This window comes from Streptomyces sp. NPDC057939, assembly GCF_042887545.1.
Lineage (GTDB): Bacteria > Actinomycetota > Actinomycetes > Streptomycetales > Streptomycetaceae > Streptomyces.
Map to the genome: position 1 here is coordinate 56,511 of NZ_JBHVPG010000025.1, position 54,536 is coordinate 111,046.

52 protein-coding genes and 7 tRNA genes (2 of these 59 cut by a window edge) are annotated in these 54,536 nt (G+C 73.7%); 20 read left to right on the plus strand and 39 right to left on the minus strand.

Annotated elements, in window-relative coordinates; translation table 11 throughout:
* On the plus strand, positions 1-288 hold the 3' end of the coding sequence (locus ACFVS6_RS25160; RefSeq protein ID WP_281205825.1) for a 3'-5' exonuclease. 438 nt of this gene lie to the left of the window's left edge; the window shows 288 of its 726 coding nt (coding positions 439-726); its start codon lies off the left edge, out of view; it ends in the stop codon at positions 286-288.
* A gap of 77 nt (positions 289-365) precedes the next feature.
* Here ACFVS6_RS25160 and ACFVS6_RS25165 read toward each other — a convergent pair.
* Both ACFVS6_RS25165 and ACFVS6_RS25170 read right to left on the minus strand, forming a co-directional pair.
* Positions 366-437, minus strand: a tRNA-Val gene (locus ACFVS6_RS25165).
* 38 nt (positions 438-475) lie between these two features.
* Entirely contained in the window at positions 476-949 is a 474-nt protein-coding gene (locus ACFVS6_RS25170) for an SRPBCC family protein (protein WP_389707085.1), read from the minus strand.
* Positions 950-1,079: 130 nt separating this feature from the next.
* Between ACFVS6_RS25170 and ACFVS6_RS25175 the strand changes: the two genes are divergently transcribed.
* A complete protein-coding gene (locus ACFVS6_RS25175; protein WP_389707086.1) occupies positions 1,080-3,458 on the plus strand; it encodes an SCO7613 C-terminal domain-containing membrane protein in 2,379 nt (792 codons plus the stop codon).
* A 68-nt stretch (positions 3,459-3,526) separates the two neighbouring features.
* Here the strand turns inward: ACFVS6_RS25175 and ACFVS6_RS25180 are convergent.
* Together ACFVS6_RS25180 and ACFVS6_RS25185 are read right to left on the minus strand one after the other, a co-directional pair.
* A tRNA-Val gene (locus tag ACFVS6_RS25180) sits at positions 3,527-3,598 on the minus strand.
* Positions 3,599-3,655: 57 nt separating this feature from the next.
* Positions 3,656-4,102 (minus strand): TIGR02611 family protein, encoded by a 447-nt coding sequence (locus ACFVS6_RS25185; protein WP_389707088.1) that lies wholly within the window; start codon positions 4,100-4,102, stop codon positions 3,656-3,658.
* 177 nt (positions 4,103-4,279) lie between these two features.
* Between ACFVS6_RS25185 and ACFVS6_RS25190 the strand changes: the two genes are divergently transcribed.
* Together ACFVS6_RS25190 and ACFVS6_RS25195 are read left to right on the plus strand one after the other, a co-directional pair.
* On the plus strand, positions 4,280-4,693 hold the full coding sequence (locus tag ACFVS6_RS25190; RefSeq protein WP_030011909.1) for an SsgA family sporulation/cell division regulator: 414 nt from the start codon (positions 4,280-4,282) through the stop codon (positions 4,691-4,693).
* A 239-nt stretch (positions 4,694-4,932) separates the two neighbouring features.
* Positions 4,933-5,535: a CGNR zinc finger domain-containing protein gene (locus tag ACFVS6_RS25195; protein ID WP_319192775.1), complete on the plus strand. Its 603-nt coding sequence runs from the start codon at positions 4,933-4,935 to the stop codon at positions 5,533-5,535.
* On the opposite strand, the gene ACFVS6_RS25200 is transcribed toward ACFVS6_RS25195, so the two are convergent.
* Both ACFVS6_RS25200 and ACFVS6_RS25205 read right to left on the minus strand, forming a co-directional pair.
* Entirely contained in the window at positions 5,500-5,676 is a 177-nt protein-coding gene (locus ACFVS6_RS25200; protein WP_281210944.1) for a hypothetical protein, read from the minus strand. The two genes, ACFVS6_RS25195 and ACFVS6_RS25200, sit on opposite strands and share 36 nt — an antisense overlap.
* Positions 5,677-5,840: 164 nt before the next feature.
* Positions 5,841-6,290 (minus strand): hypothetical protein, encoded by a 450-nt coding sequence (locus tag ACFVS6_RS25205; protein ID WP_389707091.1) that lies wholly within the window; start codon positions 6,288-6,290, stop codon positions 5,841-5,843.
* A gap of 178 nt (positions 6,291-6,468) precedes the next feature.
* On the opposite strand from ACFVS6_RS25205, the gene ACFVS6_RS25210 reads away from it, so the two are divergent.
* Entirely contained in the window at positions 6,469-6,963 is a 495-nt protein-coding gene (locus ACFVS6_RS25210) for a DsbA family protein (RefSeq protein WP_389707093.1), read from the plus strand.
* A gap of 40 nt (positions 6,964-7,003) precedes the next feature.
* On the opposite strand, the gene ACFVS6_RS25215 is transcribed toward ACFVS6_RS25210, so the two are convergent.
* Genes ACFVS6_RS25215 through ACFVS6_RS25225 form a run of 3 tightly spaced genes read right to left on the minus strand, consistent with a single transcriptional unit; the run spans position 7,004 to position 9,755 of the window.
* A complete protein-coding gene (locus tag ACFVS6_RS25215; RefSeq protein ID WP_389707095.1) occupies positions 7,004-7,828 on the minus strand; it encodes a GNAT family N-acetyltransferase in 825 nt (274 codons plus the stop codon).
* A gap of 32 nt (positions 7,829-7,860) precedes the next feature.
* Complete coding sequence (locus ACFVS6_RS25220) at positions 7,861-8,679, minus strand: aminotransferase class IV (protein WP_389707096.1); 819 nt, start codon at positions 8,677-8,679, stop codon at positions 7,861-7,863.
* Positions 8,676-9,755, minus strand: coding sequence for a chorismate-binding protein (locus ACFVS6_RS25225; protein WP_389707098.1), 1,080 nt, complete (start codon positions 9,753-9,755; stop codon positions 8,676-8,678). Before ACFVS6_RS25225 ends, ACFVS6_RS25220 begins: the two co-directional genes overlap by 4 nt.
* 179 nt (positions 9,756-9,934) lie before the next feature.
* Between ACFVS6_RS25225 and ACFVS6_RS25230 the strand changes: the two genes are divergently transcribed.
* The 5 genes from ACFVS6_RS25230 to ACFVS6_RS25250 all read left to right on the plus strand — a co-directional run bounded on the left by ACFVS6_RS25230 (position 9,935) and on the right by ACFVS6_RS25250 (position 10,421).
* Positions 9,935-10,007, plus strand: a tRNA-Gly gene (locus ACFVS6_RS25230).
* A 41-nt stretch (positions 10,008-10,048) separates the two neighbouring features.
* Positions 10,049-10,122: transfer RNA gene (locus ACFVS6_RS25235), tRNA-Cys, on the plus strand.
* Between the two features lies 1 nt (position 10,123).
* Positions 10,124-10,195 (plus strand) — tRNA-Val (locus tag ACFVS6_RS25240).
* Between the two features lie 19 nt (positions 10,196-10,214).
* Positions 10,215-10,286, plus strand: a tRNA-Val gene (locus tag ACFVS6_RS25245).
* Between the two features lie 60 nt (positions 10,287-10,346).
* Positions 10,347-10,421, plus strand: a tRNA-Val gene (locus tag ACFVS6_RS25250).
* Positions 10,422-10,519: 98 nt separating this feature from the next.
* Here ACFVS6_RS25250 and ACFVS6_RS25255 read toward each other — a convergent pair.
* The 3 genes from ACFVS6_RS25255 to ACFVS6_RS25265 all read right to left on the minus strand — a co-directional run bounded on the left by ACFVS6_RS25255 (position 10,520) and on the right by ACFVS6_RS25265 (position 13,035).
* Positions 10,520-10,831 (minus strand): zf-TFIIB domain-containing protein, encoded by a 312-nt coding sequence (locus tag ACFVS6_RS25255; RefSeq protein WP_389707100.1) that lies wholly within the window; start codon positions 10,829-10,831, stop codon positions 10,520-10,522.
* A 65-nt stretch (positions 10,832-10,896) separates the two neighbouring features.
* Complete coding sequence (locus tag ACFVS6_RS25260) at positions 10,897-11,937, minus strand: phosphotransferase (protein ID WP_389707102.1); 1,041 nt, start codon at positions 11,935-11,937, stop codon at positions 10,897-10,899.
* 912 nt (positions 11,938-12,849) lie between these two features.
* The gene (locus ACFVS6_RS25265; RefSeq protein ID WP_389707103.1) at positions 12,850-13,035 is read right to left on the minus strand and encodes a hypothetical protein; all 186 of its coding nucleotides are present in this window, start codon (positions 13,033-13,035) and stop codon (positions 12,850-12,852) included.
* Between the two features lie 543 nt (positions 13,036-13,578).
* Here ACFVS6_RS25265 and ACFVS6_RS25270 point away from each other — a divergent pair.
* Positions 13,579-14,766, plus strand: a complete 1,188-nt coding sequence (locus tag ACFVS6_RS25270) for a protein kinase (RefSeq protein ID WP_389707105.1) — start codon at positions 13,579-13,581, stop codon at positions 14,764-14,766.
* A 54-nt stretch (positions 14,767-14,820) separates the two neighbouring features.
* On the opposite strand, the gene ACFVS6_RS25275 is transcribed toward ACFVS6_RS25270, so the two are convergent.
* The 9 genes from ACFVS6_RS25275 to ACFVS6_RS25315 form a co-directional block, all read right to left on the minus strand.
* Positions 14,821-15,636, minus strand: coding sequence for a TrmH family RNA methyltransferase (locus ACFVS6_RS25275; RefSeq protein ID WP_389707107.1), 816 nt, complete (start codon positions 15,634-15,636; stop codon positions 14,821-14,823).
* Between the two features lie 42 nt (positions 15,637-15,678).
* Positions 15,679-16,983, minus strand: a complete 1,305-nt coding sequence (gene cobA, locus ACFVS6_RS25280; protein WP_389707109.1) for a uroporphyrinogen-III C-methyltransferase — start codon at positions 16,981-16,983, stop codon at positions 15,679-15,681.
* A gap of 1,162 nt (positions 16,984-18,145) precedes the next feature.
* Complete coding sequence (gene cobT / locus ACFVS6_RS25285) at positions 18,146-21,745, minus strand: nicotinate-nucleotide--dimethylbenzimidazole phosphoribosyltransferase (RefSeq protein ID WP_389707111.1); 3,600 nt, start codon at positions 21,743-21,745, stop codon at positions 18,146-18,148.
* Between the two features lie 251 nt (positions 21,746-21,996).
* Positions 21,997-23,220, minus strand: a complete 1,224-nt coding sequence (gene cbiE, locus ACFVS6_RS25290; RefSeq protein WP_389707113.1) for a precorrin-6y C5,15-methyltransferase (decarboxylating) subunit CbiE — start codon at positions 23,218-23,220, stop codon at positions 21,997-21,999.
* 100 nt (positions 23,221-23,320) lie between these two features.
* Positions 23,321-24,037, minus strand: coding sequence for a GNAT family N-acetyltransferase (locus tag ACFVS6_RS25295; RefSeq protein ID WP_389707115.1), 717 nt, complete (start codon positions 24,035-24,037; stop codon positions 23,321-23,323).
* 227 nt (positions 24,038-24,264) lie between these two features.
* Complete coding sequence (locus ACFVS6_RS25300) at positions 24,265-25,134, minus strand: MetQ/NlpA family ABC transporter substrate-binding protein (protein ID WP_389707117.1); 870 nt, start codon at positions 25,132-25,134, stop codon at positions 24,265-24,267.
* 110 nt (positions 25,135-25,244) lie between these two features.
* On the minus strand, positions 25,245-25,913 hold the full coding sequence (locus tag ACFVS6_RS25305; RefSeq protein WP_389707119.1) for a methionine ABC transporter permease: 669 nt from the start codon (positions 25,911-25,913) through the stop codon (positions 25,245-25,247).
* On the minus strand, positions 25,910-26,974 hold the full coding sequence (locus tag ACFVS6_RS25310) for a methionine ABC transporter ATP-binding protein (protein WP_389707171.1): 1,065 nt from the start codon (positions 26,972-26,974) through the stop codon (positions 25,910-25,912). Before ACFVS6_RS25310 ends, ACFVS6_RS25305 begins: the two co-directional genes overlap by 4 nt.
* A gap of 388 nt (positions 26,975-27,362) precedes the next feature.
* Complete coding sequence (locus tag ACFVS6_RS25315; protein WP_389707121.1) at positions 27,363-28,016, minus strand: HAD-IA family hydrolase; 654 nt, start codon at positions 28,014-28,016, stop codon at positions 27,363-27,365.
* Between the two features lie 68 nt (positions 28,017-28,084).
* Here ACFVS6_RS25315 and ACFVS6_RS25320 point away from each other — a divergent pair, with 68 nt between their 5' ends.
* Positions 28,085-28,453 carry a hypothetical protein gene (locus ACFVS6_RS25320; protein WP_319192802.1) on the plus strand — a complete coding sequence of 123 codons (369 nt, stop codon included), beginning with the start codon at positions 28,085-28,087 and terminating at the stop codon, positions 28,451-28,453.
* Complete coding sequence (locus ACFVS6_RS25325) at positions 28,446-28,877, plus strand: hypothetical protein (protein ID WP_389707123.1); 432 nt, start codon at positions 28,446-28,448, stop codon at positions 28,875-28,877. Before ACFVS6_RS25320 ends, ACFVS6_RS25325 begins: the two co-directional genes overlap by 8 nt.
* 94 nt (positions 28,878-28,971) lie before the next feature.
* Here the strand turns inward: ACFVS6_RS25325 and ACFVS6_RS25330 are convergent, their stop codons facing one another.
* The 3 genes from ACFVS6_RS25330 to ACFVS6_RS25340 all read right to left on the minus strand — a co-directional run bounded on the left by ACFVS6_RS25330 (position 28,972) and on the right by ACFVS6_RS25340 (position 31,339).
* Positions 28,972-29,478, minus strand: a complete 507-nt coding sequence (locus ACFVS6_RS25330) for a GNAT family N-acetyltransferase (RefSeq protein ID WP_389707173.1) — start codon at positions 29,476-29,478, stop codon at positions 28,972-28,974.
* Between the two features lie 37 nt (positions 29,479-29,515).
* Positions 29,516-30,049 carry an RNA polymerase sigma factor gene (locus tag ACFVS6_RS25335; protein ID WP_389707125.1) on the minus strand — a complete coding sequence of 178 codons (534 nt, stop codon included), beginning with the start codon at positions 30,047-30,049 and terminating at the stop codon, positions 29,516-29,518.
* A gap of 111 nt (positions 30,050-30,160) precedes the next feature.
* Entirely contained in the window at positions 30,161-31,339 is a 1,179-nt protein-coding gene (locus ACFVS6_RS25340) for a glycerophosphodiester phosphodiesterase (RefSeq protein WP_389707126.1), read from the minus strand.
* Positions 31,340-31,638: 299 nt separating this feature from the next.
* Between ACFVS6_RS25340 and ACFVS6_RS25345 the strand changes: the two genes are divergently transcribed.
* Positions 31,639-32,268: a lysophospholipid acyltransferase family protein gene (locus tag ACFVS6_RS25345; RefSeq protein ID WP_319192810.1), complete on the plus strand. Its 630-nt coding sequence runs from the start codon at positions 31,639-31,641 to the stop codon at positions 32,266-32,268.
* 7 nt (positions 32,269-32,275) lie between these two features.
* Here the strand turns inward: ACFVS6_RS25345 and ACFVS6_RS25350 are convergent, their stop codons facing one another.
* The 3 genes from ACFVS6_RS25350 to ACFVS6_RS25360 form a co-directional block, all read right to left on the minus strand.
* Positions 32,276-33,760: a membrane-associated oxidoreductase gene (locus tag ACFVS6_RS25350; RefSeq protein ID WP_389707128.1), complete on the minus strand. Its 1,485-nt coding sequence runs from the start codon at positions 33,758-33,760 to the stop codon at positions 32,276-32,278.
* A 77-nt stretch (positions 33,761-33,837) separates the two neighbouring features.
* Positions 33,838-35,382, minus strand: coding sequence for an MFS transporter (locus ACFVS6_RS25355; RefSeq protein WP_389707130.1), 1,545 nt, complete (start codon positions 35,380-35,382; stop codon positions 33,838-33,840).
* Positions 35,382-35,930, minus strand: a complete 549-nt coding sequence (locus tag ACFVS6_RS25360; protein ID WP_389707132.1) for a TetR/AcrR family transcriptional regulator — start codon at positions 35,928-35,930, stop codon at positions 35,382-35,384. Before ACFVS6_RS25360 ends, ACFVS6_RS25355 begins: the two co-directional genes overlap by 1 nt.
* Positions 35,931-36,041: 111 nt before the next feature.
* Here ACFVS6_RS25360 and ACFVS6_RS25365 point away from each other — a divergent pair, with 111 nt between their 5' ends.
* Positions 36,042-36,560 (plus strand): HAD domain-containing protein, encoded by a 519-nt coding sequence (locus ACFVS6_RS25365; protein WP_389707175.1) that lies wholly within the window; start codon positions 36,042-36,044, stop codon positions 36,558-36,560.
* A gap of 83 nt (positions 36,561-36,643) precedes the next feature.
* Here ACFVS6_RS25365 and argH read toward each other — a convergent pair whose 3' ends face one another.
* Both argH and ACFVS6_RS25375 read right to left on the minus strand, forming a co-directional pair.
* Entirely contained in the window at positions 36,644-38,071 is a 1,428-nt protein-coding gene (argH, locus tag ACFVS6_RS25370; protein ID WP_389707134.1) for an argininosuccinate lyase, read from the minus strand.
* A gap of 95 nt (positions 38,072-38,166) precedes the next feature.
* On the minus strand, positions 38,167-39,360 hold the full coding sequence (locus ACFVS6_RS25375) for an argininosuccinate synthase (RefSeq protein WP_389707136.1): 1,194 nt from the start codon (positions 39,358-39,360) through the stop codon (positions 38,167-38,169).
* 151 nt (positions 39,361-39,511) lie between these two features.
* Here ACFVS6_RS25375 and ACFVS6_RS25380 point away from each other — a divergent pair, with 151 nt between their 5' ends.
* Together ACFVS6_RS25380 and ACFVS6_RS25385 are read left to right on the plus strand one after the other, a co-directional pair.
* Positions 39,512-42,448, plus strand: a complete 2,937-nt coding sequence (locus ACFVS6_RS25380; RefSeq protein WP_389707138.1) for a hypothetical protein — start codon at positions 39,512-39,514, stop codon at positions 42,446-42,448.
* Between the two features lie 216 nt (positions 42,449-42,664).
* Complete coding sequence (locus tag ACFVS6_RS25385) at positions 42,665-43,378, plus strand: L,D-transpeptidase (RefSeq protein ID WP_389707177.1); 714 nt, start codon at positions 42,665-42,667, stop codon at positions 43,376-43,378.
* 46 nt (positions 43,379-43,424) lie between these two features.
* Here ACFVS6_RS25385 and ACFVS6_RS25390 read toward each other — a convergent pair whose 3' ends face one another.
* The 7 genes from ACFVS6_RS25390 to ACFVS6_RS25420 form a co-directional block, all read right to left on the minus strand.
* A complete protein-coding gene (locus ACFVS6_RS25390; RefSeq protein WP_389707140.1) occupies positions 43,425-43,961 on the minus strand; it encodes an arginine repressor in 537 nt (178 codons plus the stop codon).
* 7 nt (positions 43,962-43,968) lie between these two features.
* On the minus strand, positions 43,969-45,180 hold the full coding sequence (locus ACFVS6_RS25395; RefSeq protein WP_389707142.1) for an acetylornithine transaminase: 1,212 nt from the start codon (positions 45,178-45,180) through the stop codon (positions 43,969-43,971).
* Positions 45,177-46,130, minus strand: coding sequence for an acetylglutamate kinase (gene argB / locus ACFVS6_RS25400; protein WP_389707144.1), 954 nt, complete (start codon positions 46,128-46,130; stop codon positions 45,177-45,179). Before argB ends, ACFVS6_RS25395 begins: the two co-directional genes overlap by 4 nt.
* Entirely contained in the window at positions 46,127-47,299 is a 1,173-nt protein-coding gene (argJ, locus tag ACFVS6_RS25405) for a bifunctional glutamate N-acetyltransferase/amino-acid acetyltransferase ArgJ (protein ID WP_389707145.1), read from the minus strand. The genes argB and argJ overlap by 4 nt, the downstream gene beginning before the upstream one ends.
* Before the next feature lie 73 nt (positions 47,300-47,372).
* Positions 47,373-48,401, minus strand: coding sequence for an N-acetyl-gamma-glutamyl-phosphate reductase (gene argC / locus ACFVS6_RS25410; RefSeq protein ID WP_389707147.1), 1,029 nt, complete (start codon positions 48,399-48,401; stop codon positions 47,373-47,375).
* Positions 48,402-48,703: 302 nt separating this feature from the next.
* Entirely contained in the window at positions 48,704-49,552 is an 849-nt protein-coding gene (locus ACFVS6_RS25415; RefSeq protein WP_389707149.1) for an SGNH/GDSL hydrolase family protein, read from the minus strand.
* Positions 49,539-50,114 (minus strand): PadR family transcriptional regulator, encoded by a 576-nt coding sequence (locus ACFVS6_RS25420; protein WP_389707151.1) that lies wholly within the window; start codon positions 50,112-50,114, stop codon positions 49,539-49,541. The genes ACFVS6_RS25415 and ACFVS6_RS25420 overlap by 14 nt, the downstream gene beginning before the upstream one ends.
* Before the next feature lie 89 nt (positions 50,115-50,203).
* On the opposite strand from ACFVS6_RS25420, the gene ACFVS6_RS25425 reads away from it, so the two are divergent.
* Positions 50,204-50,638 carry a nuclear transport factor 2 family protein gene (locus ACFVS6_RS25425; protein WP_389707152.1) on the plus strand — a complete coding sequence of 145 codons (435 nt, stop codon included), beginning with the start codon at positions 50,204-50,206 and terminating at the stop codon, positions 50,636-50,638.
* A 46-nt stretch (positions 50,639-50,684) separates the two neighbouring features.
* On the opposite strand, the gene ACFVS6_RS25430 is transcribed toward ACFVS6_RS25425, so the two are convergent.
* Positions 50,685-51,137 (minus strand): hypothetical protein, encoded by a 453-nt coding sequence (locus tag ACFVS6_RS25430; RefSeq protein ID WP_389707154.1) that lies wholly within the window; start codon positions 51,135-51,137, stop codon positions 50,685-50,687.
* A 174-nt stretch (positions 51,138-51,311) separates the two neighbouring features.
* Between ACFVS6_RS25430 and ACFVS6_RS25435 the strand changes: the two genes are divergently transcribed.
* Positions 51,312-51,881, plus strand: a complete 570-nt coding sequence (locus ACFVS6_RS25435) for a chitin binding peritrophin-A domain-containing protein (RefSeq protein ID WP_389707156.1) — start codon at positions 51,312-51,314, stop codon at positions 51,879-51,881.
* On the opposite strand, the gene ACFVS6_RS25440 is transcribed toward ACFVS6_RS25435, so the two are convergent.
* The gene (locus ACFVS6_RS25440) at positions 51,839-52,651 is read right to left on the minus strand and encodes an N-acetyltransferase (protein ID WP_389707158.1); all 813 of its coding nucleotides are present in this window, start codon (positions 52,649-52,651) and stop codon (positions 51,839-51,841) included. The genes ACFVS6_RS25435 and ACFVS6_RS25440 overlap by 43 nt on opposite strands.
* Before the next feature lie 31 nt (positions 52,652-52,682).
* Entirely contained in the window at positions 52,683-54,146 is a 1,464-nt protein-coding gene (locus tag ACFVS6_RS25445) for a PLP-dependent aminotransferase family protein (protein WP_389707160.1), read from the minus strand.
* Between ACFVS6_RS25445 and ACFVS6_RS25450 the strand changes: the two genes are divergently transcribed.
* Positions 54,145-54,536: the 5' portion of a DMT family transporter gene (locus ACFVS6_RS25450; protein WP_389707162.1), read on the plus strand. 694 nt of this gene lie beyond the right edge of the window; 392 of the gene's 1,086 nt are visible here — the first part of the coding sequence; its start codon is at positions 54,145-54,147; its stop codon lies off the right edge, out of view. The genes ACFVS6_RS25445 and ACFVS6_RS25450 overlap by 2 nt on opposite strands.

Sequence of the window (54,536 nt, forward strand, 5' to 3'; positions counted from 1 at the left end):
AAGGGCCGTCGCACGCTGACGGACCTGTGCGCGCACTACGGGATAGAGCTGGAGGGCGCGCACGACGCGTCGGCGGACGCGCTGGCGTCCCTGGAGCTCGTACGGGCCGTGGGCCGCAGGTTCGCGGGAAGGTTGGAGCGACTGACCCCGGCCGAGCTGCACACCCTGCAGGCGGTGTGGCACGCGGCGCAGGCGCGCGGCCTGCAGGCGTGGTTCGCGCGGCAGGGGACGCCGGAGTCGGTGGATCCGCACTGGCCGCTGCGGCCGGAGCTGAACCAGGCCGCCTAGCGGGGCCGTACGCGCCGCTCGACGGGGCCGTACATGCGGAAGGCCGGTCCGTCATCAGACGGACCGGCCTGTCCCGGTGGGCGATACTGGGATCGAACCAGTGACCCCTTCGGTGTGAACGAAGTGCTCTCCCGCTGAGCTAATCGCCCGGGAACGGACTGAACAATACAAGAGGCGTGGGGTCTGTTCAAACCGCTTCCGGTCCGGCCGTCAGTCGGGCCGCGAGACCGCGCCGGCCGGCCCGCATCATCAGGGCGTGGTTGAGCCTGAACAGCGGCCGGGCGGGCACCGAGAGCCGGCGCAGCAGGGGCGCCCTGACGTCGACCTCCTGCTCGTACAGGGCTCGGGTGCGGGCGGCTCCGGGGCCACCGCGCCGGCGTACGGTCCAGCGCGCCCAGCCCTCGATGTCGCCGCGCAGGGCGACCTCCAGCACGCCCCGGGCGGGGTCGCGGAGCAGGCCGGTGACGTCGACGTGGATGCCGTACGGGAGGGCCGAGCGGATCAGGGCGTTCCCGGTGTCCTCCCCCGCCGGTTCGACCCGGCGGACCTGGGGCCACCACGAGGGGTACTGCCCGGGGTCCTCCAGCAGGGAGAAGACGAGGGCGGGCGGGGCCTGAAGGTCCCACACGCTGCGGAAGCGGTAGTGCGTCCAGCGGTGCATGGCTCCAGTCTGACCCGCCGGGCGGTTTCGCGTGGGCGGTTCCGACGGACCCGACCCCAGGGTGTACTCAGGGTCGATCTGAGTACGCACGCCCATGTCCTGATGCCGTGACGGGCGACACACTCCGCGTATGAACACCCCCTTCCCGCCAGGATCGTCACCGGCCTTGCCGCCGGCCGAGGAGCTGGCGCTCATCGACCGCGAGCTGATCCAACTCGACGCCCGGCGGCACTATTTGCTGTCCCGACGGAACTGGCTGATCGGCGTCCTGACGCTCGGTGCGCCGACCCCGGCCGGTCCCGCGGCGGCGACGGGTCCCGCGGTGGTGGCGGGGCCCGGGTCGGCTCCGGCGCGCGGCGCGCAGAACGTGCTGTTGACGTTGGGCGCGGTGCTGTTGGCGGTGGCCGCGCTGGCCTTCACGCTCGTGAGCTGGGGTTCGCTCGGGATCGCCGGGCGTTCGGTGGTGCTGGCCCTGGTGACGGGGGCCGCGCTGGCCGCGCCCGTGGCACTGCTGCGGCGGGGACTGCGCTCCACCGCGGAGTCGGTGGCGGCCGTGGGGCTGCTGCTGACGGTGCTGGACGCGTACGCGCTGCACGCGACCGGGCTGTCGGGGGTCGACGGGACCGCGTACGCGGCGGGTGCCTCGGCGGTGCTCGCGGCGCTCTGGGCCGGCTACGGGTCGGCGTTCCCCCGGCTGCGGCTGCCGCTGCTCGCGGCGGTGCTGGTGGCGCAGCTGACGTTGCCGCTGGCCGCGGCCGCGTCGGGGGCGCGGCCGTTGGGCGGTGGCTGGGCGGTGCTGGTGACGGCGGCGCTGGACGCCGCGCTCGCGGTGGCGGTGACGCGGCGGTCGGTGCGGGTGACCGCGTGGGTGGTGGCTTCGGCGACGGGCGCGGTGGCGCTGCTGACGGGTGCGGTGCTGTCCCTGACCGATCCGGGGTCGGTCGGTCCGGCGCTGCTGCTGGCGGCGGGGGCCGTCCTGGGCGTGGCGGTCGCCTGGCGTGAGGCGCGGGCGTGGGCGGCGGCTCTGGTGGGCGCGTTGGCGGCGGTCGCGGCGGTGGGGGCGCTCGTCCCGGCCGGCCACCCGGCCCGGGGGGACATGTGGCCGGTGGTGGTGCACCTGGTGGCGGCGCTGCCGTTGGCCGCGGCCGTACGGGCCTCGGCCCTGCCTGGGCAGGTCCGGCGCGGCCTGTCGTGGGCGGGCGCGGGGGTGGCCGCGGTGGCGGCGTTGAGCACGGTTCCGGCGGTCGGCCTCGTGCTCGCGGCCCGGGTCGGCGTGCTGGGCGAGGTCTGGGCGTCGACCACCCCGTCGGGGGGCGGGTACGGGGCGGGCGCCGCGGTACCGGTGGCGCTGCTGCTGGTGGCGGGAGCCGGTTGGTGGGCGGCCCGGGAGCTGCCGCGCGGTGAGCCGGTGGCGGTGGTGGCCGTGGTGGTCGGCTGGGCGGGGCTGTTCACGGCTCCGGTGCTGCTGGGGGTGCCCGTGGCGGCGGTCCTGGGGGCGCAGACGCTGGTGGTGGCGGGGGCCGGCGCGCTCGCGCTGCGGGCGTCCGGGCGGTCCGTCGGCCCGACCGCCGCGGTGTGCGCGGTGGTGGGGGCGCTGAACGTGTCCCTGGGGGCGCTGGACGGCCGTGCGGCGACGTTCGCGGTGTTCGGGCTGCTGGGGGCCGGTGCCGCGCTCGCGGCGGCGTACGGGCCCGCCCGGCCGCCCGTGCGGGCCGGTGGGGCGGTGGCCGCCGTCGGGTACGCCGTGGCGCTCTCCGTGGCGGTCGCGGCGGTCGCCGGGCTCGCGCAGGCCTGGCTCGGGGTGGCGGCCCTCGCGGCTCCCGCGGCGGTGGCGGCCCTGGCGCCGCGGCTGGGCCCGGTGCGGGGCCCGGCGGAGTGCGCGGCGGCCGTGGCGGTGGTGGTGGCGGTGGCGCTCGCGGCCGGTGATCCGCCGGTGCTGGCCCTGGTGCTCGCCCTGGGCGGGGTGCTGTGCGCCGGCGCGGCGCTGCGGGCGGACCGGCGGCGGCTGGGCTGGGCGGCCACGGCGCTGTTCGTGCTCGCCACCTGGGTCCGCCTCGGCGCGTCGGGGGTGACGGTGCCGGAGGCGTACGCGCTGCCGGTGTCCGCGGCGGCCCTGGTGGTGGGCTTCCTGTCCCGCCGCAAGGACCCGGCGGTCTCCTCCTGGACGGCGTACGGGCCGGGGCTGGGGGCGAGCCTGCTGCCGAGCCTGATCGCCGCCTGGGGGGACGCGCACTGGCTGCGTCCGCTGCTGCTGGGGCTGGCGGCGCTGGGCCTGACCCTGGCCGGCGCGCACCGGCGGCTCGGCGCCCCGCTGCTGCTGGGCGGCGTCACGCTGGCGGCGGTGGCCCTGCACGAGCTGGCCCCGTACGTGGTGCAGGTGGCGGGGGCGCTGCCGCGGTGGCTGCCGCCGGCGCTGGCGGGCCTGCTGCTGCTGATGGTGGGCGCGACGTACGAGAAGCGGCTGCGCGAGGCCCGGCGACTGCGGGAGGCCCTGGGGCGGCTCCGCTGAGGCGGGCGGGAGGCGGGAACGACGAAGGCCCGGAGACTCTCTCGGAGTCTCCGGGCCCTCGGTCCGGGTGGGCGATACTGGGTTCGAACCAGTGACCCCTTCGGTGTGAACGAAGTGCTCTCCCACTGAGCTAATCGCCCGGACGCACCGCAAACATTACCGCATGTCAGCGGTGCTCCGTGACCACCTCCGGCGGCCTACTGGTCCTTGATGTCCCAGGGCAGGACCAGCCCGTACTTCCACAGGTAGAAGCCGATCAGCGCGCCCGCGATGACGAGGCCGACGCTGGTCAGGATGATGTTGCGGCGCCGCACCTTCGGGTCGAGCGCCTTCTGCGCGGCCTCGCTGACCTTGCGCTTGGTCCAGCGCAGGACGAGGTGGGCCCAGGCGAACTCGGTGGCCCAGATCGCCAGGCCGGCGAAGATCGCCACCCAGCCGGGTCCGGGCAGGACGAGCATGGCGATGCCGGCCCCGATGACGGCCAGGCCGACGATGAAGACACCGACCTGCCAGCTCAGGTGGAGGCTGCGGTTCGCCTTGATGAAGGCGGGCGCCTTCGACACGTGCGGCGTTTCCTCGGCGGGCTCGGCAGGCGCCCCGCCGGCGGCGGACTCGTTGGTCTCGCGGTCACTCCCCGTATTCATGCCGCCGAATCTACCGGAGGGCGAAGCACACGTGAACGCCGGTTTGGATCCGCCGTCCGAGGGACCCAGAGGTCCGCAAAACGGTCAGAGGGGTTTACAACGCCACCGTAGGTGGCATGTCGATTTCGCCGACGTGCGAATCCCCGAGCGCACACTGAGCGAAAGGCCCTGGCGCTTATGAACACCACGGTCAGCTGCGAGCTGCACCTGCGCCTCGTTGTGTCGAGCGAGTCCTCACTGCCTGTTCCCGCGGGCCTGCGGTATGACACGGCCGACCCCTACGCCGTGCACGCCACCTTCCACACCGGCGCCGAGGAGACGGTCGAATGGGTATTCGCCCGTGACCTCCTCGCGGAGGGCCTGCACCGGCCCACCGGTACCGGCGACGTCCGCGTCTGGCCGTCCCGCAGCCACGGTCAGGGCGTCGTCTGCATCGCCCTGAGCTCACCGGAGGGAGAAGCACTGCTCGAAGCACCCGCCCGAGCACTCGAATCGTTCCTCAAGCGGACGGACGCCGCGGTTCCACCCGGGACCGAGCACCGGCACTTCGACCTCGACAAGGAGCTCTCCCACATCCTGGCCGAAAGCTGAGCCAGGCCTACCGCCGCTCGACACCGTCCGACTCGGGGCGACGGTGCGGGTCGGACAACCACATACGCACGTGCCGGCGCTGTTCTCGCGGAAGCCAACCGCGAGGGCGGCGCCGGTGCGCTCGGGGCTCCGGCGCCACCCGCTCCTCCGGGTAACCCCTTGCGGGAAGGCGCTAGAGTCGGCCACCAGCGGCGGCAGCCGACCGTCGCCGCAGGCCCGGCCTTCCAGGGAGCGACCCCGTGCAGATCCCCCACGACACCCGTCGCGCGCTCGACGTCGTCGTCGCGCTGGTGAACACCGCGGCCGAACCGGACCAGCCCGACGGGCTCTCCGACATCGGCGCGCTGCGCGGCTTCGTCCAGGAGTACGCGATCAGCGACGTCGGCGAGCTCAGCGCCCGCGACCTCGCCGGGGTGCGCACGGTGCGCGGCAAGTTCGCCCAGGTCTTCGCGGCACCGAACTCCCGTGCGGCGTCCGTACTGATCAACGAGCTGGTCGCCACGGCCGGCACCACGCCCCAGCTCACGGACCACGACGGCTACGACTGGCACGTGCACTACTTCGCGCCGGGCGCCTCGGTGGGCGACCACCTCGCGGCCGACGGCGGCATGGCACTGGCCTTCATCGTGGTCTCCGGCGAGCAGGAACGGCTGCGGCGCTGCGAGGCGCCGGACTGCCGGCGGGCCTTCGTCGACCTGTCGCGGAACCGCTCCCGGCGCTACTGCGACAGCCGGACCTGCGGGAACCGCCTGCACGTGGCCGCGTACCGGGCGCGGCGCAAGGAGGCGGACGCCCACCCCGAGGCGTCAGAGCATGAAGAGGTCGTGCACGGCGGCGAGTAGCAGCAGGGTCCCGATCACCCCCAGGAAGATCATCAACGGGGGTTGGGAGAGGGCGAAGAGGCACCCTCTTCCTTCCTCGGCGAGTGGGGCCTCGGCGACGGGGGCGGGGGCCGGCGGATCGCCCGGCGATGTTTCGAGCATGTCGGGCCGATGATCGCGCAGCTCCCGGCACATCCGCCCCCAACACGCCAGTACCGGCGCGGCAGTTCGCCCGCAGTCGTCACTTCAGGTGGTTCTCCGGGGCTTGCCCACCGCCGGCGGGCCCGCGTGCGGTAGGGCGTCGGAGGGACCCCGCCGCGCCGGGGTCAGATGCCGTGCTTCTTGAGGATGGCCTCGATGTCGGAGAAGTCGTCCGCCGGGGCCGCCGGGGCCTGTCGGGCCGTGGGCGCCGGGCGGGAGCCCGCGCCGAGCGAGGGCGCGGACGCGGTGGGGGCGACGGCATCGCGGGCCGGGCCTCCCCCGGCCGCCTTCGTGGCCTTGGCCGCGGGGTCCTTCACCGCGCGACGGCGTTCGACCGTCCGCGTGATCACGAAGAGCAGCCAGGCCAGCCCCAGGAGTCCGAAGCCGACCCAGACCGACGGCTTGAAGACCATGCCCGACACCCACGCCACGACACCCGTCAGCACCAGACCGACCGGCACCAGCGAGTACGCCGCGATGCGCGTGGCGGCCAGGAACCGCCTGCGGTACCCCGTCACCGCGGCGAGGCCCAGGCCGGCCGCGGACACCGCGGAACATATGGTCTCGGCAATCATGCGGTCCTCCGGCGGTGGTGGGGCGGGCGGGCGATCCGTCCCTTACATCCTGCACCGGTCGGTGCCGTCCCGGCCATGCCCCGGGCCCTGCCCCGCCCGATCTCCGGGACATCTCCGGGTCCCGCCTCCTCCCCAGGTCCCGGTCGGTGCGCGGGTACGGGGCTGGGAGACTGTTCCCATGACCGATTCCGTGATCCTCGACGTCTGGTGCGAACTCCAGTGCCAGGACTGCCACAGCGCCCTGGACGACGTACGCGCCCTGCGGGCCCGCTACGGCGACCGGCTGGACATCCGGCTGCGCCACTTCCCCCTGGAGAAGCACAAGCACGCCTTCGCCGCGGCGCAGGCCGCCGAGGAGGCCGTGGAGCAGGGGCAGGGCTGGCCGTACGCGGAGGCCGTTCTGGCACGGACCGCCGAGCTCGGCTCCCGGGGCGAACCGGTGCTCCTCGATGTGGCGCGTGAACTCGGCCTGGACGTGGAGGAGTTCGACACCGCGCTGATCGACGGCCGGCACATCCTGATCGTCGACGCCGACCAGGCCGAGGGCAAGGCCATCGGCGTGACCGGCACCCCGACCTACGTGATCGACGGCGTGCGCCTCGACGGCGGCAAGAGCCAGGACGGCCTGCGCGCCCGCATCGAGGAGATCGCCGACCGGCTCCTCGCGGGCTGACGCCGGCCTGCGGGGGGCGCTGGAGCAGCTCCTGGGCGAGCTAGATCAGCTCCTTGGCGAGGTTGAGCGACGTCGTCCGGTAGCCGAGCGACTCGTACAGCCGCACGGCCGGGGTGTTGGCGCTGAAGACGTGCAGCGCGAGGACCCGGTGGCCCGCGTCGAGGGCGGTCCGCTCGGCCAGGAGCATCAGGTCGCGCCCGTGCCCGCGGCCCCGGTGTTCCTCGGCGACCTCGACGTCGAAGACGTACCCGTTCCCGTCGAGCGGTGCGACCCACACCTGCCCGACGGGCGTGCCGGCCGCCTCCAGGACGCGCAGGGCGACCCCGGGGGTGTCCAGCCCCCGGGACAGTTGCCGGTCGTGGTCGGCGGCCGATTTGGCGGCCGCCGCCTCGGGCGACAGGCCCCGCTCCACCCAGTTCGCGGCGTACGACTCGCGGGCCCGGGCGTTCCAGACCTCGTACTCGGCCTCCGTCATGGGGCGACCGAGGACCCCGGGCGAAAGCGCGGGCGGTTCGGCGGGGAGCTCCTTGGCCATGTTGCGGCTGTACTCGACGTACCCGAGGGCCCCGGCGAGCCGGATCCCTCCGGCGGAACCGGCCGGAACGGCGATCCGCACCCGTCGACAGCCCCAAGCGCGCAGGACCTCCTCGGCGGCGAGCGCGGCGACGGTGGCCCGGCCCCGCCTGCGGTCCGGCTCGTCGACGGCCAGCTCGCGAATCTCACCGACCGTCGGCCCGAAGGGCGTGTCGGCGGCGATCAGGAGCGTCCCGACGCGCCTGCTGTTGACCCGGACCTCGTAGGGGCGCGAACGCGCGCCGCCCTCGTTCTGCTGAAGCGGCCCGCTCGGCCGCAGGGTGGTGGTCATCGTCGATTTCTACCCGCCCCGCGGCCCCGTGACTACGGGTCCAGGTCCGAGCCCGCGCGTTCGTCGAAGACCCGCATGGCCTTCGCCGTGACCGGGCCGGGGGCGCCCAGGGTCCGGCCGTCGACGCGGTGGACGCCCTGGACGTCGCGCAGGGTGGAGGTGAGGAAGACCTCGTCGGCGCGCTCCAGCACCTCGAAGGGGAGGTCGGTCTCCTTGGCGCCGGTCCATTCGACGGCGAGGGCCCGGGTGATGCCCGCGAGGCAGCCCGAGGCCACGGGCGGGGTGTGCAGTTCGCCGTCCAGGACGACGAAGACGTTGGAGCCGGTGCCCTCGCAGAGTTGCCCGACGGTGTTGGCGAAGAGGGCCTCGGAGGCGTCCTCCCGGTGCGCGCGGGCCAGGGCGACCACGTTCTCCGCGTACGAGGTGGTCTTCAGGCCGGTCAGCGGGGACCGTTCGTTGCGGACCCAGGGAACGGTGATCACCGCAGTGGTGTCGGGGCGCCGGGTGGTGCCGCCCAGGGCGACGACCAGGGTGGGTCCGCCGTCGCCGCGGTCGGAGCCGAGCGGGGAGGGGCCGCCCGTGTAGGTGATCCGCAGCCGGCCGAGCTCGACCGGGTTGGCCTCCAGTACGCCGGCGCAGGCCCGGCGCACCTCGTCGAGGTCGGGGTCGGGCAGGCCGAGGCCGCGGGCCGAGCGGGTCAACCGGTCGAGGTGGCGGGTGAGGGCGAAGACGCGGCCGCGCTGTGCCTTGAGCGTTTCGAAGACCCCGTCGCCCACGGTCATGCCGTGGTCCAGTACGGACACCTTCGCGTCCTCGGCGTCCCGCAGTGCTCCGTCGAGCCAGATCCTCACCGTACGGTCCCTCCACTCAGGTCGTGCGTCTCGTGTGTGCCCGACGCTACAGCGAGCAGCCGGGCGGCCTTCAGTTCCGTCTCGGCCCACTCGCGGTCGGGGTCGGACCCCCAGGTGATCCCGGCGCCGGTGCCGAAGCACAGGCGGGGGCCGCCGGGGGCCTCGCGGTCGATCCAGAACGTACGGATGCCCACGGCCAGCCCCGCCGTGCGCCGGTCGGCGTCGACCCAGCCGATGCCGCCGCAGTAGGGGCCGCGCGGGACCGTCTCCAGCGCTTCGATGATCCGCAGCGCGGAGGACTTGGGGGCACCCGTGACCGAGCCGGGCGGGAAGGTCGCCGCCAGCAGCTCGGGCCAGCCGGCGCCGTCGGCCAGTTCGCCGCCGACCGTGGAGACGAGGTGGACCAGGCCCGGGTGCTCCTCCACCGCGCACAGGGCGGGGACGGTGACGGACCCGGTGGCACAGACCCGGCCCAGGTCGTTGCGGACGAGGTCCACGATCATCACGTTCTCGGCGTGGTCCTTGGGGAGCAGGTCGCCGACGGTGCGGCCGGTGCCCTTGATCGGGCCGGACTCGACGTACCGTCCGGAGCGGCTCAGGAAGAGCTCCGGGGAGGCGGTGGCGATCTCCACGCCGTGCGCGGGTAGCCGAATCGTTCCTGCATAGGGGGCGGGGTTGCCGCGCGCGAGGAGGCTCGTCAGGGCGTCCACATCGGCGGAGTCCGGGTCGGGCAGCGGGGCGGACATCACGCGGCAGAGGTTGGCCTGGTAGACCTCCCCGGCGGCGATGTGCTCCCGGATCCTGCGGACACCGGCGACGTACGCGGCCCGGTCCAGGGAGGAGGACCACTGGTCCGGCCCGGGCCCGGACCAGGCGCCCGGCAGGGGCGGCGGCACGGGATCGGGACGCACGTCCCCGAAGCGCGCGCAGACCAGCCGGCCCTCGAAGTCGGCGGCCACCGCCCAGAACCCGGTGGAGTCCAGGGCGGAGGCGTCACTGGTGACGTCTCGGAGGTCGGTCGCGAGGAGGCCGCCGAAGCGGGCCAGGGGAGGCAGGTCGTGAGGCAGGTCGTGCACGGCTGCGAGTCTATGACCGGTGACGTGATGGCGCCGGAGAGGTGACGGTCGGGTGACCGGCGGTGATCGTGCGGCAGCACGCTGCGGAAACGCGTTTTTGAGCTGGCCCGGGAATCCGCTAGAGTTCAACACGTCGCCAGGGAGCGAAGGGGAAAACCCCGGAGCGAACACGGTGACCTGCGGACGTAGCTCAGTTGGTAGAGCACCACCTTGCCAAGGTGGATGTCGCGAGTTCGAGTCTCGTCGTCCGCTCGAAGTGGGGGATTTCTTCCCGATGACCCCCACGGCTCCATGGTGGAGTGGCCGAGAGGCGAGGCAACGGCCTGCAAAGCCGTCTACACGGGTTCAAATCCCGTCTCCACCTCCAAGGACGATTAGCTCAGCGGGAGAGCGCTTCCCTGACACGGAAGAGGTCACTGGTTCAATCCCAGTATCGTCCACTGATCCGCAAGGATCCCCGCGCGATTAGCTCAGCGGGAGAGCGCTTCCCTGACACGGAAGAGGTCACTGGTTCAATCCCAGTATCGCGCACGCAGTACGCAGCACCCCATGTAGTACCGTTCCACCTGCGGCCTTCGAGCCGTGAAACCCGCGCGATTAGCTCAGCGGGAGAGCGCTTCCCTGACACGGAAGAGGTCACTGGTTCAATCCCAGTATCGCGCACCACCCGGAAGCCCCGGCCGTCGAAAGACGGCCGGGGCTTCCGCGTTGCCCGTTGGGGTTCGGGTTGTCCGGCCCGTACCGGTCCGGGTCGTTCGGGTCGGTCAGGAGGAGAACAGCATCCGGCCGAAGCCGCCCTTGTGGTGGCCGTGGTGCCCGTGGTGTCCGTGTCCCCCGTGCTGCGGGGCGCCCCAGGCGGGAGCCGGGGCGGCGTGCTGGGCCGGGTACGGGGCCGGCGGTGCGGCGGGCGGCGGGACCTGGGGGTACTGCTGGGCCGTGTACTGCGACTCCAGCCGGGTCAGCGCCTCCAGTTCGCCGTAGTCGAGGAAGATGCCGCGGCAGCCGCTGCACTGCTCTATCCGGACACCGTTGCGGTTGTACGTGTGCATCATCGCGTGACACTTCGGACACTGCATGACCCGATCAACTCCTCGCCGTCGACTTCGACACCGGATGCATGCCCGGTGACGCGGCCCTCACCCTACGACGGGGCCTGCGGCTCCAACTCCGGCGGGAACGTGGCGATTCGGGCACAGGAATCCACCATCAGGCGCTCCGCCCCGTCGAGCGGGCGGCGTTCCGCCGCCGCCTTGGCCAGGGCCAGCGCCGCGCCCTGCACGGTCAGCGCCCTGGCCGCCAGGTCGAGTTCCGGCCAGGGATCGCTGCCGGGCGGGCCCGCCGCCGGGCCGCCCGCGTCCCGATAGGTGTCCAGGAAGCGCAGCCACACCTCCGGGGCGAGCAGCCCGGCCGCGAACCAGGCCGCCGGGCGGGCCAGGTCCCAGGCGGGGGTGCCGAGTCCGAGGTCGTCCACGTCGATGAGCCGCCAGGGGCCGCCGGGGGCGGGGTGCCGCACGAGCTGCCCGAGGTGGAGGTCCCCGTGGCACAGCACCCCGCCGGGCGGAGCCTGCCGCTCACCCCGGACCCAGTCGGGCAGGGTCGCCGCCGCCGCCCGCACGGCACGGGCCGCGGGGGTCGGGCCCGGGAGGTGCGGGGGAAGGCGCCGGGGTGCGGGGGCGACCTGCTCGGTCGGGGACGGCTCCGCGGACCGGGGCACCGGCGGTGGCTCCGCGGGCCGGGCGCCCTTGGCGGGCGGTACGGCCAGGGCGAGACGGTTCAGGGCGCGGGCCAGTTTGGCGGGGCCGCGCATCGGGGGGACCGGGCCGGGGAGGGCCTCCGGCGGGGTGCGGTGCAGGGCCGCCAGCAGTCGGGCGGCGGCCTCCCAGGGGGCGTCCTCGGGACGCTCCGGGTCCACGGGGGTCCCGTACGGCCAGAGGGAGACGGGGCGGCCCTGGAGGACCCCGGTGCGCAGCGGGGGCAGCAGCACCCCCGCCAGGGGGCCGGCTCCGGCGATCCGCAGCCGCAGTGCGAGGGCCTCCGGGTCGGTGTCGGGGGCGTGCGCCTTGGCGACGGCGTCCCCGCAGCGCACCACGGTCCCGTCGTGCCGGTCCGCGAGGAGGGCGTACGGGCGGTCGCTGCCGCCCGACCCCCAGGCGGCGAGCGCGGCGGGCAGGGCGGCGCTCACCGGGCGACCCGCGCGTGGGCGGGGTCACCCGCGGGGAGGGTCGGCGACGCGGCGGGCGTGATGGGCGGTGGGGCGGGCGTGGGCGTGGAGTCGGCGCGCCGGTGTGCGGCGGACTCGGTGCGTGTGGTCGTGCCCGGTGCGGTGTCCCGGATCATCCGGCCCCCTTCTCCCATCAGGAGGGTACGACCGATCGCGCCCCGGGGACGGAGGTGGGCCGGGGTGCCCTCGGGATGTCGCCGCGATGCCTGCCGGGCGGGCGGCTCGGACGCACGCGGCTTCGCGGCTTCGCGCGGTGGCGTGGTCGCGGACGCGGCGATCGGCCGGTCGGTGCCGCCGGAGCCCCGGAGCCCGTCGGCCCTCGGCCGCCGCTCGGTGTGGTGGACGAGGTCGTACCGCGGTGCCGAGGCCCAGGCCCGGGCGAGGACGGTGGTTCAGGGCCTGTCGTCGAACTCCCGCCGTCGTCCGGAGGGCGGCTTCGCGGCGGCCGGTGCGTGCTCTCGGCGTGCCGGGGCGGAGGCCTCGTACCGGCACGTACTCAAGGGCTCGGCCGGTGCCGCGGGATCCCGTGCCGGCGTCGCGAGGTGGGTGGAAGTCCGACGCCGGATTCCGGGGGTCCGTCGGGGCGATCATGTGAGCCCCACCCCCTCGGGGCCGGGCCGCAGTTGAGCGGATCGGGTGGGGGCCGCCTCCTCGTGGCCGCGGCCCGAGGTGTCGGCTGCGAGCCGGGCGGTCGCGGCGACCGGGTCGGTGTTCCGCCCCGCCCGGTGGGGGCGTTGAAAAGGGTGCTGCCCGTCCGGCTCCCCAGCCGTACGGGCAGCACCCTTCACCTGCCGTCCGTCGCGCCCCCGTCCCCACGGGGTTCGACAGGCCGATGTCCCGGTCCGGGCCGCTCTCCCGGACCTGGTGCGCCGCTCAGCGCCCCAGCATCACGCCCACGGACGACGCCTGTGCCACCACCTGGTCGAAGCCCCCGAAGAGGAAGAGCAGGATGGCGGCCAGGGGGAGCACCATGGCCGCGGCCACCAGCGGGTGACGCGTACCGGACTCATGGCCGTTGAACGCGAATGCCTTGCGTCCCTGCCGTGCGATGTCCGCCATGGTCCTCTCCCTGTCGTTTGGCAGCGGCGGGCTTGACCTCGGGGGACGAGTGCGTCACCCGCCGCTTGTCCTCAACACTAGGCGGGCGCAAGGCCGCCGGCCTCATGCCCTCGTACCCATTGGCGGGCCTCCAGGAGGATGACGTACCCGCCCCCGACTACTCCCCTGGGTGGAGACCGCTCCCCCGTTGTGAGGGTCTTCCCGGAGGGGATGACCGGAGGGTAGTGACTTCGCTCACTTCCGTCACTCCCCGCGCACGCGTGTCCTCGTGCGGGACGTTGACGCGCCCCTGCGGCCGTTCGGCCCGCCGCGGGTCGCGTCCGCCCGTCCGGGCGGGCCGGTGGACTTCCAATCACCTTGGGGCGAAGGGCTCTTGGGGAATGTCACGGGTTCGGGGCAAAGAGTGCCCGATCGGGCGGCGCAACCCCCAAGTGGCCTGCTCCGTACTGACAATCGAATCCTGCGGCGAGGGCGCGGCCTCTGAGCGCGCATGGCGGATGGTCCGTAAGCTGTGCCAGGTCAACAGGACGACCGGTCAGCGGGGTGGACATGGCGATGATGCGGCTCCGGCGCGAGGACCCGCGTGTCGTCGGCTCGTTCAGACTGCACCGACGGCTCGGTGCGGGCGGCATGGGCGTGGTCTACCTGGGGTCGGACCGGCGCGGGCAGCGCGTCGCCCTCAAGGTGATCCGGCCCGACCTCGCCGAGGACCAGGAGTTCCGGTCGCGCTTCGCGCGCGAGGTGTCCGCCGCCCGCCGGATCCGCGGCGGGTGCACGGCGCGGCTGGTGGCCGCCGACCTGGACGCCGAGCGCCCCTGGTTCGCCACCCAGTACGTGCCCGGCCCCTCGTTGCACGACAAGGTCGCCGAGGAGGGGCCGCTGACGGCGGCGCAGATCGCCGCGATCGGCGCGGCGCTGTCCGAGGGCCTGGTCGCCGTGCACGAGGCGGGGGTGGTCCACCGGGACCTCAAGCCCTCGAACATCCTGCTCTCCCCCAAGGGTCCCCGGATCATCGACTTCGGCATCGCCTGGGCGACGGGTGCGAGCACCCTCACCCATGTGGGTACGGCCGTCGGCTCCCCCGGCTTCCTCGCTCCCGAACAGGTGCGCGGCGCGGCGGTCACCCCGGCCACCGACGTGTTCGCGCTCGGTGCCACCCTGGCCTACGCGGCGACCGCCGACTCACCCTTCGGGCACGGCAGTTCCGAGGTCATGCTGTACCGGGTCGTGCACGAGGAGGCGCACCTCCAGGGAGTGCCGGACGCCCTCGCGCCGCTGGTCTCGGCCTGTCTGGCCAAGGACCCGGAGGACCGGCCGACCACGCTCCAGCTGTCGATGCGGCTGAAGGAGATCGCCGCCCGCGAGGCGCAGGGGCTCGGCGACGGCAGGCCGCCCGCGCAGCGCGCCCGGCCGGAGCGGCCGACGGGACGGATCGCCGACGAGTACGCCGAGCAGCGCACGGAGCGTCGTACGGGTGGCGGTACGCCCACGCCCCGGGCGCAGGCCCCGAACAGTGGGCCGCACTCGCGGCCCTCGTCGCCGCGCAACCAGCCCGGCTCCACCGCGGGGCGTACGGCCGGGCGCACCGGCGGGCGGCCGGCGCCGCGGACGACCGGGGCGGGACGGCGGCCCTCCCGGCCCGATCCCAAGCTGATGCGGCAGCGGCTGATCGTGTTCGTCGTGGTGACGCTGGTCGTCGCCCTGGGCATCGCCCTCGCGCAGCGGCTCTGACGGACGCGCGGGCGGACCGGCCGGAGAGCCGGTCCGCGGGCGTGTGCGGCGGGGTCAGGCCCCGGCGGCGCCGGCCACCGCGTAGAAGGCGACGGCCGCGGCCGCGCCCACGTTGAGCGAGTCGACGCCGTGCGCCATCGGGATGCGCACCCATTCGTCGGCCGCCACCAGGGCCTGGGTGGACAGGCCGTCGCCCTCCGCTCCGAGCATGAGCGCGACCCGGTCCAGGGTCCGGGGGGCCGCCTGGTCGATCGGTGAGGCCTTCTCGTGCGGGGTGAGGGCGAGCAGCTTGAAGCCCGCCTCCCGTACCGAGTCCAGGCTCTTGGGCCAGGCTTCGAGGCGGGCGTACGGGACGGAGAACACGGCGCCCATGGAGACCTTCACCGAGCGGCGGTAGAGCGGGTCCGCGCAGTCGGGGGACAGCAGGACGGCGTCCATGCCGAGGGCGGCGGCGCTGCGGAAGATGGCGCCGATGTTGGTGTGGTCGTTGACGGCTTCCATGACGGCGACGCGGCGTGCCGTGGACAGCAGTTCCTCGGCCGTGGGCAGCGGCTTGCGCTGCATGGAGGCGAGGGCGCCGCGGTGCACGTGGTAGCCGGTGACGCGTTCGGCGAGCTCCGGGCTGACCGCGTAGACGGGGGCGGGGAGCTCGTCGATGACGTCGCGCATGACGTCGACCCACTTGGCGGAGAGCAGCATCGAGCGCATCTCGTAACCGGCGTCCTTGGCCCGTCTGATGACCTTCTCGCCCTCGGCGATGAACAGGCCTTCCGCGGGCTCGCGCCGGCGCCGGAGTTCGACGTCGGTCAGGCCCGTGTAGTCGCGCAGGCGCGGGTCGTCGGGGTCTTCGACGGTGATGAGATCAGCCACAGGGTGATACTGCCTTGTCCTGGGTGTGGTGCCAACGGCCTGTCAGGCGCCGGCGGTGGGGAGTTCGGGGGTCGATCCGGACGCGGGGGTCGCCGCGGTACCGGGGGGCGTGGGGGTCGCGGGGGTCGCGGGGGTTCCGACGCGGACGACCTCGCCGATGACGATGACGGCGGGCGGCCGGACCTCCTGGGCGCGGACCGTCTCGCCGACTGTGGCCAGGGTGGCGTCCACCCGGCGCTGGGTGGCGGTGGTCCCCTCCTGGATCACGGCGACGGGGGTGTCGGCGGAGCGGCCGTGACGGACCAGGGCCGCCGCGATCAGGCCGATCTTGTCGACGCCCATCAGGATGACCAGGGTGCCGGTGAGCTTGGCGAGGGAGGCCCAGTCCACGAGGGAACGCTCGTCGTCGGGGCCGACGTGACCGCTGACCACGGTGAACTCGTGCGCGACGCCGCGGTGGGTGACCGGGATGCCGGCCGCGCCGGGCACCGAGATGGAGCTGGAGATGCCGGGCACGACGGTGCAGGCGATGCCCGCCTCCGCGAGGGCCTGGAGTTCCTCCATGCCGCGGCCGAAGACGTACGGGTCGCCGCCCTTGAGGCGGACCACGGCCTTGCCGGCCTTGGCGTGCTCGATCAGGGCGTTGTTGATGGCCTCCTGGGCCATGAACCGGCCGTACGGGATCTTCGCGGCGTCGATGACCTCGACGTGCGGCGGGAGTTCGTCGAGGAGGTCGCGGGGGCCGAGCCGGTCCGCGATGACCACGTCGGCCTCGGCCAGCAGGCGGCGGCCGCGGACGGTGATCAGGTCCGGGTCGCCCGGGCCGCCGCCGACGAGGGCGACGCCGGGGGTGTTCTTGTGGCGGTGGCCGGGGGCGACGAGGGAACCGTCGCGCAGGCCCTCGACGACGGCGTCACGGACGGCGGCGGAGCGGCGCGGGTCGTTGCCGGTCAGCACGGCGACGGTGACGCCCTCGACGCGGCCGGTGGCCGGGGTCCAGGCGGTCGCTGCGGAGGCGTCGTCGGCGCGGACGCACCAGACGCGCTCGCGTTCGGCCTCCGCGGAGGCGCGCTCGTTGTCGTCCCGGTTCTGCGTCGCGATCAGGGCGTACCAGGCTCCGGCGAGGTCGCCGTCCTGGTACCGGCGGCGCTCCCAGCGGATCTCGCCGGTCTCGGCCATCGCGTCCACGGAGGGGGTCGCGGAGGGCGAGATGAGCAGGACGTCGGCACCGGCCGCGATCAGCGCGGGCAGACGGCGCTGGGCGACCTGGCCGCCGCCGATGACGACGACGCGGCGCCCGGCGAGGCGGAGGCCGACGGGGTAGGCGGGGTATGCCGGGTTTGCCATGGCGGTTGCGGCTCCTGATGCGGCGGGGGTTGCGTGCCGCTGCGGCGCTGGAGCGGCGGGGGGACTGACGTGCGGTTTGTGGTCCGGGTCCACCTTACGGCGCGGGTGCCCGGACCGGGCGTGGCGGGGTGTCCGCCGGACCTCCGGACGGATACCGGGCGGACCTGCCGGCGGATGGCCGGGCGGGTGCGGGCGGCGTGCCGCGGCGGGGGGTCGGGGGCGGGTTCCGGGGATGCCCCCTGGGCGCCGCCCGGGCTGCCCCGTGGGAGACGGGCTGGCCTGCGGAGCGGATCCCGGCGCCCCTGACGGCGCGACCCCGGAGGTGGCCCACGAAGGGCCGGGAAGGAGCCCGCCCCGGAGTGCCTCGCAGGGGGCCGGGCCCGCCAGGGGCAGGTCGGGACTGCGACGGATCCGGAGCACCTGACGGACGCGACCCCGGAGGTGGCCCACGAAGGGCCGGGGAAGCGCCCGCCCCGGGGTGCCCAAGGAGGGGATCGGGCTGCGCCTGCGGGGTGATCCGACGCCTCCCGGCGGGCGCGATGCCGGAAGTGACTTGCCGGAGCGCCGCGCAAGGTCGTCCGGGCTGCACCCACAGGGGCGATCCGACGGTGTCGGATCCCGGGGGCGACCTGCCTGGGGTGCCTCGCAGAGGTTGGGGGGCGGTTCGCGGACGCGCCTGTGCTCCGACCGTCGGAGGCGGCGGCCCGCCTGGGGCACTTCGCCGAGGCTGCCCGCCGTTCCCGGAGGTCCTGCGTCCGAACCCCGGACATGGCCTGCGGGGCCGCCTTCGCCGAGGCTGCCGGCCGGTTCCCGGGAGGGGGCACGTGGCTCGAACGCCGGAACCGGACCACCTGAGGCGCCCCGCCAAGGCTGCCGCCGGTGTCCGGGAGGGCCCGCGCCTCGAAAGCGGGAAGCGGGAAGCGTTCCGCCCGGGGTGGCTCGCCGCGGCTGCCGGCGGTCGTCCGCCGCCGCCTGCGGTCCGGGCTCCCGGAGTGGTCTGGCCGCAGGCGGGTCCCGGGGGCTCGGAATCGCGGAGGTGGCCTGCTCGGGTGCTTCGCCGGGGCCGTGCGGGCGGGTTTCCGGGGAGGTGTACGACCGGCGCGCCCCGGGAGGCGGCGAGCCCGGTTCCCGGGGGTGGGAGCCGGGCTCGGGGCCGGGTGGGCTACTTCTCGGTGACGCCCGCCGAGTCGAAGGTGGCCACCTCGTGCATCGCGCGGGCGGCGCTCTGGACCAGCGGGAGGGCCAGCAGGGCTCCCGTTCCCTCGCCGAGGCGGAGGTCCAGGTCGACCAGCGGGCGCAGGCCGAGCTTGTTCAGGGCCGCCACGTGACCCGGCTCCGCGCTGCGGTGGCCTGCGATGCAGGCCGACAGGGACTCGGGGGCGATGGCGCGGGCCACCAGGGCGGCCGCGCCGGCGCTGACGCCGTCCAGGATCACCGGGGTGCGCAGGGAGGCGCCGCCGAGGAGCAGGCCGACGATCGCCGCGTGCTCCAGGCCGCCGACGGCCGCGAGGACGCCGATCGGGTCCGCCGGGTCGGGCTGGTGGAGTTCCAGGGCCCGACGTACGACCTCGATCTTGCGGGTGTGGGTCTCGTCGTTGATGCCGGTGCCACGACCGGTGACCTCCGCCGGGTCGACGCCGGTGAACACCGAGATCAGGGCCGCGGACACGGTGGTGTTCGCGATGCCCATCTCGCCGGTGAGCAGCGCCTTGTTGCCGGCGGCGACGAGGTCGCGGGCGGTCTCGATGCCGACCTCGATGGCCGCGATGGCTTCCTCGCGGGTCATCGCGGGGCCGACCGAGAAGTCGGCCGTGCCCGGGCGGACCTTGCGCGGGAGCAGCCCGGGCGTCGCCGGGAGGTCCCCGGCCACGCCGACGTCGATGACGCAGACCTCGGCGCCGACCTGGTTGGCGAAGGCGTTGCAGACCGCCCCGCCGCCCAGGAAGTTCGCGACCATCTGGGTCGTGACCTCCTGCGGCCACGGAGTGACGCCCTGGGCGTGGACCCCGTGGTCACCGGCGAAGATCGCGACGGCGGCGGGCTCGGGGATCGGCGGCGGGCAGACCCGGGAGAGCCCGGACAGCTGGGCGGAGATGATCTCCAGCATGCCCAGCGCCCCGGCGGGCTTGGTCATGCGCTTCTGCCGCTCCCAGGCCTCGCCGAGCGCCTTCGCGTCGAGCGGGCGGATGCCGGCGACGGTCTCGGAGAGGAGGTCGTGCGGTTCCTCGCCGGGCAGCGCGCGGCGCCCGTACGTCTCCTCGTGGACGACCCAGGCCAGCGGGCGGCGCTGGGACCAGCCGGCCTGCGCCAGCTCGGGCTCCTCGGGGAACTCGTCGACGTACCCGACGCACAGGTAGGCGACGACCTCCAGGTGCTCCGGCAGGCCCAGCGCACGGACCATCTCGCGCTCGTCGAAGAAGCTGACCCAGCCGACGCCGAGGCCTTCGGCGCGGGCGGCGAGCCAGAGGTTCTCGACGGCGAGCGCGGAGGAGTACGGGGCCATCTGCGGCTGCGTGTGCCGGCCGAGGGTGTGGCGGCCGCCGCGGGTGGGGTCGGCGGTGACGACGATGTTCACCGGGGTGTCGAGGATGGCCTCGATCTTGAGTTCCTTGAACTGCTTCGCCCGGCCCTTGGGCAGCGACTTGGCGTACGCCTCGCGCTGGCGCTGGGCGAGCTCGTGCATGGTGCGGCGGGTCTCGGCCGACCGGATGACGACGAAGTCCCAGGGCTGCGAGTGACCGACACTGGGGGCGGTGTGGGCCGCCTCCAGGACGCGCAGGAGCACCTCGTGCGGGATGGGGTCGGTACGGAAGCCCTTGCGGATGTCGCGGCGTTCGCGCATGACGCGCAGGACGGCCTCGCGCTCGGCGTCGGCGTACCCGGGGGCCGCCTCTCCGACGGACGCGGCGACGGCCTCGGGGAGAACGGGCGCCTCGGGCCGCTCCCCGGCCTCGGGGGCCTCGAAGACGGGTGCGGCCCCGGGGGCGGCCGACTCGACCGGTGCGTCGGCCGGCGCGGGCACCGCCTCGGCGGGGGGCTCGACTGCCTCGGGGAGCGCCTGCTCCGCGGGCACCGGGTGGGCGGGCGCCTCGACGGCCTCGGGGGCGGACTCGACCGCCCCGTCGGCCGGAGCGGCCGGGGCGTCGGGCGCGGCGGCCGGGGCGGGCTCGGGGTGCGGCTCGACGGGGGCCTGAACCACCGTTTCTGCGGGGGCCGGCTCGACCGGCGCCCCGGCCACGGCCTCCACGGGAGCCACCGGGACGACGGGGCCCTCGGATGCGGCAGGAACCTCGGCGGGCACCGGTTCGGCAGGGACCTCGACGGCGGCCGGCGCCTCGGGGGCCGGAGCCGCCTCAAGCTGGTCGGCGTGCTCCGGGAGCTCCGGCGAGACCGGCTCGGGCCCGGGAACCGCGACGGCTTCGGGGGCGGCGACGGGCTCGGGAGCAGCGACGGGCTCGGAGGCGACAACGGGCTCGGGGACGGCGACGGGCTCGGGGACGGCGACGGGCTCGGCGGCGGCGGGCTCGGCGGCGGCGGGCTCGGGAGCCTCCGCGACCGGCTCCGGTGCGGGTTCCGGCTCGGGCGTCGGCACGGCGACGGGCTCGGCCTGCTCGGCAGTGGGCTCCGCGGACTGCTCGACCTGCTGCTCGGGCTGCTCGACCTGCTGTTCGGCCTGCTGCTCCGGGACCACCTCGGCGGCCGGCTCGGGCGCCGGGACGGCCTCGGGCGCGGGCACGACGACCGGCGCCACCGGCTCCGGCGTCGGCTCCCCCGCGGCGCCGGTGGCGGCGGGGTCCGCGGCGTCGGCGGTCGGCCGGGCGTCGGACGCGGCCTCCGCGACGGGCGCCGGATCGGCGACCGGCTCGGTGGGCGCGGGTTCGGCGGCGGGCTCCGTCGCCCACGCGTTCCCGGCCTGCGCCGGGATCTCGCCGGGCTGCTGCGGGGCGGGCCGGGCGGCGGCCTCGACGTGCGAGAAGTCCAGGTACTCGGGGCCGGTGGTCGGCGGCCCGGCGTGACGCACGGGAACGGGCTGCGGCATGCCCGCCAGGCTGGGCGCGGGGACCGCCGGAGCGGGCGCGGGCGCAGCGGCCGGGCCGCGGTCGGCGAGGGAGCGTACGACGCCGCCGGTGGCCTCGGGCACGGGCGGGCCCATGTGCAGCGGGCGGCGGGGCGGGGTGACCGGGGCCGCGGGGGCCGCGGGCGGGGGCGCGAGCAGGCCGCCGAGGTCGAGGGAGCCGGAGTCGCGGCCGCCGGTCTCGTGGGCGCCGGCGCTGTAGGCGGCGGGTTCGGCGTAGGCGTCGGGGAACCCGGCCGGGGGGAGGCCGCCGTCGGGGAACGCGCCCTCGGCGTAGGAGCCCTCGGGGAAGCCGGTTCCCGGCTGCGCGGGGAGCGGGTACCCGGCGTCGGGGAGGCCCGCCTCGGGGAAGCCGGGGTGCGCGGGCTGCGGGTAGCCGGGCGCGGGGTGCTGCGGGTACTCGGTGTACACGGGCTCGGCGGGGAAGTCGGTCGGGAAGGCCGGCACCGGCGGAACCACCTGCGGGTCGCTCCAGGCGCCCTGGCCGCTCGGCATCAGGAGCAGTTCCTCGTCCTCCGCCTCGGCCGGGTCGTCGACGAGGTCCTGGAAGGCGTAGCCCGCCGGGACCTGGGGCGGTACGGGGGGCAGCGGCGGAAGGGGCGGGACCGGAGCGGGGATGCCCTGCTGATCCACCATGCCCGCGTCGTCCGGGTGGCCCTCGCCCGGAATCTGGCCGGTGTCAGTCATGCGTACCCCTCGCCCATCGATGTTGCCTCTTCGATCGCCCGGTCGCCCACGAGGCCGCCGAGCGGAGTCGCCGTGCGGGGTTGCCGTGCGACATGTCCGCCGCACCTGCGCCTTCACAACAACTCCTGAGCATTGTCGCGCTCGTCGGCCACCCTGTCGGCCATAAACCGGCGCGGTCGGCTGTGGACTGCGCCACGTCATGCGTGCCGCAGGGCGGTACGACGATCGGCCAGCCTACCCCGGGCTCCGCTCTAGCGGCTCACGGGGCGTTCGGCTGCCAGCAGGAACACCACGGAACGGTCCTGTTCCGCCCAGGTGCGGGTGTCGAGGCCGACGGACTGCAGGAGCGCGCACTCGACGACGTACCCGTGTTCGGTGAGGGTGCGGCCGATGGCCTCGGCCTCGTCGCGCGTGGAGGCGTGGCTGACGATCCGTTCGGGGCGCCGGTCGGCGACGGCGGCGACGACCTCCGCTCCCCCGCCGCCGACGCGGACGACGTCGGGTTCGGGCAGGTACTCCAGTACGACGGGTGCACGGCCGGCGAGGACCTGGAGCTGGACACCGCTCTTGCGGGCGGCGGCGGTTGCGCGTTCGCAGGCGCGCGGGTCGGCGTCGACGGCGATGACGGCGGCGCCGAGGACGGCCGCGTCCACCGCGAAGGCGCCGGAGCCGGTGCCGATGTCCCAGACGAGGTCGCCGGTTCGGGGGCCGAGGCGGGCGAGTTGCGCGGCGCGCAGCTGCGTCGACTCCCCTTCGCCGATGCTCCCGGGGCCTGCGGGGAGGTCCTGGGGGCGTGCCCAGCCGCGGCCCGCGGCGGGGCCGGGGGTGCGGCCGAGGAGCCAGCCCGCTTCGGCGGAGGCGGCGGAGTGTCCGGCTCCGCCGATGACGATGACGACGTTCGGGTCGCGCCAGGTGTGGTCGGCGACCTTGTCGGAGGTGAGCACGGTGACGCGCTCGCGTTCGGTGCCCAGTTCCTCGCAGATGACGAAGGTGCGGTGGACCCCGTCGAGCAGCAGGGCGAGTTCCACCGGTCCGGCGCCGGGCGAGGTGAGGACGGCGACCTTGCCGTGGGCCCGGCAGACGTTGACGGCCCGACGCAGGGTCCGGGGGTGGGCGACGACGACCTGGGCGTCGTCCCAGGGCATGCCGGCGCGGGCGAAGGCGGCCGCGACGGCGGACACCGCGGGGACGACCTCGACCTCCAGGCCGTGCTCCGGGGCCCGCAGGGTGCGTACGACGCCGAAGAAGCCGGGGTCGCCGTCGGCGAAGACCACGGCGGTGCCGCGGTGGCCGGCGATGCGGCGCGCGGCGAGGCCGAGGCTGCCGAGGCGGATGCGTTCCGCGGTGGGCGGGACCTCAGGGAGCGCGAGGTGGTGGGCGGCGCCGGCCACGAGGGTGGCGGCGGAGAGGGCGGACCTGGCGGCCGCGGTGAGCGCCGAACCGTCCCAGCCGATCACAGTGACCCGATCGGCCATCGTCGTCAGTCTCCTGTGGTGGGGGGCAGGCGAAGCTGTGTCGCGGGGTCGGGCACGGTGAGACTACCTGGTCACGGGGTGGTGCCGGTCGGCGTGCCGGTCAGTGCCAGTCGGCGCCGACGGCGTACCCGCCGACGTCGGCCCGGCGGCCGTAGGCGTACTGGTCCTCGTCGCCGGAACGGCCGGCGCCGCTCCCCTGGACGTCGTACCCGTCATAGCCGTCGTACCCGTCGGTGTCGTCGAGGTCCTCGGGGACGAGGCTCCAGACGATGAGGTCGGTACGGGTCTCGACCCAGCTGCCGTCGGTCGCCTGGGTGCGCACTATCCAGGCGTTGCGCAGGACGCCCTCGCTGATGCAGCCGATCTTCTGTGCGACCTGTTGGGAGGCGGTGTTGTCGGCGGCGGTCCGCAGTTCGAGGCGCTCGAAGTGCTGGTCGCGGAAGAGCCATTGGGCGACGGCGAGCACCGACTCGCTGGCGTATCCCTCGCCGCGGGCCCAGGGCGCGGTGACGTAGCCGACCTCGGTGGTGCGGGTGTGCCAGTTGGTGTTCTGGAGGTGGACGATGCCGACGAGTCGCTGGGTGAGGAACTCGGTGACGGCGAAGACGATGCCCCGGCCCCCGGTGCGTTCCGCGTGGGCCTGCCGGGTGGCCCAGGCTTCGGCGTCGGCGTGGGTGTAGGGGTGCGGCACCGAGGTCCAGGCGGTGATGTGTTCGTCGTTCATCATCTCGGCGAGCGCGGTGACGTCCTCTTCCTCGAAGGCACGCAGCACCAGCCGGTCCGTGCTGATGGTGACGTCCGGGAAGGTGGTAGTCATGCGCAGCTCCATGCCTGAGAACGTGGGGCGACCGTGGTGCGGGACCGTTCGTGCGGGTCGTAGGCCACAGCATGCAGCATCGACCCGGGGATGTGCAGGGTCGGGCTGCCCGGAAGCGGGCAGCCGGGGGGCCCTGCGCCCATGACTTCGGCCCCGCGCGCCCTGGTGGGTGCGCGGGGCCGGAATCCGGCCGTCGACGGGGCGATCCCCATCGGCGGGGTGGTGCGTCAGGAGGCGGCGGGTGCGCCGAAGGCCGGGGTGACCGAACCCTGGTACTTCTCCTCGATGAACTTCTTGACCTCGTCGGAGTTCAGGAGCTTGGCGAGCTTCTGGACACGGGGGTCGTTCTGGTTGCCGTCCTTGACCGCCAGGAAGTTGGCGTACGGGTTGCCCTCGGCCTTCTCCAGGACCAGGGCGTCCTTGGCCGGCGACAGGTTGGCCTCAAGGGCGTAGTTGCCGTTGATGATCGCGGCGTCGACGTCGTTCAGGGCGCGCGGGACCGTGGCGGCCTCCAGCTCCTTGAACTCCAGTCCCTTCTTGTCGGTGATGTCGGACAGCTTGGCGCTGGTGCCGACGCCTTCCTTGAGGGTGATCAGGTTGTTCGCGGCGAGCAGCTGGAGCGCGCGACCCTCGTTGGTGGTGTCGTTGGGGACGGCGATGGTCTGGCCGGCCTTGATGTCGGCGACCGACTTGACCTTCTTGGAGTAGAGGCCGAGGGGCTCCAGGTGCACGTTCACGACGGGCACGATGTGCGTGCCGTTCTTCTTGTTGAAGTCGTCGAGGTACGGCTTGTGCTGGAAGTAGTTGCCGTCGACCTGGCCCTGCTCGGTGGCGGTGTTGGGCAGGACGTAGTCCGTGAACTCCTTCACCTCCAGCTTGAGGCCGTCCTTCGCCGCGAGCTTGTCCTTGACGAAGTTCAGGATGTCGGCGTGCGGGCTCGGGGAGGCCGCGATGACCAGCGCCTTGCTCTCGTCGACCTTGGCGCCGTCGGCCTTGGTGGAGGAGGCCGGGTCCGAGGAGCTGCCGCAGGCGGTGAGGCCGAGGGCGAGCGCGGCGGAGGCGGCGGCGAATGCGGTGAGCTTGATGTTCTTGCGCACGAAGAGTGCCTTTCTTGCTGCGGGTACCGGGGTGCCCGCTGGGTGGTGGCCCAAGCACGACAAGTGCGGGCTCTCTTGGGAGGGGAAAACCTTTGTGCCGCGTCGGGCGGTCAGGCCGTCCGGCCCCTGCGGGACAGGACGCGGACCACTCCGTCGCCGATCAGCTGGATGACCGTGACGAGGGCGATCAGGATGACGACGGTGGCGACCATGAAGCCGGTCTCGAAGCGCTGGAAGCCGTAGGTGATGGCCTTGGACCCGAGCCCTTCGCCGCCGACGGCACCGGCCATGGCCGAGTAGCCGATCAGGGTGATCAGGGTGGTGGTGACGCCGGCGATCAGCGAGGGCAGGGCCTGCGGCAGCAGGACCTTGCCGACGAGGGTCGGGATGCCGCCGCCCATGGACTCGACGGCCTCGATCAGGCCGTGGTCCACCTCGCGGACGGCGGTCTCGACGAGCCGGGCGAAGAAGGGGATCGCACCGATGGACAGCGGGACGATCATGGCCGTGGGGCCGATGAAGGTGCCGACGACCGCGGTGGTGAAGGGGATCACGGCGATGAGCAGGATGATGAACGGCAGCGAGCGGCCTATGTTCACGATCACGCCGAGGACCTTGTTGAGCGGCTGGTTCTGCAGGAGGCCGCCCTTGTCGGTGAGGACGAGCAGGACGCCGATGGGCAGTCCGCCGAGGACGGTCACCAGGGTGGACCACAGCACCATGTAGAGGGTGTCGTAGGTGCCCTGGGTGAGCAGGGGCTGCATCTCGGACCAGGTCACTTGGCACCATCCTCGACCAGTGCGGCCAGCTCGGAGTCGACGTCCTGCGTCGTGGGTTCGTCGTCGACGACGTCGACCTGGAGGCCCTGCTCGCGCAGGAAGCCGACGGGGACCACGTTGTCCTCGTAGCGGCCCGGGAGCTCGATGCGCATCCGACCGACCTGCCGGCCGCCGACGGTGTCCATCGCCGCGCCGAGGATCGAGATGTCGATGTTGTAGGTCCGCGACAGCTGGGAGATGACCGGCTGGGTCGCGGCGTCGCCGTGGAAGGTGACGTCGATGACGGTGCGGTCCGGGCCGGTGGCGTTGCCACTGACCGGGAAGAGCTCCCCGGCCAGTTCGGAGCCGGGGGTGGCCAGCAGTTCGGCGACGGTGCCGGACTCGATGATCCGACCCCGCTTCATGAGCGCGGCGGAGTCGCAGACGGACTTGACGACGTCCATCTCGTGCGTGATGAGCAGGACGGTCAGGCCGAGCTGCTGGTTGAGGTCGCGCAGCAGCTGGAGGATCGAGCGGGTGGTCTCGGGGTCCAGGGCGCTGGTGGCCTCGTCGGAGAGCAGCACCTTGGGGTCGCCCGCCAGGGCGCGGGCGATGCCGACGCGCTGCTTCTGGCCGCCGGAGAGCTGGGCGGGGTAGGCCTTGGCCTTGTCGGCGAGGCCCACGAGGTCGAGGAGTTCGGTGGCCTTGCGGGAGCGCTCGCGGCCGGAGACGCCGAGGATCTCCAGGGGCAGCTCGACGTTGGCCTGCACCGTCCGTGACGACAGCAGGTTGAAGTGCTGGAACACCATGCCGATGCGGCTGCGGGCCTCGCGGAGGTCCTTGCCGGCGCGCCGGCCGCGACCGGCCAGCGCGGTGAGGTCGACGCCGTCGACGGTCACCGTGCCGGTGGTGGGACGCTCCAGCAGGTTCACGCAGCGGATGAGGGAGGACTTGCCGGCTCCGCTCTGGCCGATGACTCCGTACACCTCGCCCTCGCGGACGTGGAGGTCGACGCCGTCCAGGGCGGTGACCTCGCGGCCACGGGACTGGTAGACCTTCGTGAGGCCCGTTGTGGTGATCACAGGAATTCCGTCGCTGTCGAGTGCACGGCGCAGCGGGGTGCCGGGCACGGGGCAAACATCTGGGGACGCAATACGGGTCCGACCGTCACAAATGGATGACGTCGACACGTGCGCGGGGCAGGAGCGGTCCGTACGGTCGGTCAGGTGCCGACGTGGTGGCGGAGTGGCTCGGCCGGTCTCGCTTCGGGGCGCGGGACTGCAGGAAAAGGGGCCCTCAGAAGGCGCACATTCGACACATACAACGAGCACCGGGCGTCGTGGTCGCCTCGGTCGCAAGGGTGCGGCTGCTCGTCGTGGTCATGGGCCCAAGTAAAGCAGACATGGCGACTCACCGATCAACACTGTCCGTATAGCGGACGGATTCTGGCCGCATTACGGACAACCCCGGTCACCCCCGGTCGGTCGTCTCAAGCGTCACTCCGGTGTCGGTGACCAGTGCCGACACGGCCGAGAGGTCCCTCACGACCACGTCCGCGTCGAGCTCCGCGGCGGGGTGCGTTGTGGTCAAGGCCACGGTCCTCATGCCGGCCGCGCGACCGGCGGCCAGGCCCGCGGGGGCGTCCTCGAAGACCACGCAGCGGGCCGGATCGACGCCCAGGCGGCGGGCGGCGAGCAGGAACGGCTCCGGGTCGGGCTTGCCGCGCGTGATGTCGTCGGCGGCCACCAGTTCGGGGAAGTCGACGCCCACCTCGCGGAGCCGGGCCTCGGCCAGCGGGCGGGTCGCGGAGGTGACCACGGCCCAGCGGCCCGCGGGCAGCGCGGACAGCAGTTCCTTTGTGCCCGGGAGCAGGACGACCCCGCCGGCGACGTCCGCCACCTCCAGGGCCTCGATGCGGGCGAGGGCCTCGGCCCGCACCTCCTCGGGCAGCAACTCGGCGATGATCTCCGTCGCGGGGCGGCCGTGCAGCACGACCCGCGCGAAGGCCTCCTCGGCGATCCCGTACTCCCGGGCCCAGCGGTCCCAGCAGCGGTGGACGGATTCCATGGACGACACGAGGGTGCCGTCGTTGTCGAACAGCAGGGCTTCGGCATGCATCTTCATGTCTTCCAGCAAAGCCCGCGCCCAGGGGTGAGCGCATCGGGTCTTTCGGCCCGTAATACCCTCGCTGCATGCTCGACGCCCTGACGGTCGCCATCGGCGCGGCCGCCCTCGCCCTCGCCGCCTGGTGCGGCCACGCCGCCTGGCGGGACCAGCCGACCAAGGACTGGCACTTCATCGGCATGGCCGTGGTGACCGTCCTGGTCCTGGCCCAGCTGGTGATCGGCCTGGTCCAGCTGGGTCGGGGCGAGAAGCCCGGCCAGGGCACGGTGATCTTCGTGGCCTACCTGTTGGGCGCCTTCGCGGCGGTCCCGGCCGCCGGGATGCTCTCGCTGACCGAGCGGACGAAGTGGGGTTCGGTGACCGTGGCCGCGGGCGCGGTCGTCCTCGCCGTCCTCGAAGTACGGCTCTACGACATCTGGGGAAGCACCGGTGCCTGAGACCAACACGACCGCGACCGAGCCCGCCGGACGGGGCCGCCTCGTCTCCGGACCGGGGCTGCTGCTGGTCTGGCTGTACGGGGTGATGGTGGTCGGCGCCGTCTCGCGCTCGGCGTACCAGATGTCCACGGAGTTCGACCGGGCCCCGCTGGCGTACTCGCTGTCCGGGGCGGCCGCGCTGGCCTACGCCTTCATCACGTACTCACTGGTGCGGGGCGGGGAGCGGGCCCGCAAGGCGGCCCTGGTGTGCTGCGCCGTCGAACTCGCGGGCGTGCTGGCCGTCGGGACCTGGACCCTGGTCCGCCCGGAGGCCTTCCCCGACGCGACCGTCTGGTCGGACTTCGGCATGGGCTACCTGTTCATCCCGGTGATCCTGCCGATCACCGGAATGCTCTGGCTGCGCGCCAGGCGCGACACGGCGTAGACGTGCGGGAACGGCAGCCCTGACGCGAACGGCCCCGCGGTGCGGGGCCGTTCGCGTCAGCGGGCGGGCCTTCGGCCGAATGGACCGAATGGACCTAGGCGCTGACCGCGAAGTCTGTGGCGTCCTTGGCTTCCTTCTCCAGGATCACCAGCACCACGCCGTCGGAGGCGGTGCGGTTGCCCACGGCCAGGTAGCCGGCCTTGCGGTAGAGCCGCAGGTTCGACTCGCTCTTGTGGCCCGTGTGCAGGCGGAAGCGGGTCGGGGACGTCAGGTCCGCGAGGGCCTCCTCGACGCCGCGCAGCAGGCGGGCGCCGAGGCCGTGGCCCTGGAGCCGCGGGTGCACGCACAGCTTGGCGATGCTCGCCGTGCCGTCCTCGCCGACGCGGCCTCGCACCGTGCCGACCACCTCGTCGCCGAGGCGGGCCACCAGGACGGTGTCCGAGGCCAGCTCCGCCTTGAGGGAGTCCAGGGACTGGGTGAGCGGCTGGATGAGGTAGTTGCCGTACAGCTCCGCCTCCCGCTGGAACGCCAGATACTGCAGCTTGAAGATCTGCTCGGCGTCCTCGGCGGTCGCCGCCGAAATCGTCACGCTCATGCCCATGTGCGCATGCCTCCCGCTCACCTGGTGGCCCTTTGGTCTACCGCTCCTTTCCCCGCAGGCCAGGAGCCGCAACCTCTGCAGCGAGCATTCTGCGCAGACATCCCAGGCAACGGGAACGGACGGGCCCCAAACTTCCTTGTGAGATACCCAACTCTCCTGCGATTTCACGGTAAGTGAGGTCTCTCGGCGAAAGAAGTGCTCCCATGAGTTCCGGACAGCGTCCGGGCAACCGGGCTACCGCCGACCGAAGGGCCCGGTTGTCCTCGCCGTGCAGCAGGGCGCCTTCCGGCTCCCCTCCGGCATCGGCGGGCGACCCGCCGTACGGGACCTCCCGCCGGGCCCTGCGCCGAGCGAGCCGGGCCTCGGCCCGCACGGCCCGCCGCAGCCAGCGGGCCCGGCCGGTGGGCCCGGCGGGTTCGGTCTCGCGGGGGCCGTGCTCCAGCAGCCTTACCCAGACGGCCTGTTCCAGGTCTGCGGCGTCGACCCCGGCGGCCGGGGCTTCCGCGGCGGCCTCGGCGGAGAGCAGCGGGCCGAGTTCGGTCAGGAGGTCGGAGTCCTTCAGGAGGTCCATGCCGGGCGGGACGCGGGGGCCGGGCCGGACGGTTTCCCCGCCGGACCCGACCCACCCGTACGGGGACGGGGGCCTGCCGGTTGACGCCTGCGTCGCCGACGCCGCCCGGCCCTAGCGGTCGGCGCCGCGGCCGGGGCGGAAGGCCTCCGCGGCGAGCAGGCCGGTGTCGGGGTTGTCGGTGAAGATCCCGTCGATGCCCTGCTCGAAGTACTTCGCGTACGCGCCGAAGGCGTCCCCGTACGCGGCCGGATCCGTGCCCCTGCGGTACTCGGCCGGCAGGAAGCTGTTCTCGTTGCGCGCGGTGTAGGGGTGCAGCAGCAGCCCCCGTGCGTGGGCGTCCTTGACGAGGGTGGTGGGCGTGCCGAGCCTTCCGGCCGCGTCGCGCGGGATGACCAGGTCCAGGGTGGGGCCGATGCCCTGGGCGAAGCCGGAGATCCACTTGAGGCCCTCGGGCTTGACGAGGTCGGCGACGGTGCGGGGGTCCTTGGCCACCTCGAAGTCCCAGGGCCGGGTGTTCGCGGCGGAGAGCAGCACCACGCGGGGTGCGGAGACCAGCCGGGAGAGCCGCTGGATGCTGGAGGGTTCGAAGGACTGGAGGAAGACGGCGGCGTCCCGGCCGTCGCGTCCGTAGCGGCGCAGGAGCCGGGTGAGGGGCTCCTCCAGGCCCAGGCCCAGGGCTCGGAAGTAGGTGGGGTGCTTGGTCTCGACGTGCAGCCAGACCTGCTTGTCGCGCCGTCGGCCCTCCCGGTTCGCCCAGCGCAGGACCTCTTCGAAGGTGGGGACGGCCCACCGGCCGTCGTAGAGCGTGTTGCGCTGGCGGACCGCGGGGATCCGTTCCTTCGCGCGCAGGGTCTTCAGTTCGGCGAGGGTGAAGTCCTCGGTGAACCAGCCGGTGACGGAGACCCCGTCGATGGACTTGGTGGTGCGTCGGGCGGCGAAGGCGGGATGGTCGGCGACGTCGGTGGTGCCGCCGATCTCGTTCTCGTGGCGGCAGACCAGGTGGCCGTCCTTGGTGGGGACGATGTCCTGTTCGATCACGTCGGCGCCGAGGTCGAGGGCGAGCTGGTAGGAGCCCAGGGTGTGCTCGGGCCGGTAGCCGCAGGCACCCCGGTGGCCGATCACCGTCGGGACCGGCAGGTCCCGGTAGCCGCCGCCCCCGCCCTGGCCGCCGCCGGCCCGTTCGCCGCCGGCCGCGGAGGCCGTGCCCGCCCCGAGGGCGGTCATCGAGGTTCCGGCCGCCAGGACCGCCGCCCCCAGGACCGTGCGCCGCGCTGCCCCACCCTGTGTCATCCGTGCACTCCTCGGTCTGAAAGGGGCTCGCTCTCCCGGGGTTCCGGGTGTCCCGCGGCCCGAATCGGCCTGCCGATGGTAGGCAAGGGAGGGTGACGGGAACGCGCTCCACCGCGGAACATGGCGGAAACGTGCGTCAACATCGCGTATCCGCCTCGTGAACCCGATGTGCGATCAGGGCTGACCCGCGAGTATCGTCCTCACCTGCACTACCGCCGTGTGGTGCGAAACCGCTTTTCGATGCCGGAGGGCTCACGTTGTTCCGTACCGCGCTCATCAAAGCCACTGTCGGACCGGTCATGCGCCTGATGTTCCGCACCCGCGTGGAGGGCATCGAGAACATTCCGGGCACCGGTGCGGTGATCCTGGCGGGCAACCACCTCACCTTCATCGACTCGATGATCCTCCCGCTGGTCTGCGACCGCACGGTCCACTTCATCGGCAAGGACGAGTACGTGACGGGCAAGGGCCTCAAGGGCCGGCTCATGGCCTGGTTCTTCACCGGCGCCGGCATGATCCCCGTCGACCGTGACGGTGCGAACGGCGGGGTCGCGGCCCTGATGACCGGTCGACGCATCCTCGACGAGGGCAAGATCTTCGGCATCTACCCCGAGGGCACCCGCTCCCCCGACGGCCGCCTGTACCGGGGCCGCACCGGCATCGCCCGCCTGACCCTGATGACCGGCGCGCCCGTGGTCCCCTTCGCGATGATCGGCACCGACAAGCTCCAGCCCGGCGGCGCGGGCATGCCCCGTCCGGGCCGGGTCACCGTCCGATTCGGCGAGCCGATGGAGTTCTCCCGGTACGAGGGCATGGACCGCGACCGCTACGTGCTGCGCGCCGTCACCGACTCGGTGATGGCCGAGGTCATGCGCCTGTCGGGCCAGGAGTACGTGGACATGTACGCCACCAAGGCGAAGGCCGCCTGACGCCCGTTCACTGGCGTTGGAGGGACCGGCTGACGCCCGCCGCCGTCGTGGTGGCGAGGATCCAGCCGGTCACGATGAGCAGGTACGACAGCCACTGGTACCAGCCGCCCGGCGCGTACGCCGACTCCTGGCCGAAGCCGACGATCGGCACCATCAGGTCGATCGTGTAGAAGACCGCGTTGAAGTCGGGGGCCTCCCCCGGCTTCAGTGCCCTCGGCGGGTGCGTCGCGTAGGCGACGGCCCCGGTCAGCAGCAGCGCCGCCAGCCAGCCCGCCGCCCGCAGCGGCCGGAAGCCGTAGCCGACGGTGACGTCCTGGAGCAGCCCCCACAGTCGCGCGGGCCGGGGCAGGGTGCGCCGGTGCCGGCGTAGCTTGGCGAGCTGCACGGTCCGGGCCGCCGTCTCGTCGCCGACCGTACGGTAGGCCCCCGCGAGCTGTTCGTAGGCGTACGGGAGGTAGCCCGACTCCTCCCGTTCCAGGGCGGGCAGGCGTTCCGCGGCGGGCAGGTGCGGGGCGAGGGTGCGGTAGGTGAGGCCGTCGAGGCGCAGGCACTGCGGCCAGGTCCCGGGCGATACGTGCAGCAGGTCGAACTGGGAGCGGCGCAGGTTCACGGTGCCCTGGATCCGCTCGCAGCGCCGCAACCACACCTCGCCGATCACGCAGCTGGAGGCCCGCAGGGCGGTGCCGTCGGGGTTCACGAAGGAAGCCTGAGCGAAGTAGAGCTGGCCCGGTATGCGGGCGCCCGTGAGGTTGACCATGCCGCGGGCCTCCATCCGCGCGGCCCGCAGGTCCGTACCGACGGCGAGCGTCTCGGCGTGCAGGGCGGTCCGGCCGGGGGCCAGGAGGCGCGCGTCGTCCAGGTTGACCAGCCCGCCGACGGTGGTTCCGTTGAGACGGGTCTCGCCGTGAACGGTGGCTCCGACAGCGATGACGTCGGTGCCTATCTCGGCGTGGTTCACCTGGAGCGGCGCTTCCGCGGCCTCCTCCGGGTCGCCCTCGCCCGGCAGGACGCCGATGACCGAACGCGACAGGAACAGGCCGCCGGCCATGCGGGCCCCGGAGAGCCGGACCGGTCCGGTGAGGCGGCAGCCGGACAGTTTGAGCGCGACGTCGAAGCGGGCCAGGCCGGCGGTCAGGCCGGGGAGGGTGGAGTCGTTGACGACGAAGGACCTGAGCTGGGCCCCGTAGAGCACGGGCCGGAGTTCGAACCAGCAGGCGCGCAGCCGGACGGGGTGGTCGACGACGGCGTACTTGAGGTTCAGCGGGCCGGTGATCCGGGCGCCCTTGAGGTTGAGTCCGGGGACCCGGCCCTCGACGCGGGGGCCGTCCAGCAGCAGGGCGGTGAGCACTTCGGCGCGTACGGTCCGCTCGGGGCCCCAGGTCGCCCCGCCGGCTCCGGTCTCGTCGGGATCCGTCCGGAAATCGACGCGAACGCCGCGCGGGAAGGCTTCCCATACGCGGCGTTCGGCCGGGGTCAGGTCGTTGATCTCCATCGCGGGGATGGTGTCCCGCCGCTCCGCGCACTGTCAACCACGGTCCGGGCGGCTCCCTTTGGCGTGCGGACGGCGGGTCAGTGCTCCAGGCCGTCCTGGAGCTTCTGGCCCCTGAGGAGGAACCAGGCGGCCGCGGCGGTGGCCAGGAGGACGGCCGCGCCGACGCCGGAGGCGAGCCGCAGGCCGTCGACGAAGGCCTCCTGGGCGGATCCGACCATCTGCGAGGCGGTCAGCGGGTCCAGGGCCTTCGCGGCCTCCACCGCGCCGCCCAGCGATTCGTGCGCGGCGTCGGCGACGGGGGCGGGGACGCCGGCCGGGGCGGTGAAGCTCTGGTAGACGCCGGTCACGATGGAGCCGAGCAGGGCGATGCCGAGCGCGGCGCCGAGTTCGTACGCGGTCTCGGAGACGGCCGAGGCGGATCCGGCCTGCTCCTTGGGGACGCTGGAGAGGATCACGTCGGCGGTGACGGTGAAGGAGAAGCCCGCGCCGAGGCCGACGACGAGCAGGGCCGCGCCGAGCAGCGGGTAGCCGGTCTCCTTGTGGATCACGGTGAGCGCGGCCAGGGCCAGACCTATGGCGGCGAGGCCGCCCGCGACGATGCCCCGTACCGAGTACTTGCGGGCGTAGCGGCCGGCGACGAGACCGGTGACGACCGCGCCGATCGCGGCGGGCAGTTCGGCCAGGCCCGCCTCCAGGGGGTCCCGGCCCTGCACGAGCTGGAGGAACTGGGAGAGGAAGAAGACCAGGCCGGAGAGGCCGAAGACGGTGAGGAGGTCGGCGAGGACCGCGCCGGAGAACCCGCGGTGCTTGAAGAGCCGCATGTCGAGGAGCGGGGACGGCAGGGTGAACTGGCGTCGGACGAAGGCGTACAGGCATCCGGCGCCGATGACGGCGGCGGCCCACACGCCCCAGGTGAGGCCGTGGGTGGCGACTTCCTTGACGGCGTAGACGACGCCGATGATGCCGACGAGCGACAGGGCGACGCTGACCAGGTCCCAGGGGCCGGCCACGGGGTTCTTGGATTCGGGCAGGAGCTTGATGCCGACGAGCACCAGTGCGATCATGACCGGCAGGTTGATCAGGAAGACCGAGCCCCACCAGAAGTGCTGGAGCAGGGCTCCGCCGACGACCGGTCCGACGGCCGCGCCCGCCGAGGCGGTGGCGCCCCAGATGCCGATGGCGAGGCTGCGCTCCTTCGGGTCGTGGAAGATGTTGCGGATCAGCGCGAGGGTGGACGGCATCAGGGTGGCGCCGGCGACGCCGAGCAGGGCCCGGGCGACGATCATCATCTCGGGGCTCGTCGCGTAGGCGTTGAGGACCGAGACGGCGCCGAAGGCGGTGGCGCCGACGAGCAGCAGTTTCTTGCGTCCGATGCGGTCGCCGAGGGAGCCCATGGAGACGAGCAGTCCGGCGATCACGAACGAGTAGATGTCGCCGATCCACAGCAGCTGCGTGCCGGACGGCTTGAGGTCCTCGCTCAGGGCAGGGGTGGCGAGGCCGAGTACGGTGGCGTCCACCGCGACCAGCAGCACGGCCAGGACGAGCACGGAGAGTGCGAGCCATCGTCCGCGGCCCGCGCCCTCCGCTCCGGTCCGCCGGTTCAGCTGTTCGGTACGGCTCATCACTCCACACTCCGTCGTGCGCCACCGAGCAGCAACTCGATGATCATGTACTGGAAGTCCTTGGCCGCGACCCGGCCGTCCATGACGGCCCAGGCGCAGGCGCCGATGAGGCCGTAGAGGGCCTCCGTCAGCCAGGCGGTGCTCAGGTCGATCCTGATGTCGCCCTCCTGCTGCCCTCGCCGGAAGAGCGCGCTGACGCGGGCGTCGAGGCGGGCCCAGCCCTCGTTGACCTGGTCGCCCTCGAAGAGCTGGTTCTCGGTGACGAGGAAGGCCAGCAGCTGGGCGTTCGGTTCGGCCTCGGCGACCAGGCGCCGCAGCGCGTCCACCGCCGTGCCCTCTTCGAGGCGGGCGTTGTCGAAGGCGACCTCGAACTCGCGGATGCCGAGTTCCTCCAGGGCCCGTACGAGGGCGTCCCGGCCGGCGAAGTGCCGGTGGAGGGTCGCGCGGCCGATTCCGGCGGCGCGGGCGACCTCGTCCATCGTGGCGGTCGATTTGCGGGAAAGCAGGGCGGCCGCAGAGCGGAGCACCTGGTCACGATCCATGGCCATGAGACGAGCATAACCCGAATGAGACGTTCTTGTCTCATTCGATCGATGGGTGAACCCGAAAATGAGCTGCCGGAGCCGGTGGCCGAAAGGAATTCTTGCGCGATGAAGCCGATGAAGCCGCTGCTGCTGATCGATGTCGACGGCCCGCTGAACCCGTACGCGGCCAAGGCACAACGCCGCCCCGAGGGCTACACCACGCACCGGATGCGCCCCACGGGCTGGCGGGAGTCCGAGAGCGCCGAGCCGCTGAGGGTCTGGCTGAACCACGACCACGGAGCGGAGCTGCTCGCGCTGGCGGAGTCGTACGAACTGGTCTGGGCGACGACCTGGAAGGACGAGGCCAACGACTGGATAGGCCCGCACCTGGGACTGCCCCGACTGCCGTTCATCGACTGGCCGCAGATGCACGGCCGGGCGCCGCGCGGCACGTTCTGGAAGACGCAGTACGTCCTGGAGTACGCGGGCGGGCGGGAGTTCGCCTGGATCGACGACGACATCGGCGACGCGGACCGGGAGTACGTCGAGACGCGCCACCCGGCGCACGCGCTGCTGATGCGGATCGACGAGCGGTTCGGCCTGCTGCGGGAGGACTTCGACGCCCTGGCCGCCTGGGCCGGGAACGGGTCCTGATCCCGGGCCCCGACACGGGAGGGGCGGGTGGGATCCCGGTCGGCTCCCACCCGCCCCTCCCGGCACGGGTCCCCCGGGGGGACCTACTGCTTGTGGATCGCCCAGGCGTGCTGGATGACCAGGTCCGCCTTCAGCTCGGTGAGCTGGACGGCGACGGCCGACGGAGCGGTGCCGCCCCGGCCGTTGCGGGAGGCGAGCGCGCCCTTCACGTTCAGGACGGTCCGGACCTCGGGGGTGAGGTGCTCCGAGATCTTGGCGAACTGGTCGTCGGTGAGCTGGTCGAGCTCGATGCCCTCGCCCTCGCAGACCTTGACGCACTCACCGGCCACCTCGTGCGCCACCCGGAACGGGACGCCCTGCTTGACCAGCCATTCCGCGATGTCGGTCGCGAGGGAGAAGCCGGCCGGAGCCAGTTCCTCCATCCGCTCCCGGTTGACCGTGAGCGTCGCCATCATGCCGGTGAAGGCGGGCAGCAGGACCTCCAGGGTGTCGCAGGAGTCGAAGACCGGCTCCTTGTCCTCCTGGAGGTCACGGTTGTAGGCCAGCGGCAGCGCCTTGAGCGTCGCGAGCAGGCCGGTGAGGTTGCCGATGAGGCGGCCCGACTTGCCGCGCGCCAGCTCCGCGATGTCGGGGTTCTTCTTCTGCGGCATGATCGACGAGCCGGTGGAGAAGGCGTCGTGGAGCGTGACGAAGGAGAACTCCTTCGTGTTCCAGAGGATGATCTCCTCGGCGATCCGGGACAGGTTGATCCCGATCATCGCGGTCACGAAGGCGAACTCGGCGACGAAGTCGCGGGAAGCCGTGCCGTCGATCGAGTTGCCGACCGAACCCCGCTCGAAGCCCAGGTCGGCGGCCACCTGCTCCGGGTCCAGGCCCAGCGAGGAACCGGCCAGCGCGCCCGACCCGTACGGGGAGACGGCGGTGCGGGTGTCCCACTGCCGCAGCCGCTCGGCGTCCCGGGACAGGGGCTGCACGTGGGCCAGCACGTGGTGGGCGAAGAGCACCGGCTGCGCGTGCTGGAGGTGCGTGCGGCCCGGCATCGCCACGTCCGGGTGCGCCTCGGCGAGGCCGATCAGCGCGTCCTGGAGGTCGGCGATCAGCCCGCCGATGATCCGCGCGTGGTCGCGCAGGTACATCCGGAAGAGGGTGGCCACCTGGTCGTTGCGCGAACGGCCGGCCCGCAGCTTGCCGCCGAGGTCGGCGCCGAGCCGCTCCAGCAGGCCCCGCTCCAGGGCGGTGTGGACGTCCTCGTCGGCGACGGTGCCCACGAAGGAGCCGTCGGCGACGTCGGCTTCGAGGCGGTCCAGCCCGGCCGTCATGCGGTCGAGTTCCTCGGAGGTGAGCAGGCCCGCCTTGTGCAGGACGCGGGCGTGGGCGCGCGAGCCGGCGATGTCGTACGGGGCGAGGCGCCAGTCGAAGTGGACCGACGCGGAAAGCTTCGCGAGGGCCTCGGAAGGGCCGTCGGCGAACCGGCCGCCCCAGAGCCGGACGTCACCGTTGTTGCTGCTCACAGCTACTGCTCCTCATGAGGGTGGTGGTGCGACGGCCTCCCCGTCGCGGAGGTGCGGGGAGACCGTCTCGTACTGCGTGGTGAGAACGACCGGGATCAGGCGAGGTCGCGGCGTGCGGCGATCTTCGAGGAGAGACCGAAGATCTCGATGAACCCCTGGGCCTTGGACTGGTCGAAGGTGTCGCCCGAGTCGTAGGTCGCGAGGTTGAAGTCGTACAGGGACTCGTCCGACCTGCGGCCGGTGACGACGGCCCGACCTCCGTGCAGGGTCATCCGTACGTCGCCCGTGACGTGCCGGTTGGCCTCGTCGACGAAGCCGTCCAAGGCCCGCTTGAGCGGGGAGAACCACAGGCCGTCGTAGACCAGTTCGCCCCAGCGCTGCTCGACCTGCCGCTTGTAGCGGGCCAGCTCGCGCTCGACGGTGACGTTCTCCAGCTCCTGGTGGGCGGTGATCAGCGCGATCGCGCCCGGGGCCTCGTACACCTCGCGGGACTTGATGCCGACGAGACGGTCCTCGACGATGTCGATCCGCCCGACGCCCTGGGCCCCGGCCCGCTCGTTGAGCTGCTGGATGGCCTGCAGGACGGTGACGGGCCGGCCGTCGAGGGCGACCGGGACGCCCTCCTCGAAGGAGATGACGACCTCGTCCGCCTCGCGGGGCAGCGCCGGGTTCGCCGTGTACTCGTAGACGTCCTCGATCGGGGCGTTCCAGATGTCCTCCAGGAAGCCCGTCTCCACTGCCCGCCCGAAGACGTTCTGGTCGATCGAGTACGGGGACTTCTTGGAGGTCGCGATCGGGAGTCCCGCCCGCTCGGCGAAGGCGATCGCCTTGTCGCGGGTCATGGCGTAGTCGCGGACCGGGGCGATGCAGGTGAGGTCGGGGCCGAGGGCGGCGATGCCGGCCTCGAAGCGGACCTGGTCGTTGCCCTTGCCGGTGCAGCCGTGGGCGACGGTGCTCGCGCCGTGCTTGCGGGCGGCGGCGACCAGGTGCTTGACGATGGCGGGCCGCGACAGGGCCGAGACCAGCGGGTACCGGTCCATGTACAGGGCGTTCGCCTTGATCGCCGGGAGGCAGTACTCGTCGGCGAACTCGTCCCTGGCGTCCGCGACCTCGGCCTCGACCGCGCCGCAGGCGAGGGCCCGCTTGCGGATGACGTCCAGGTCCTCGCCGCCCTGACCGACGTCCACCGCGACGGCGATGACTTCGGCGCCCGTCTCCTCGGCGATCCAGCCGATGGCGACGGAGGTGTCCAGTCCGCCCGAGTAGGCGAGTACGACGCGCTCGGTCACGGCTACCTCCTTGCGGTGCGTAGATGTCGGAAGCGTTGGGTCCGGCATGGTTCATCCGACGACAGGCATAACTATGCACTGCTCCGTATGTTTCGTCAATCGAGGGGATATCCTGAGGTCAGCCCCTACGTGATGGACCTAGGCTGCGCCCATGCAGCCACTCCCACCCCTCGGCCCCACCCGGTTCCGCTCCCCTGCGGAGCGTCTCCTCCACGGCCTGGACCCCGCGCGGTGCCTCGACGGGGACGGCCCGCAGGCGTGGCGGCGGCTGGAGCGGGAGGTCCGGTGCGCCACGGGCCGGGAGCACGAAGGCGACACCGTCGAGGTGGGCGGGCATTCGTTCCCCGACAGCGAGGTGGCCGACCGGTCCACCGCCCCGCACCGGGGGAAGTGGCACCGCCTGGCCCGGAGCGCCGAGCCCCCGACCGACGCCGAACTCGCCCTCGGGCTGTGTCACGACGATCCACGGGTACGGAAGGCCGCCCTCGGGCACGCGGCGGGACGGAACGGCCTGCTGCCGCTGCTGGTGAGCCGGTGCGCCGACGCCGACCGGGCCGTACGGAAGGCCGCGCGGGCCGTCCTGGCCGGGGCCCTGCCGGCGGTCGGCGACCGGACCGTACACGATCTGGTCCCGCTCGCCGTGCTCGTACGTCCCCTCCGCCACGGCGCCGGGGCCTGGGACCTGCTCCTGGAGCGACTGGGCTCCGTGCCCGCCGGGATCCTCTCGGAGCTGGCCGACGACGCCGACCCCGAGGTCCGCCACGCCGCGGTCAAGGCCGCCCTGCACCACGGCACGTTCCCGCCGGACCGGGTCGCCGCCATCGTCACCGACGACCCCGCACCGGGGATCGCCCTCACGGCGCTGCGCCGCGGCGGTCTGCCCGCCGAGCGGGTGGCCGGGTTCGTACTGCCCGGCCGCTCCCCCGAGATCCGGCGCGAGTCCCTCGCACTGGCGCTGCGCGCCGGGGCCCTGACGCCCGCCCGGCTCGCGGGGATCGCCGCGGAGAGCCGGGACCCGGTCGTGCGCCGGCGCTGCGAGGAAGCCGTCGCGGACTTCCTCGCGCAGCGCTCCGGTGAGGCGCCGGCCGCCGACCTGCTCGACGCGCTGCTCGCCAACTCCCGCTCCGCCGTACGCGCGCACGCGGTCGGCGCCCTGCGCCGGGCGGGCAGGGCCGATGAACTGCGCACCCACCTGAACGACCCGGCGGCCCGGGTGCGCGGGGCCGCGCGCCACGAGCTGCGGGCGGCCGGCGGCGACCCGACGGCCCACTACCGCGCGGCCTGCGCGGTCGCGACGCCCGCGCCGGCGGCCGTCCTCGGACTGGCCGAGACCGGTGGGGCCCCGGACCTGCCCCGGTTGTGGGAGCTGGCCTGCCATCCGGACGGCCGGATACGCACCGCCGCCCTCTGCGGCCTGCGCCGGCAACGCGCCGCGACACCGGAACAGTTGCTGCCGTTCCTGTGCGACCCGCACGCCCCGGCCCGCCGCGCGGTCCGCTCGGCGGTGCTCCCCCACGCCCGCAGCAGGCCGGCGTCCTGGCTCCTGGACCTGTTCGCGCCGGACCGGCCGGCCTGTGTGCGGATGTCGGCGCCGGCCCTGGTCGAGGAGCGCCCGCTGCTGGTCCGGCGCCGGCTGGCCCGGTCCCTGACCTCCCACCCCGACCACGCGGTCCGCCGCTGGGCCCGGCGGCTGATGCAACAGCGCCCGAAGTGGGACGTGCGCGCCGGCGTCAAAGCAGCCCTGAAGCTCATCGGCGGGCGGGGCGTCCCCCTCGACGAGGCGATCGACACCGAGGACCCCGACGCCTGGGCCGCGTTCGACCTCGGAGTCCGTCTGCTGAGCCACCGCGAGGGTCTGGGCGAACGGGCCGGGACCGCGCTCTGCCACCCGGTCGGCCGAATCCGGGAGGCCGCGGTCCGCGCGGCCGCCGGACGCCCCGAGCTGCTGCCGCTGATCGTCCTGCGCTGCGCGGACTGGGCGCCGCAGGTGCGCGAGGCCGCCCGGTCGGTCCTGCTCACCGAGCTGCGGGACTTCGGCCCGCGGACCCTGCGCACGGCGACGCCCATGGTGACGCACCTGAGCGGCCGGCGCGAAGGCCGCTGGGCGGTCGAGGCGTTCGAGGCGGCGCTGCGCGATCCCGTCCACGCGCGGGTCCGGACCGGGCTGTACCGCCACCACCACCTGCCGACCCGCAGGACGGCCGTACGGATCGGCCTCGAAGCCACCCCGCCCAACGCGGCCGAGCCGGCCCGACGGGCCGCCCGGGAACCCGACGCGGTGCTGCGGCACCTGTGGACGGACGCCGCGCTGGCCGCGATGGCCGCGCACGGCCCCGACGCGGCCGCGCTCGACTCCCTGCTGGGGGCCCGCTCGGGTTCCGTACGGGCCGCCGGCGTCACGGCGCTGCGGGCGGCCGGCCGGGCCGGGGAGGCGGAGCGTCACCTCGCCGACCCGTCCGCGCTGGTCCGCTCCTGCGCCCGCTGGCTGATCGGGCAGCGGGGCGGGCGGGACGGCGACGCCCGCGCCCACTACCTGCGCCGGTGCGCCGGCGCCCCCTCCCCCGGCGCCGTGCTCGGACTGGCGGAATGTGCCCGGCGCGAGGACTCCGGCGTCCTGCTGGGCCTGCTCGACCACCCCGAGGGAGCGGTGCGGGCGGCGGCCGTCGCCGCGCTACGGCTGCTCGGCGGCCCGGGCTCCCGCCCGGAGGTGCTGCGCCCGCTGCTGGACGATCCGGCTCCGGCCGTGGCCCGCGAGGTGACCCTGTCGCTGCTGCCGGTGGCGGGGCTGTTGCCGGCCGACTGGCTGGCCTCCCGTACCGGCCGGGGACGGCCCGCGCACACCCGCCGGGCCGCCGTACGACTGCTGGCCGTCCAGGGGTCGGACGACGGACTGCGCGCGGCCGTGGCCATGCTGGACGATCCCGAGCCGGCGCTGCGGCACGCGGCGCTGCCGCTGCTGCGGCGCTGGGACTGGGGGGCGACGGCGGCGCGGGGCGGACTCGACCGCCGGGAACTGCGGGAGCTGTTCGGGCGGTACACCTCGGACCTCCCCTGGTCCGAGATCCGGCGCCTGAAGGTCGGGGACTGAGGTCGGGGACTGGGGTCGGCGGGCGGGACCGGCTGCGGCGCGAAGTGAAGGTCCCGCTCCCGGCGGCAGGCGGCAGGCCGCAGGCGGCAGGCGGCAGGCGGCAGGCGGCAGGCGGCAGGCGGCAGGCGGCAGGCGGCAGGGGATGTTCGGCGAATCGGGGTTCGACGGCCTGCCTGCGCCGCCGCTCCCCCCTCGCCCCGTACCGTCTGACGGGTGCTGCGTACCGCCCTCGTCACCGGCTCGCTGATCGCCGCCGCCCTGCTCCCGCAGGGCCCGCCGGCCCCCCACGGCCCCCACGGGCCGCAACCGTTGCCCGCCCGCCTCGCCGACACCGGCGGCGGGAGCCAGCTGATCACCGCCGTCGCGCCCGACGCCGGATCCACCACGGGGCTGCTGACCTGGTGGGACCGTCGCGCCGGCCGCTGGTACGAGGCCGGCAGCGCGCCCGCCCGGTTCGGCGCGAAGGGCCTGACCGACGGCGCGACCCGGACCCAGGGCACGAACACCACCCCGACGGGCCTGTACGACCTCCCGTACGCCTTCGGCATCGCGCACGCCCCGGCCGGAACCTCGTACGCCTACCGGCGGGTGACGGACCGTTCGTGGTGGTGCCAGGACAACGCCTCCGGCAGCTACAACCGTTGGGTCGAGCCGCTGCCCGCCGACTGCGCGGCGACCGAGGCCGAGCACCTGGTGACGTACGCAGGACAGTACGCACACGCCCTGGTCGTCGGCTTCAACTACGAGCGGCCGGTGCGGGGTCGGGGCGCGGGCATCTTCCTGCACGTGAACGGCAAGGGCGCCACCGCCGGCTGCGTCTCCGTCCCGGAGGGCGCCATGCGCGCGATCCTCCGCTGGGCCGACCCCCGCCGCGCCCCGCACCTCGCGATCGGTACGGGGTCGGGCCCGTTGGACGTGACGCGGTACTGAGACGCCCGCGGGGGCGTCACGCGGCGCGGGCGCCCCGCCGCGGGCCTCAGCTCTCCTTCTGGGCCAGCCGCAGGAGGTGGTCGGCGAGCGCTTGGCCGCCGGCCGGGTCGCGGCTGATCAGCATCAGCGTGTCATCGCCAGCGATGGTGCCTAGGATCGCCTGGAGTTCGGCCTGGTCGATCGCCGAGGCGAGGAACTGGGCCGCCCCTGGCGGGGTGCGCAGGACCACGAGGTTCGCGGAGGCCTCCGCCGAGATCAGCAGCTCCCCGGAGAGGCGCCGCATCCGTTCCTCCTTCGCCGACTCCCCGAGGGGGGCCTGCGGAGTGCGGAAGCCGCCCTCGCTGGGCACCGCGTAGATCAGCTCGCCGCCGGTGTTGCGGATCTTCACCGCGCCGAGCTCGTCGAGGTCCCGCGAGAGCGTCGCCTGGGTGACGCTCAAACCGTCGTCGGCGAGCAGCTTCGCGAGCTGGCTCTGGGATCGGACCGGCTGCCGGTTGAGGATGTCCACGATCCGGCGGTGCCGGGCGGTACGGGTCTGCGGGACGGACTGGCCGTTCTGCTCGTGTTCCTGCGCGTGACTCATCGTCGTCTCATTCTCCGGATCGTCCCGCTGCGTCGAGGATGCCGGGCAGGGCCCCGAGGAACGCGTCCACCTCGGCCTCGGTGATGACGAACGGCGGCATCAGCCGCACGACGTCGGGGGCGGGCGCGTTGACCAGGAATCCGGCCTCCTGAGCCGCCTGCTGCACCTTCGCTGCGAGCGGCCCGGTCAGCACCATACCCAGCAGCAGGCCGGCGCCGCGGACGTGGGACACCAGTGGGTGGCCCCGACCGTCGAGCAGGCCCTCGATTCCGGAGCGCAGCCGCTCGCCGCGCGCCTTCACCCGGTCGAGCAGTCCGTCGGCGGCGATGGTGTCGATCACGGCGAGGCCGGCCGCGCAGGCGACCGGGTTCCCGCCGAAGGTGGTGCCGTGCTGCCCGGGCTGGAGGAGGCCGGCGCTCTGGCCGAAGGCGACGACGGCACCGATGGGCAGGCCGCCGCCCAGACCCTTCGCGAGCGTGACGAGGTCGGGTTCGACGCCCTCGTGGGCCTGGTGCTCGAACCACTGGCCGCAGCGGCCGATGCCGGTCTGGACCTCGTCGAGCGCGAGGAGCGTTCCGGTGGCCCGGGTGATCTCCCGGGCGGCCGTCAGGTACCCGGCGGGCGGGACGACCACGCCGTTCTCGCCCTGGATCGGTTCGATGAGGACGAGCGCCGTCTCCTCGGTGACGGCGGCCCGCAGGGCCTCCACGTCGCCGTACGGGACGTGCGTGACGTCACCGGGCAGCGGCAGGAAGGGGGTCTGCTTCGCGGGCTGACCGGTGAGCGCGAGCGCGCCCATGGTCCGGCCGTGGAAGCCGCCCGTGGTGGCGACCATGTGGGTGCGCCCGGTGAGCCGGCCGATCTTGAAGACGGCCTCGACGGCCTCGGCTCCGGAGTTGCAGAAGAAAACCCGCCCGTCGCGGCCGAAGAGCTGGAGCAGCCGTTCGCCGAGCGCGAGGACCGGCTCGGAGGCGTACAGGTTGGAGACGTGGCCGAGGGTGGAGACCTGCGCGGTGACCGCCGCGACGACCGCCGGGTGGGCGTGCCCGAGGGCGTTCACCGCGATGCCGCCGACGTAGTCGGTGTACTGCTTGCCGTCGGCGTCCCAGACCTGGGCGCCCTCGCCGCGCACGAGCGCCAGCGCGGGGGTGCCGTAGTTGTTGGTCAGCGCCTGCTGCCAGCGGGCGCCGTAACCCTCGTTGCCCGTTGCCGTCGTCATGCCGTTCCCCCTTGCTGTCCGTGGTGCCGCGCGGGCCGTGCGTCCTGCTGTCCGTCGGGCACGACCATCGTGCCGATTCCCTCGTCGGTGAAGATCTCCAGCAGGATCGAGTGCTGGACGCGCCCGTCGATCACGCGGGCGGTGCCGACGCCGCCGCGGACGGCGTGCAGGCAGCCCTCCATCTTGGGCACCATGCCGCTCGACAGCTCGGGCAGCAGCTTCTCCAGCTCGCTGACGGTGAGCCGGCTGATGACCTCGTCGCTGTTCGGCCAGTCCGCGTAGAGGCCCTCGACGTCGGTGAGGACCATCAGGGTCTCGGCGCCGAGCGCCGCGGCGAGGGCCGCGGCGGCCGTGTCGGCGTTCACGTTGTACACGTGGTGATCGTCCGCGCTGCGCGCGATGGAGGAGATGACGGGGATCCTGCCGTCGGCGAGCAGTGCTTCGATCGCGCCGGTGTCGATCGCGGTGATCTCCCCGACCCGGCCGATGTCGACGAGTTCGCCGTCGATCTCCGGGCTGTGCCGGGTGGCGGTGATGGTGTGGGCGTCCTCGCCGGTCATGCCGACGGCGAGCGGCCCGTGCTGGTTGAGCAGCCCGACCAGCTCGCGCTGGACCTGACCGGCCAGGACCATCCGTACGACGTCCATGGCTTCCGGCGTCGTGACGCGCAGGCCCGCCTTGAACTCGCTGACCAGGCCCTGCTTGTCGAGCTGGGCGTTGATCTGGGGTCCGCCGCCGTGCACGACGACGGGCCGCAGGCCGGCCTGGCGCAGGAAGACGACGTCCGTGGCGAAGGCGGCCTTCAGCTCCTCGTCGATCATGGCGTTGCCGCCGAACTTGATCACGACGATCTTGCCGTTGTGCCGGGTGAGCCAGGGCAGGGCCTCGATGAGGATCTCCGCCTTGGGCAGGGCCGTGTGCTTGCGGGCACTTCCGGTGGCGGCGCTCATGAGGAGTACGCGCTGTTCTCGTGGACGTACTCGGCCGTCAGGTCGTTGGCCCAGATGACGGCGGATTCGCCGCCGGTGGACAGGTCGGCGGTGATGCGGACCTCGCGGTCCTTCATCGAGACCAGGTCGCGGTCCTCGCCGACGGAGCCGTTCCGGCAGACCCAGACGTCGTTGATGGCCACGTTCAGCCGGTCGGGGTCGAAGGCCGCCCCGGTGGTGCCGATGGCGGAGAGCACCCGGCCCCAGTTGGGGTCCTCGCCGTGGATGGCGCACTTGAGCAGGTTGTTGCGTGCGATGGACCGGCCGACCTCGACCGCGTCGCCCTCGGTGGCCGCGCCGATCACCTCGATGCGGATGTCCTTGCTCGACCCCTCCGCGTCGCCGATCAACTGGCGGGCGAGGTCGTCGCAGACGGTCCGTACGGCACGCGCGAAGTCCGCGTACGCCGGGACCACGCCGGAGGCGCCGGAGGCCAGCAGCAGCACGGTGTCGTTGGTCGACATGCAGCCGTCGGAGTCGATCCGGTCGAAGGTGGTGCGGGTCGCGTCGCGCAGGGCCTTGTCCAGGGCGGCGCTGTCGAGGTCCGCGTCGGTGGTGAGCACCACGAGCATGGTGGCCAGGCCCGGGGCGAGCATGCCCGCGCCCTTGGCCATGCCGCCGACGGTCCAGCCGTCCTGGCCGGCGGTGGCCGTCTTGTGGACCGTGTCGGTGGTCTTGATGGCGACGGCCGCGGCCTCGCCGCCTTCGGCGTCGAGGACGGACACGGCCGTGTCGATGCCCGGCAGCAGCTTGTCCATGGGGAGCAGTACGCCGATCAGGCCGGTCGAGGCGACCGCGATCTCACCGGCGTTGAACTCGATGCCGAGCCCCCGGGTGTTCAGGGCTTCGGCCGTCCGCTCCGCGGTGGCGTGGGTGTCCTGGAAGCCCTTGGGGCCGGTGCAGGCGTTGGCGCCGCCGGAGTTGAGGATGACGGCGCTGACGGCGCCGCCGCGCAGGACCTGCTCGGACCAGTGCACGGGCGCGGCCTTGACGCGGTTGGAGGTGAAGACGCCCGCGGCTGCCAGTCGCGGCCCGTGGTTGACCACGAGGGCCAGGTCGGGGTTGCCGTTCGCCTTGATCCCGGCGGCGATGCCCGCCGCCGTGAATCCCTGTGCTGCCGTGACGCTCACTGCATCTCCTTGTTCGTTCCACCGCCGCTGCGGCGGGTGTCGCCGTCGCCCGTCCGGCCCTGCCGGACGGGGCTCACGGGGCGACTCCGATGGCGGAAAGTCCCAGCGCCTCGGGCAGGCCGAGGGCGATGTTCATGCTCTGCACCGCGCCGCCGGCGGTGCCCTTCGTCAGGTTGTCGATCGCGCTGATGGCGACGATCCGTCCGGCGGCCGTGTCGAGGGCGACCTGGATCTGGACGGCGTTGGAGCCGGTGACGGCCTTGGTCGTCGGCCAGCTGCCCTCGGGGAGCAGTCGGACGAACGGCTCGTCGGCGAACGCCTTCTCGTAGGCGGCGCGCAGGGATTCGGCGGTGGTGCCGGGGAGGGCCTTGGCCGAGCAGGTGGCGAGGATGCCGCGCGGCATGGGCACGAGGTTCGGGGTGAAGGAGACGCTGACGCGCTGCCCGGCCAGCGGCGAGAGGTTCTGCACCATCTCGGGGGTGTGCCGGTGCACGCCGCCCACCCCGTAGGGGGTCGCGGTGCCCATCACCTCGGAGCCGAGCAGGTTCGCCTTGAGCGCCTTGCCCGCGCCGGAGGTACCGGTGGCGGCGACGATCACGGCCTCCGGTTCGGCGAGCCCGGCCTGGTAGGCGGGGTACAGGGCGAGGGAGACGGCCGTGGGGAAGCAGCCGGGCACCGCGATGCGCCTGGACCCTTCCAGGGCGGCCCGGCCGCCCGGGAGTTCGGGCAGGCCGTAGGGCCAGGTTCCGGCGTGCGGGGCGCCGTAGAAGGCGTCCCAGTCGGCGGGGTCCTTCAGTCGGTGGTCGGCCCCCATGTCGATGACGAGGACGTCCTCACCCAGCTGGGCGGCGACGGCGGCGGACTGGCCGTGCGGCAGGGCGAGGAACACGACGTCGTGGCCGGCGAGGACCTCGGGGGTGGTCGCCTCCAGGATCCGGTCGGCGAGCGGCGCGAGGTGCGGCTGGAGGAGGCCGAGGGGCTGTCCGGCGTTGGAGTTGCCCGTCAGCGCGCCGATCTGCACCTCGGGGTGCGACAGGAGCAGGCGCAGGACCTCACCGCCCGCGTATCCGCTCGCACCGGCCACCGCTACACGTACCACCATCGGATCCTCCTCATCGATGGCATGACTATACGTAGCCCCGCACTTTTATGCAAAGCCCGTATTCCGCCCGCGCCGGCCGGGTGCGACGGCATCGGGGGCCGCGTCACCGTGCCCGTCGGAGGAGTGGGCGTCGGAGGAGTGGGCGTCGGGGCGCGGACCTCCATTCTCCCGCTCCATCGGCTGCCGGGCAGCCCCGATGCGGTACCTCGCGACGCCCGGGCGGGGCGGAACCCGGCCGGCGACCCGCGCGGGACCGCCCCTCGACCCACGCGGGCCGACGCGGGCCCACCGTCACCCGGCGCCTACGGGGCCCCCGGCGCGGGTTCGGCGATGCCGGGCGCGGACTCCAGGACGGCGGGTCCGGCGACCGCCGCGCCCGGGAGGACCGGCAGCAGTTCCGGGCGCTTCGCGCTGCGCCCGTCGCCGGAGGAGCGGCCGCGCAGCCGGCGACCGAGCCAGGGCCCGAGGAATCCGGCCGCCCAGGCCACCTCGGTGGAGACGGTCCGCAGGGCGGAGGGGGCGGGGCGGTGCGGCAGCGGGTGGGACCAGCTGTCGTCGCTGCCCGGCACGCCGAGGGCCTCGGCCAGGGCGGCGGCGATCCGCGCGTGGCCCAGGGGCCCGGCGTGGAGCCGGTCGACCGCCCACAGGCGCGGGTCGGCCGCGACGTCGGACAGGCCGGTCTCGGCGACCACGACCCCGTGCCGGGCGGCCGCCTCGCGGATGTGGGCGTTGAGCGCGAGCAGGCGGGGTCGCAGCGGTCGGGCCGCGGGGGCGATCCGGCCGATGTCGGGGACGGTCGCGGTGGCGACCTGCGCTCCGGCGGCGGCGAAGGCGGCGAATGCCTCCTCCAGCCGGCCCGCCACCCGTGCCGCGTCGAACCCTGGCCGGAGCAGGTCGTTGACCCCCGCTATGACGGTGACCAGATCCGGGCGCAGCGCCAGCGCCGGCTCCACCTGTTCGGCGACGATCTGCCCGGCGAGCCGGCCCCGGACGGCGAGGTTGGCGTACAGCAGGCCGGGGTTGGCCACCGCGAGGTGCTCGGCGAGCCGGTCCGCGAAGCCCCGCAGGCCGACGGTGTCGTCGCCGTCGCCGACCCCCTCGGTCTGGCTGTCGCCGATGGCGACGTAGCGCGCGTACTCAGCCTTCGGCATGGATGGTTCCCCCTTCGCGCAGGCGCAGCACGGAGGCGGCCCGCAGACACCAGTCGCGGTGGCCCTGCTCGAAGGCCAGACCGCGCAGGCAGGTCAGATAGGCGCCGGCCCGGGGGCCCGTGCGCAGGTATTCCTCCTCGGCGGTGTCCCCGCGCAGGTTGCGCAGCAGCTTGCCGAGGAACTCGATCTTGCGTTCGGCGGCCACCGCCCGCTCCTCCAGCTGCGCGATCACCGCGCCGGCTCCGATGCTGTCGGACGCCTGGACCTTGACGAGGAGGTCGTCCCGGATGACGGAGGTCTTCACGTCCGCCACGGCGAACGCCTCCAGCTCGGCGCGGCCGGCCTCGGTGACCCGGAACAGTCGCTTGTTGGGCCGGGATTCCTGGACCACCTCGCGGCCCGCGACGAGCCCGGCCTTCTCCAGCTTGGCGAGTTCGGCGTAGACCTGTTGGGGCAGGGCGTGCCAGAAGTTCGCCACGCCGACGCCGAACTCCTTCGCCAGTTCGTACCCGCTGTACTCGTCGTCCAGCAGCGCCGCGAGTACGGCATGCCGCAAGGCCATCGAGGCTCAGCCCCTTCCCTTTTCCGGTCCGTCAGCCGCATGATACTCAAGAAAGTGATTAGTCATATTGATGAGTAGGAGGAGGGGTCATGGAGACTGCCGAACGCTTCCGCGCCGCCGTCGAGAAGGGGGACCTGGGCGCCCTGGACGACCTGTTCACGGACGACATCCGGCTCTACAGCCCGGTCAAGTTCAAGCCCTTCGAGGGCAAGGACATGGTCATGGGCCTCTTCGGGGTGCTGCTGCGCACCTTCGAGGACCTCCGCTACCTCGGCCGTCTCGACGGCGCCGCCGAGACGAGTGCGGACGGACAGGAGGCGCCGTCGGTGATCCTGCCCTTCCGGGCCCTGGTGGAGGGCAAGCAGATCCACGGCATCGACCTCCTCCAGTTCGACGAGGAGGGCCGGATCAAGGAGTTCACCGTCATGGTCCGCCCGCAGTCCGCCGTACGGACGCTGGGGCAGGCGGTACTGGCCGGCCTGGTGGCGGACGGTCTCGCACCGGCTCCCGACGCGAACGCCTGAGCCCGCACGGCCGGGGCGCGGACCCGTACGACCCGTACGGCCCGGCTCAGCCCCGCTGCCACCAGAAGCCGGGGACGGTCACCATGGCCGCGACCAGCAGCACGCCGGCTCCGGCCGCCACTGCCCCCGCGGGCCCGCGGCGGGGGTCGGCGGCGGCCGCGAGCCACAGCAGCGGGGCAGACAGGAAGAAGATCATCATCCCGCCGAGGGACCCGAGCACCGACCAGAACAGCATGACGACCCCGACGATGACGGCCGCCCGCACGAACGACGCCCGGCGCCTGCCGAGGAGGAGCGGGAGCGCCACGAGACCGGCCGTCACAGCACAGACCATCAGGTGGACCGACCCTTCCACGAAGGGGATCAAGTACAGCGCCGGCGGCACGGGGGACAGCAGCGCGCACAGGGCCAGCGCGTACTGCCACGGATGGGCCCAGTCGCGCGCACCGTCGCCGAATCCGGCATGCGCTCCCCCGCCCGTCACCGCTCCGGTTCCCACGGCCGCCCCCTCGCCCCGGACCGTACGCCCGATTCCGATGAACACGTTCAACTGAACGCGTTCAAGCTACCGGATGTTCGCCCGCGCCGGCCGACGGAGGCTCCGTTGTGCCCGCCGGGGAGCCGTGCATATAGTCACTACGCATCCATCCAGTTACTCATGGTTACAGGGGGAATGGTGTTACGCATCCATCGGGGAATCGCCGCGGCCGCCGCCGGAGCACTGCTCGCACTGGGACTGGCCGCCGCGCCCGCCGTCGCCGCGCCCGGGGTCGACCGGTGCGGGGCCGACGGAAGGCTGCCGAGGCCCCAGGACCACCGCTTCTACGTGCAGTGCGCGGCCGGGGTCGCGACCGTGCACGCCTGCCCCACCGGTCAGGTCTTCGCCGCCGTCCCGCAGGTCTGCGACACCCCCGACCGCGTCCGCCCCGCCGTGGCCACGGTGGCGGGAGCCGGACCGGCGAAGCTCAACGGCCTGCTGTTCGGCGTGAAGAACCTGAACGCCACCGTACGGATCGTGGACGCCCCCGCCGGGCTCGACGGCGTACCCATCACCTTCACCACCCTCGGCGGCCGCCCGCTGTGCACCGCCGTCACCGACCAGTTCGGGGAGGCGCGCTGCGACAGCCCGGCCCGACCGACGATCCCGCTGGACGAGCTCCTGCGCGGCTACCGGGCCACCTACGCCGGCATCGGCGGGATCTACCTCACCTCCTCGGCGACCGCCCCCGTCTCGCTGTTCTGAGCCGAGGCGCCCTCCGCGGTGGCGTCGAGCCCGTGCCGGACCCACACGTTCGGTTCCACGTAGACCGCGTGGCCGCGCTCCGGCTCGCAGTGGACGGGCGCCAACGCCCCGGGCACGTGGACGGGGCCGGGCTCGTCGAAGGGCAGCCCGGTCCACTCGCGCCACTCGTCGAGGGTGCCGTTGATCGTCATCGACAGCGGGGCCACCGAGTCGATCACCCCTCCCGCGCGCACGTGCACCCGCAGCCACGGGTCGTACGGCAGACCGTCCTCGCGGGTGCGGTACGCGTACTCCGCCATCGGCGCGTCCGGCTCGGCGGGCTTGCCGTTCGGCCGGACCGGAGCCACCAGTTCGGCGAACCCGGCGGCGCGGGCCGCCCCGCGCATCGCGGCGAGCATCCGGCCCGAGAGGCCCTCGCCCTGCCGACCGGTGGCGACGCTGACCTCGATCGCGCCGAGCGTGTCGGGGCGCACGCCGCGCCGGTGGTCGGAGAAGGCCCACATCAGGACGCGGTCCCAGCCCTGGCCGGGCAGCACCCCGTCCCGGCCGGCCGCGTGCAGGGCGAAGGGCACGGCGTAGGCGCGGGCCACCACCTCGTCGCCCTCGGTCGCGACCCAGACGAACTCCGGGAACTCGGTGACGATGCGCGGGTAGAGCAGCCACGCCAGCGGGTCGTGCGTGGAGAACTCCGGCCAGGAGTCCTCCATCTCGTGCAGGCGGGAGGCCAGTTCCGGGCGACGGGCCAGCGAGTCGATCTGCATACCGGTCATACCCGCAGGTTAGGAGCGCGCCCGCGGACCCTCAACCGGTTTGATCACCGCGGCCCGCCTCCCGGTCCAGGGCGGTCCGCAACCGCCGCACCGCCTCGGTCAGTTCACCCGATCCCGGGACGCCGGAGAAGCTGAGGCGGACGTACGAGGCCGGCGGCTCGGCGCAGAAGTAGGGGCGGCCCGGCGCGACCGCGACCCCGGCGCGCAGGGCCGTCGCCTGGAAGTCGGAGTCGTCGCCCGGCCCGCCGGGGCGGACCCACAACTGGTAACCGCCGGACGGCAGATGGGGCAGCTCGACCGAGGGCAGGTCGCGCCTCAGGGCCCCGGCCAGCACGTCCCGCCGGTGGCGGAGTTCGGTGGCGACCGACCGCAGGTGGCGGGGCCAGGCGGGCGAGCCGACCAGTTCGAGAGCGGCTTCCTGGAGGGGACGGGACACGAAGAAGCTGTCCACGACCTGGATGGCCCGAAGCCGGTCCAGCACGGGGCCGCGGGCGGCGATGGCCCCGACCCGCAGGCTGGGCGAGGTGGGCTTCGTGAGGGAGCGGACGTGGACCACCACGGCGTCCGGATCCTCCGAGGCGAGGGTGGCGGGCAGCGGGCCGCTGTCGTCGTGGGCCATGTGGCGGGCGTAGTCGTCCTCCACCACGAAGGCACCGGCGGCGCGCGCGATCCGCAGCACCTCGGGCCGCCGCGCGGCGGAGAGCACCGCGCCGGTCGGGTTCTGGAACACCGGCTGGCACACGAAGACCCGCGCGCCCGTGGCTTCGAAGGCGGCGGCGAGCAGCTCCGGCCGGACCCCGTCGGCGTCGACCGGGACCGGAACGGGCCGGCAGCCCGAGGAGCGGGCGATGGCCAGCAGCCCGGGATAGGTGGGCGACTCGACCAGCACCGGACTGCCGGGCGGGGCCAGCGCCCGCAGGGCGGTGGTGAGGGCGCTCTGCCCGCCCGCCGAGATCAGCACGTCGGCGGCGCGCACGGACCCGGCGGCGCCCCCGATCTCCCGGGCGAACCAGTCGCGGAGCTCGGGCAACCCCTCCACGGGCGGGCGACCCCACGCCCCGGGCCGGCGCCCCGCGCGGGCCAGGGCGGCCGCCATCGCCCGCTCGGGCTGCAACGAGGGGTGGAGGTAGCCGCTGTTGAGCTCGATGACCCCGGGCTGCGGAGCGGCGAGCGAGATCAGCACCCCGGAGGCGTCCACGGAACGCGGCACGATGTCCCCGGCGCCCTCGGCGCTGAGGGCGACCTCCTGCCAGGACGTGTCGGCCGGCGCGAGCGCCGTCGTACGCGGCCGGGCCCGGAACGCCCCGGCTCCGGGGCGGGTGACGACCAGCCCCTCGGCGGCGAGCTGGGCGAGGGCCCGGGTGACGGTGACGGGGCTGACCCGGTAGCGCTCCACCAAGGCTCGGCTCGACGGCAGCTTTCCACCTACCGGATAGCGGTCGAGCTCCGACCTCAACGAATCCGCGAGTTCCGCCACACTGCTACGCTCGTACATGACAGCACAGAATAGCGCTACTCGCTCCACCTCGATAGCGGTCCGGCCCACCTCCGGTCCGGCGGCCGGCAAGGGAAGCGGCGCGGGCGCAGGCGCGGGAAGCGATCCGGGCGTGGGCACGGACGCGCGAAGCGGCCCGGGCGCGGAAGACGGCCCGGGCACGGCCACCGCCGCCGGATCCACCGTCGGCATCACCAACGGCACCGCCGGAGATGCCGGCGACGGCGGCGGCCGCCGTTCGGGCACGCTGCTCGCCCTGCTCGGCGTCGTCGCGTTCTCGCTGACCTTCCCCGCCACCGCCTGGGGCCTGGAGAGCTTCGGCCCCTGGTCCCTCGTCGCGCTGCGCAGTCTCCTCGCCGCGGCGATCGCCGGGGTCTTCCTGCTGGCCGG

What these genes read in the sequence shown, in the direction of transcription:
- ACFVS6_RS25295 (WP_389707115.1), bottom strand. Translation starts at nt 24,037, where the DNA reads ATGACTACCACCTTCCCGGACGTCACCATCAGCACGGACCGGCTGGTG.
- ACFVS6_RS25190 (WP_030011909.1), top strand. Translation starts at nt 4,280, where the DNA reads ATGAACACCACGGTCAGCTGCGAGCTGCACCTGCGCCTCGTTGTGTCG.
- ACFVS6_RS25355 (WP_389707130.1), bottom strand. Translation starts at nt 35,382, where the DNA reads ATGAGCCGTACCGAACAGCTGAACCGGCGGACCGGAGCGGAGGGCGCG.
- ACFVS6_RS25210 (WP_389707093.1), top strand. Translation starts at nt 6,469, where the DNA reads ATGACCGATTCCGTGATCCTCGACGTCTGGTGCGAACTCCAGTGCCAG.
- ACFVS6_RS25200 (WP_281210944.1), bottom strand. Translation starts at nt 5,676, where the DNA reads ATGCTCGAAACATCGCCGGGCGATCCGCCGGCCCCCGCCCCCGTCGCC.
- ACFVS6_RS25350 (WP_389707128.1), bottom strand. Translation starts at nt 33,760, where the DNA reads ATGGAGATCAACGACCTGACCCCGGCCGAACGCCGCGTATGGGAAGCC.
- ACFVS6_RS25365 (WP_389707175.1), top strand. Translation starts at nt 36,042, where the DNA reads ATGAAGCCGCTGCTGCTGATCGATGTCGACGGCCCGCTGAACCCGTAC.
- ACFVS6_RS25390 (WP_389707140.1), bottom strand. Translation starts at nt 43,961, where the DNA reads ATGAGTCACGCGCAGGAACACGAGCAGAACGGCCAGTCCGTCCCGCAG.
- ACFVS6_RS25205 (WP_389707091.1), bottom strand. Translation starts at nt 6,290, where the DNA reads ATGATTGCCGAGACCATATGTTCCGCGGTGTCCGCGGCCGGCCTGGGC.
- ACFVS6_RS25380 (WP_389707138.1), top strand. Translation starts at nt 39,512, where the DNA reads ATGCAGCCACTCCCACCCCTCGGCCCCACCCGGTTCCGCTCCCCTGCG.
- ACFVS6_RS25445 (WP_389707160.1), bottom strand. Translation starts at nt 54,146, where the DNA reads ATGTACGAGCGTAGCAGTGTGGCGGAACTCGCGGATTCGTTGAGGTCG.
- argC (WP_389707147.1), bottom strand. Translation starts at nt 48,401, where the DNA reads ATGGTGGTACGTGTAGCGGTGGCCGGTGCGAGCGGATACGCGGGCGGT.
- ACFVS6_RS25255 (WP_389707100.1), bottom strand. Translation starts at nt 10,831, where the DNA reads ATGCAGTGTCCGAAGTGTCACGCGATGATGCACACGTACAACCGCAAC.
- ACFVS6_RS25360 (WP_389707132.1), bottom strand. Translation starts at nt 35,930, where the DNA reads ATGGCCATGGATCGTGACCAGGTGCTCCGCTCTGCGGCCGCCCTGCTT.
- ACFVS6_RS25345 (WP_319192810.1), top strand. Translation starts at nt 31,639, where the DNA reads ATGCGCCTGATGTTCCGCACCCGCGTGGAGGGCATCGAGAACATTCCG.
- ACFVS6_RS25170 (WP_389707085.1), bottom strand. Translation starts at nt 949, where the DNA reads ATGCACCGCTGGACGCACTACCGCTTCCGCAGCGTGTGGGACCTTCAG.
- ACFVS6_RS25415 (WP_389707149.1), bottom strand. Translation starts at nt 49,552, where the DNA reads ATGCCGAAGGCTGAGTACGCGCGCTACGTCGCCATCGGCGACAGCCAG.
- ACFVS6_RS25175 (WP_389707086.1), top strand. Translation starts at nt 1,080, where the DNA reads ATGAACACCCCCTTCCCGCCAGGATCGTCACCGGCCTTGCCGCCGGCC.
- ACFVS6_RS25340 (WP_389707126.1), bottom strand. Translation starts at nt 31,339, where the DNA reads ATGACACAGGGTGGGGCAGCGCGGCGCACGGTCCTGGGGGCGGCGGTC.
- ACFVS6_RS25185 (WP_389707088.1), bottom strand. Translation starts at nt 4,102, where the DNA reads ATGAATACGGGGAGTGACCGCGAGACCAACGAGTCCGCCGCCGGCGGG.
- ACFVS6_RS25320 (WP_319192802.1), top strand. Translation starts at nt 28,085, where the DNA reads ATGCTCGACGCCCTGACGGTCGCCATCGGCGCGGCCGCCCTCGCCCTC.
- cobA (WP_389707109.1), bottom strand. Translation starts at nt 16,983, where the DNA reads ATGGCAAACCCGGCATACCCCGCCTACCCCGTCGGCCTCCGCCTCGCC.
- ACFVS6_RS25395 (WP_389707142.1), bottom strand. Translation starts at nt 45,180, where the DNA reads ATGACGACGGCAACGGGCAACGAGGGTTACGGCGCCCGCTGGCAGCAG.
- ACFVS6_RS25440 (WP_389707158.1), bottom strand. Translation starts at nt 52,651, where the DNA reads ATGACCGGTATGCAGATCGACTCGCTGGCCCGTCGCCCGGAACTGGCC.
- ACFVS6_RS25215 (WP_389707095.1), bottom strand. Translation starts at nt 7,828, where the DNA reads ATGACCACCACCCTGCGGCCGAGCGGGCCGCTTCAGCAGAACGAGGGC.
- argB (WP_389707144.1), bottom strand. Translation starts at nt 46,130, where the DNA reads ATGAGCGCCGCCACCGGAAGTGCCCGCAAGCACACGGCCCTGCCCAAG.
- ACFVS6_RS25420 (WP_389707151.1), bottom strand. Translation starts at nt 50,114, where the DNA reads ATGGCCTTGCGGCATGCCGTACTCGCGGCGCTGCTGGACGACGAGTAC.
- cobT (WP_389707111.1), bottom strand. Translation starts at nt 21,745, where the DNA reads ATGACTGACACCGGCCAGATTCCGGGCGAGGGCCACCCGGACGACGCG.
- ACFVS6_RS25425 (WP_389707152.1), top strand. Translation starts at nt 50,204, where the DNA reads ATGGAGACTGCCGAACGCTTCCGCGCCGCCGTCGAGAAGGGGGACCTG.
- ACFVS6_RS25335 (WP_389707125.1), bottom strand. Translation starts at nt 30,049, where the DNA reads ATGGACCTCCTGAAGGACTCCGACCTCCTGACCGAACTCGGCCCGCTG.
- ACFVS6_RS25315 (WP_389707121.1), bottom strand. Translation starts at nt 28,016, where the DNA reads ATGAAGATGCATGCCGAAGCCCTGCTGTTCGACAACGACGGCACCCTC.
- ACFVS6_RS25330 (WP_389707173.1), bottom strand. Translation starts at nt 29,478, where the DNA reads ATGGGCATGAGCGTGACGATTTCGGCGGCGACCGCCGAGGACGCCGAG.
- cbiE (WP_389707113.1), bottom strand. Translation starts at nt 23,220, where the DNA reads ATGGCCGATCGGGTCACTGTGATCGGCTGGGACGGTTCGGCGCTCACC.
- ACFVS6_RS25435 (WP_389707156.1), top strand. Translation starts at nt 51,312, where the DNA reads ATGGTGTTACGCATCCATCGGGGAATCGCCGCGGCCGCCGCCGGAGCA.
- ACFVS6_RS25265 (WP_389707103.1), bottom strand. Translation starts at nt 13,035, where the DNA reads ATGGCGGACATCGCACGGCAGGGACGCAAGGCATTCGCGTTCAACGGC.